This is a genomic window from Xanthomonas sp. LMG 12459 (assembly GCF_009192905.1).
GTDB lineage: Bacteria > Pseudomonadota > Gammaproteobacteria > Xanthomonadales > Xanthomonadaceae > Xanthomonas_A > Xanthomonas_A sontii.
On the sequence record NZ_NSGT01000043.1, the window covers coordinates 1 to 45,876 of the forward strand.

36 protein-coding genes, 1 tRNA gene and 2 pseudogenes are annotated in these 45,876 nt (G+C 68.3%); 18 read left to right on the forward strand and 21 right to left on the reverse strand.

From position 1 onward, the window contains the following. Positions 1-203 precede the first annotated feature (203 nt). From CEK65_RS11270 to CEK65_RS21300, 3 genes and pseudogenes are all read left to right on the forward strand, one after another. Positions 204-947 (forward strand): annotated as a pseudogene (locus CEK65_RS11270) (TrmH family RNA methyltransferase); the annotation flags it as partial. A gap of 197 nt (positions 948-1,144) precedes the next feature. Further along, the gene (locus CEK65_RS21185) at positions 1,145-1,234 is read left to right on the forward strand and encodes a tryptorubin family RiPP precursor (RefSeq protein ID WP_017911958.1); all 90 of its coding nucleotides are present in this window, start codon (positions 1,145-1,147) and stop codon (positions 1,232-1,234) included. 88 nt (positions 1,235-1,322) lie between these two features. Beyond that, positions 1,323-2,396, forward strand: coding sequence for a cytochrome P450 (locus CEK65_RS21300; protein ID WP_152181783.1), 1,074 nt, complete (start codon positions 1,323-1,325; stop codon positions 2,394-2,396). A 6-nt stretch (positions 2,397-2,402) separates the two neighbouring features. Here the strand turns inward: CEK65_RS21300 and CEK65_RS11280 are convergent, their stop codons facing one another. From CEK65_RS11280 to CEK65_RS11300, 5 genes are all read right to left on the reverse strand, one after another. Beyond that, the gene (locus tag CEK65_RS11280; protein WP_152181784.1) at positions 2,403-3,455 is read right to left on the reverse strand and encodes a LacI family DNA-binding transcriptional regulator; all 1,053 of its coding nucleotides are present in this window, start codon (positions 3,453-3,455) and stop codon (positions 2,403-2,405) included. Positions 3,456-3,517: 62 nt separating this feature from the next. Beyond that, positions 3,518-4,933 carry a M28 family peptidase gene (locus tag CEK65_RS11285; RefSeq protein ID WP_152181785.1) on the reverse strand — a complete coding sequence of 472 codons (1,416 nt, stop codon included), beginning with the start codon at positions 4,931-4,933 and terminating at the stop codon, positions 3,518-3,520. A gap of 96 nt (positions 4,934-5,029) precedes the next feature. Then, positions 5,030-5,449 carry a large-conductance mechanosensitive channel protein MscL gene (mscL, locus tag CEK65_RS11290; protein WP_019802352.1) on the reverse strand — a complete coding sequence of 140 codons (420 nt, stop codon included), beginning with the start codon at positions 5,447-5,449 and terminating at the stop codon, positions 5,030-5,032. Between the two features lie 109 nt (positions 5,450-5,558). Beyond that, positions 5,559-6,266, reverse strand: coding sequence for a fumarylacetoacetate hydrolase family protein (locus CEK65_RS11295; RefSeq protein ID WP_017914737.1), 708 nt, complete (start codon positions 6,264-6,266; stop codon positions 5,559-5,561). A gap of 118 nt (positions 6,267-6,384) precedes the next feature. Next, positions 6,385-6,657, reverse strand: coding sequence for a hypothetical protein (locus CEK65_RS11300; protein ID WP_010341808.1), 273 nt, complete (start codon positions 6,655-6,657; stop codon positions 6,385-6,387). Between the two features lie 202 nt (positions 6,658-6,859). Between CEK65_RS11300 and CEK65_RS11305 the strand changes: the two genes are divergently transcribed. After that, positions 6,860-7,198, forward strand: coding sequence for a Rieske (2Fe-2S) protein (locus tag CEK65_RS11305; RefSeq protein ID WP_152181786.1), 339 nt, complete (start codon positions 6,860-6,862; stop codon positions 7,196-7,198). 31 nt (positions 7,199-7,229) lie between these two features. Here the strand turns inward: CEK65_RS11305 and CEK65_RS11310 are convergent, their stop codons facing one another. The 4 genes from CEK65_RS11310 to thiS form a co-directional block, all read right to left on the reverse strand. Continuing rightward, entirely contained in the window at positions 7,230-9,098 is a 1,869-nt protein-coding gene (locus CEK65_RS11310; protein WP_010341810.1) for an SLC13 family permease, read from the reverse strand. Positions 9,099-9,164: 66 nt separating this feature from the next. Next, entirely contained in the window at positions 9,165-9,950 is a 786-nt protein-coding gene (gene trmB / locus CEK65_RS11315) for a tRNA (guanosine(46)-N7)-methyltransferase TrmB (RefSeq protein ID WP_152181787.1), read from the reverse strand. A 10-nt stretch (positions 9,951-9,960) separates the two neighbouring features. Next, positions 9,961-10,755, reverse strand: a complete 795-nt coding sequence (locus tag CEK65_RS11320) for a thiazole synthase (RefSeq protein ID WP_152181788.1) — start codon at positions 10,753-10,755, stop codon at positions 9,961-9,963. Between the two features lie 64 nt (positions 10,756-10,819). Next, the gene (gene thiS, locus CEK65_RS11325) at positions 10,820-11,020 is read right to left on the reverse strand and encodes a sulfur carrier protein ThiS (RefSeq protein ID WP_152181789.1); all 201 of its coding nucleotides are present in this window, start codon (positions 11,018-11,020) and stop codon (positions 10,820-10,822) included. A 172-nt stretch (positions 11,021-11,192) separates the two neighbouring features. Here thiS and CEK65_RS11330 point away from each other — a divergent pair, with 172 nt between their 5' ends. The 3 genes from CEK65_RS11330 to CEK65_RS11340 all read left to right on the forward strand — a co-directional run bounded on the left by CEK65_RS11330 (position 11,193) and on the right by CEK65_RS11340 (position 15,688). Beyond that, on the forward strand, positions 11,193-13,013 hold the full coding sequence (locus CEK65_RS11330; protein ID WP_017911948.1) for an autotransporter domain-containing esterase: 1,821 nt from the start codon (positions 11,193-11,195) through the stop codon (positions 13,011-13,013). 262 nt (positions 13,014-13,275) lie between these two features. Beyond that, positions 13,276-13,349, forward strand: a tRNA-Gly gene (locus tag CEK65_RS11335). A gap of 314 nt (positions 13,350-13,663) precedes the next feature. Further along, a complete protein-coding gene (locus CEK65_RS11340; protein WP_255424529.1) occupies positions 13,664-15,688 on the forward strand; it encodes a phospholipase C, phosphocholine-specific in 2,025 nt (674 codons plus the stop codon). A 409-nt stretch (positions 15,689-16,097) separates the two neighbouring features. Here the strand turns inward: CEK65_RS11340 and CEK65_RS11345 are convergent, their stop codons facing one another. Continuing rightward, positions 16,098-18,407 carry a TonB-dependent receptor gene (locus tag CEK65_RS11345; RefSeq protein ID WP_026143299.1) on the reverse strand — a complete coding sequence of 770 codons (2,310 nt, stop codon included), beginning with the start codon at positions 18,405-18,407 and terminating at the stop codon, positions 16,098-16,100. Between the two features lie 275 nt (positions 18,408-18,682). Here CEK65_RS11345 and rimK point away from each other — a divergent pair, with 275 nt between their 5' ends. The 4 genes from rimK (at position 18,683) to CEK65_RS11365 (ending at position 22,245) form a co-directional block, all read left to right on the forward strand. After that, positions 18,683-19,576 (forward strand): 30S ribosomal protein S6--L-glutamate ligase, encoded by an 894-nt coding sequence (rimK, locus tag CEK65_RS11350; RefSeq protein ID WP_152181801.1) that lies wholly within the window; start codon positions 18,683-18,685, stop codon positions 19,574-19,576. A gap of 298 nt (positions 19,577-19,874) precedes the next feature. After that, complete coding sequence (locus tag CEK65_RS11355) at positions 19,875-20,057, forward strand: hypothetical protein (protein WP_148828479.1); 183 nt, start codon at positions 19,875-19,877, stop codon at positions 20,055-20,057. A 183-nt stretch (positions 20,058-20,240) separates the two neighbouring features. After that, entirely contained in the window at positions 20,241-20,918 is a 678-nt protein-coding gene (locus tag CEK65_RS11360; RefSeq protein ID WP_010340533.1) for a response regulator transcription factor, read from the forward strand. Further along, positions 20,911-22,245: a HAMP domain-containing sensor histidine kinase gene (locus CEK65_RS11365; protein ID WP_048490330.1), complete on the forward strand. Its 1,335-nt coding sequence runs from the start codon at positions 20,911-20,913 to the stop codon at positions 22,243-22,245. The genes CEK65_RS11360 and CEK65_RS11365 overlap by 8 nt, the downstream gene beginning before the upstream one ends. A gap of 109 nt (positions 22,246-22,354) precedes the next feature. Here CEK65_RS11365 and coaE read toward each other — a convergent pair whose 3' ends face one another. Genes coaE through CEK65_RS11380 form a run of 3 tightly spaced genes read right to left on the reverse strand, consistent with a single transcriptional unit; the run spans position 22,355 to position 25,127 of the window. Further along, positions 22,355-22,984, reverse strand: a complete 630-nt coding sequence (gene coaE / locus CEK65_RS11370; protein WP_152181791.1) for a dephospho-CoA kinase — start codon at positions 22,982-22,984, stop codon at positions 22,355-22,357. Positions 22,985-22,997: 13 nt separating this feature from the next. Continuing rightward, positions 22,998-23,861: an A24 family peptidase gene (locus CEK65_RS11375; protein WP_017910397.1), complete on the reverse strand. Its 864-nt coding sequence runs from the start codon at positions 23,859-23,861 to the stop codon at positions 22,998-23,000. Positions 23,862-23,867: 6 nt separating this feature from the next. Next, positions 23,868-25,127 (reverse strand): type II secretion system F family protein, encoded by a 1,260-nt coding sequence (locus CEK65_RS11380; protein WP_152181792.1) that lies wholly within the window; start codon positions 25,125-25,127, stop codon positions 23,868-23,870. Between the two features lie 373 nt (positions 25,128-25,500). Between CEK65_RS11380 and CEK65_RS11385 the strand changes: the two genes are divergently transcribed. Next, entirely contained in the window at positions 25,501-25,926 is a 426-nt protein-coding gene (locus CEK65_RS11385) for a pilin (RefSeq protein WP_152181793.1), read from the forward strand. A 201-nt stretch (positions 25,927-26,127) separates the two neighbouring features. Then, positions 26,128-27,861, forward strand: a complete 1,734-nt coding sequence (pilB, locus tag CEK65_RS11390; RefSeq protein ID WP_152181794.1) for a type IV-A pilus assembly ATPase PilB — start codon at positions 26,128-26,130, stop codon at positions 27,859-27,861. A 244-nt stretch (positions 27,862-28,105) separates the two neighbouring features. Here the strand turns inward: pilB and CEK65_RS11395 are convergent, their stop codons facing one another. Then, on the reverse strand, positions 28,106-29,494 hold the full coding sequence (locus CEK65_RS11395) for a sigma-54 dependent transcriptional regulator (RefSeq protein WP_017914870.1): 1,389 nt from the start codon (positions 29,492-29,494) through the stop codon (positions 28,106-28,108). A gap of 82 nt (positions 29,495-29,576) precedes the next feature. Next, a complete protein-coding gene (locus CEK65_RS11400) occupies positions 29,577-31,190 on the reverse strand; it encodes an ATP-binding protein (RefSeq protein WP_150409178.1) in 1,614 nt (537 codons plus the stop codon). Between the two features lie 390 nt (positions 31,191-31,580). Here CEK65_RS11400 and sucC point away from each other — a divergent pair, with 390 nt between their 5' ends. The 4 genes from sucC (at position 31,581) to CEK65_RS11420 (ending at position 38,181) form a co-directional block, all read left to right on the forward strand. After that, on the forward strand, positions 31,581-32,750 hold the full coding sequence (gene sucC / locus CEK65_RS11405; RefSeq protein WP_010342227.1) for an ADP-forming succinate--CoA ligase subunit beta: 1,170 nt from the start codon (positions 31,581-31,583) through the stop codon (positions 32,748-32,750). Between the two features lie 22 nt (positions 32,751-32,772). Further along, positions 32,773-33,648, forward strand: a complete 876-nt coding sequence (gene sucD / locus CEK65_RS11410) for a succinate--CoA ligase subunit alpha (RefSeq protein ID WP_010342226.1) — start codon at positions 32,773-32,775, stop codon at positions 33,646-33,648. Between the two features lie 378 nt (positions 33,649-34,026). After that, the gene (locus CEK65_RS11415; RefSeq protein ID WP_152181795.1) at positions 34,027-36,084 is read left to right on the forward strand and encodes a pyrroloquinoline quinone-dependent dehydrogenase; all 2,058 of its coding nucleotides are present in this window, start codon (positions 34,027-34,029) and stop codon (positions 36,082-36,084) included. Between the two features lie 459 nt (positions 36,085-36,543). Continuing rightward, the gene (locus CEK65_RS11420) at positions 36,544-38,181 is read left to right on the forward strand and encodes an NAD+ synthase (RefSeq protein WP_152181796.1); all 1,638 of its coding nucleotides are present in this window, start codon (positions 36,544-36,546) and stop codon (positions 38,179-38,181) included. Positions 38,182-38,383: 202 nt separating this feature from the next. Here the strand turns inward: CEK65_RS11420 and egtD are convergent, their stop codons facing one another. Both egtD and egtB read right to left on the reverse strand, forming a co-directional pair. After that, a complete protein-coding gene (gene egtD, locus CEK65_RS11425; protein ID WP_152181797.1) occupies positions 38,384-39,367 on the reverse strand; it encodes an L-histidine N(alpha)-methyltransferase in 984 nt (327 codons plus the stop codon). Further along, complete coding sequence (egtB, locus tag CEK65_RS11430; protein ID WP_043095012.1) at positions 39,364-40,653, reverse strand: ergothioneine biosynthesis protein EgtB; 1,290 nt, start codon at positions 40,651-40,653, stop codon at positions 39,364-39,366. The genes egtD and egtB overlap by 4 nt, the downstream gene beginning before the upstream one ends. Before the next feature lie 70 nt (positions 40,654-40,723). Between egtB and CEK65_RS11435 the strand changes: the two genes are divergently transcribed. Continuing rightward, positions 40,724-41,932, forward strand: coding sequence for an aminotransferase class V-fold PLP-dependent enzyme (locus CEK65_RS11435; protein ID WP_193314766.1), 1,209 nt, complete (start codon positions 40,724-40,726; stop codon positions 41,930-41,932). A 186-nt stretch (positions 41,933-42,118) separates the two neighbouring features. On the opposite strand, the gene CEK65_RS11440 is transcribed toward CEK65_RS11435, so the two are convergent. From CEK65_RS11440 to CEK65_RS11455, 4 genes and pseudogenes are all read right to left on the reverse strand, one after another. Next, entirely contained in the window at positions 42,119-43,609 is a 1,491-nt protein-coding gene (locus CEK65_RS11440) for a glycine betaine ABC transporter substrate-binding protein (RefSeq protein ID WP_193314767.1), read from the reverse strand. Between the two features lie 32 nt (positions 43,610-43,641). After that, complete coding sequence (locus CEK65_RS11445; protein WP_152181799.1) at positions 43,642-44,379, reverse strand: ATP-binding cassette domain-containing protein; 738 nt, start codon at positions 44,377-44,379, stop codon at positions 43,642-43,644. 52 nt (positions 44,380-44,431) lie between these two features. Beyond that, positions 44,432-45,382: a hypothetical protein gene (locus tag CEK65_RS11450; RefSeq protein WP_150409749.1), complete on the reverse strand. Its 951-nt coding sequence runs from the start codon at positions 45,380-45,382 to the stop codon at positions 44,432-44,434. Between the two features lie 325 nt (positions 45,383-45,707). Then, a pseudogene (locus tag CEK65_RS11455) lies at positions 45,708-45,876 on the reverse strand (outer membrane protein assembly factor BamD); the annotation flags it as partial.

Sequence of the window (45,876 nt, forward strand, 5' to 3'; positions counted from 1 at the left end):
CCGGGGCGCCGGCCCGTTTGTCTTCGTCGTCGGCGCCGCGCGCTGCCCGCTTTGCCTCCGGGGCGGGCGGGCCGGGGCCGCGCGCCGGCGGCGGGGGCGGGCCCCCCACGCCCCCGCCCGGGGCCCCCCCCCGCGGGGGGGCCACCCCCCCCCCCCCCCGGGGGGGGGGGGGGGGGGGGGAGGGTGCGGCGGCGACCAACCGCAACGAACTGCGCCTCTACGGCCTCAACGCGGTGCGCGCGGTGTACGCGCGGCGGCCGGAGGCGATCCGCAAGCTGTACCTGAGCGAGGCGCGGATCCCGGCATTGCAGCCGCTGCTGAAGTGGTGCGTGGCCAACCGGGTCGGCTACCGCGTGGTGGACGAGGCCGATCTGCACAAGCTCGCCGCCAGCAGCCACCACGAGGGCGTGGTCGCCGACGTGCTGCGCGTCGCGCCGCTGGCCCTGGCCGACTGGCTGCAGGCGCTGGCGCCGGGTCCGGCGCTGGCGCTGTGGCTGGATGGCGTGGGCAATCCGCACAATTTCGGCGCGATCCTGCGCTCGGCGGCGCACTTCGGCGTGGGCGCGATCCTGTTGCCGGAGCAGGCCGCACTGGCGCTGTCCGGTGCCGCCGCGCGCGTGGCCGAGGGCGGCGCCGAGGCGGTGCCGCTGGTGCGGCTGCCGCCCACGATGCAGGCGCAGGCGCAATTGCGCGGCGCGGGCTTCGCCCTCGCCGCGACGCTGGTGGACGGCGGCGACGATCTGTTCGCCACCGCCTTGCCGCAGCGCCTGGTCTACGTGATGGGCGCCGAGAGCGACGGGATGGACCGCGACTTCGCGCAGGCCTGCGATCTGCGCCTGTCCATCCCCGGCAGCGGCGCGGTGGAAAGCCTCAACGTCGCCGCCGCCACCGCGGTGTTGCTGGGCACCTGGCGCAGCCGTCATCCGCACGGGCGTGCGGCGCGCTGAGCACGGCGTCACGCGCTGAGATGCGGCTGCATTTGGCTACGCAATAGTGTGCGCGCCGGCCGGTTTCGGGTTTGCGAGGGGCCCGCCGGCGGCGTAGCGTGCAGGCGCGCCTCGCCGATGCGATCGCGCCACGCGCGCTGGCGTCGGCGAAACCGCGCAGTCCCCCGTCCGAAAGGGCCATCGTCACTCCTGCGGAGATGTCGCTCATGAAGCTGCTGTTCTCCATCAAGCACCTGCTGTCGTCGAAGAAGCCGCTGAAGTCGTACGCCTGGTACATCTGGTACTGAGCGCCGTGCGCGATGCCGCGCGGCATGCCGTGCGGCCGGTGCCCGGCGGATGCACTGCGCCGGGCGTCGTTCCTCCAGGAGACTGGCGATGTCCGCCACCATGGTCGACCGCGATGCGCGCGCCACGGTCTTCGCGCCGCGTCTGCAGGCGTTGCTGCGCGCGCATGTGGGGCAGGACGCGTTCCGCCTGGATGCCGACACGGTCGGTGTCGCCGGCGCCGCGCTGAGCGACCGCCTGCTCGCGGCCCGGCCCGCCACCGAACACGAACGGCCGACCTTCAAGCCGTTGCACGGCCGCTCGATCGCGCGCAGCGAGGCGGCGAAACTGATGCAGGCGATCGGCCGCGACGTGCGCGAGGCGCTGAAGCGTCCGCCGCCGCCCACGCTCGATCTGTCCGGCCCATGGCCGCACATCGGCCATGTCTATCTGCGCGACCTGCTGCTCGGCGGCGACCCGTGGCGGCTGCGCCTGCTGATGGACCGCACCCTGGAACTCACGCCGCGCCTGACCTGGGCGGTGATCGCCGCCGGCGCGCTCGCACCGCTGGCGCCGGGCGCGGAGGCCTCGGCGTTGGCCACGCTGTTGTCCGCGGCCGATGGCTACCGCGCGCGCCGCGATGCGATGGGCCTGTACCGGCGCACCGCCGCGCCGGTGTGCTTCACCATTTCCACGCTGGTCGCCAACGCGCTGTGGCTGGGGTCGCCGTTCGACGCGCGCGTCTGCAACCGCAACATCCTCTACGAAACCCTGCGCCTGCTGCCGCCGTCCTGGAACATCCTGCGCAATGCCTCGCCCGAGTACGGTGCGCTGGATCCGCGTATCGGCGCCGCCGACGACGTGCTGGTGCTGCCCTTGCTCAGCCATCGCGATCCGGCGCTGTGGGAGGAGCCGGAGGCGTTCCGGCCAGAGCGCTGGGACGGCGTGGATCCCGATGCGTTGCCCGGCTACCTGCCGTTCGGCCATGCCTCCGAGCGCTGCTGGGGCCGGCACATGGTCATGCCGCTGGCGGAGCGGCTACTGGACCTGCTGCGCGGTCAGGACCTAGTCGCGGACCCGCAGCAGCGTCGCGCCACTGTGCCGTTGACCGGTCTGCTCGGTGTGGCCCAGGTCGACGTGATCCGGCACACGCGCGCTCGAGGCGTCGCCTGCCGCACGCGGTGACGGCGCTCAGCGCGGTGCGGGCGGCGCGGTGGACCCGCGCGTGACCAGGGTGTAGTCGAGCACCTGATGGGTACCGCGGCTGGGCAGTCCGTCGCGGCGTTGGCGAATTTCGCCGAGCAGCAGCGTCACCGCGGCCCTGCCCATCGCCGCGACCGGCTGGTGGATGGTGGTCAGCTCCGGCCAGATCGTGGTGGCCACCGGCGTGTCGTCGAAACCGGCGATCGACAGATCCTCGGGCACGCGCAGGCGCAGTCCATGCGCGATCGCCAGCGCTGCCGCGGCCATGTCGTCGTTGCTGCACAGGATCGCGCTGGGACGCGGGGCGACCTGCAGCAACGCAGTGGCCGCGAGCAGGCCGGAGCGGTAGGTGAACAGGCCTTCGGCCACGCGCTCCGGCGCCACCGTCAGCCCGGCCCCGGCCATGGTGTCGAAGAACGCGCGGCTGCGCAGCGCGCTGGGCGTGTGCCCGGGATCGCCGCTGACGAAGCCGATGTCGCGGTGGCCCAGGTCGAGCAGGTGCCGGGTGAGCGCGCACGCCGCCTGGTAGTCGTCGATGCGCACCGAGCTGACCCCGGGCATCGGTGCGCCGGTGGCGACCGCCACCAGCGGAATGCCGCGCGCATCCAGTTCGGCGATGGTCTGCCGCGCATCGCACAGCGGCGGCGGCAGGATCAGGCCATCGGCACCGGCCTGGAGCAGGCGTTCGGTGGCGGCGCGCTGGCTGGCGCTGTCGTCGCTTTTTTCCACCAGCACCTGGCAGCCTTCCAGGCTGCTCTGCTCGAGCATGCCGAGCATGAACTGGTTGAGGTAGGCCGCGCTGGGATTGCTGTAGAGAACGCCGATGCGCGCCAGTCCTGCGGTGCGCAGCGAGCGGCCGGCGAGGTTGGGGCGGTAGCCGAGCGCCTTGATCGACGCTTCGACGCGCTCGCGCATGGTAGCGCTCACGCGCGGGTGGCGATTGATCACGCGCGAAGCAGTCATCGGCGACACGCCCGCATGGCGGGCTACATCCAGCAACGTCACCGCTGAGCCCGCGCGACGTTGCCGTATGCCCATCAAAGGTCCTGGCGCTGCTGCGGAGGGGAAGCCCCTGCGCGCGTCCTGCGCAGGTCCGGTTTACTTTACTCCCTGGGCGGTTCCACTGTCTTGGCCTGGCTGCCGAAACCGCCGTCGGCCTGCGCCGCCAGATATGCGAACACCGCATACGCGGCGACGTTCTGCGCCAGCGCCTTCGGGTCGATCTTGTCCAGGGTGTCGTCGGCGGTGTGATGCAGATCGAAGTAATCGCTGCCGTCCTGCGCCAGCCAGGCCCAGGCACCGCCCTTGGCGGCGAGCGGCCCGACGTCCGGGCCGGGGCCGCCGGCGTCCGGCGCATAGGCGATGCCGAGCGGTGCCAGCGCCTCGGCGATCTGCCGGGTCGCCGCGCGCGAGCCGGCGGCATCGCCGGAGCCGGTGTTGAAGGCATAGATGCGGCCGGCGCCGAAGTCGCTCTCGGCGGCGATCTGGTGCCGCGCCACGTCCTTGGCATGCGCCTGCGCATAGGCCTTGCCGCCGTACAGACCCTGCTCCTCGTTGGCGAAGGCGACCACGCGGATGCTGCGCTTGGGCGCCTGCTTGAGCTGGCCGAGCAGATGCCCGGCAGCCATGCTGATCGCCACGCCGGCGCCGTCGTCGATCGCGCCGGTGCCCAGGTCCCAGGAATCCAGGTGCCCGCCGATCAGCACCACCTCGTTCGGCAGCGTGCGCCCGGTGATCTGCCCGATCACGTTGTAGGAAGTCGCGGTGCCGTCCCAGCCGCAGTCCAGCGCCAGGCGCAGGCGCACCGGGCCGCGCGCGAGCAGGCGCGCCAGCTGGTCGGCATCGGGCACCGACAGCGCCGCCGCCGGCACCGGCGTCAGTCCTTCGTCGAAGCGGGTGATGCCGGTATGCGGCACGCGGTGCGAATCGGTGCCGGCCGAGCGCATCACGAAACCGATCGCGCCCTTGCGGATCGCTTCCGACGGCCCCTTGCTGCGCACCGCGCCGCCGTTGCCGTAGTCCTTGCCATCGCGGGTGCGCAGCATCTGGTAATCGACGAAGGCGATCTTGCCGCGCAGCGCATCGGCCGGCGCCGCCTGCAATGCGGCCAGGTCGGCGAAGCGCACCACCTCGGCCTCGACCGTGCCGCCGGGGCTGCCGCCCAGCGCGGTGACGGTGAGCGGTTGCGCATGCGCGCCGAGCACCTGCGCGTGTTCGCTGCGCCGCTCCCATTTCGGGAACGTCACCGGCTCGGTCCACACCTTGTCGAAGCCCAGCGCCTTGAATGTCGCCGTGGCCCAGGCCACCGCGCGTGCGTCGGCCTCGCTGCCCGCCATCCGCGGGCCGATCTCGGTGGTCAGCGACTCGACCACCTTCCAGCCGGTGTCGTCGGCCAGTGCCCGCTCGCGCAAGGTCGCCGCGTCGCGGAGTGCCGCCTCCGGGATGCGCGTGGCCTCGGCGGCAACCGCAGGAGAGGACAGACTCAGCACAGCAGCGATGACGACGGCAAGACGACGCATGGAAAACTCCGCGGACACAGGAACCGCGAGCTTAGCAGTGCCTCACCGCCGTGCACGACGCGGCCTCCATGGCGGAAGCCACGTGTGCCGTCGCGCTTACTCCGCGCGCGGCTCGTGCTTGAGCGAATCGCGGATCTCGCGCAGCAGCAGCACTTCCTCGGTTGGGGCCTTCGGCGCCGGCGGTTCCTTGCGGGCGATGCGGTTGATCGCCTTGACCAGCATGAAGATGGCGAAGGCCACGATCACGAACTGGATGATGGTGTTGAGGAAATCGCCGATGCCGATCACCACGGCCGGTACCGGCTTGCCCGCCGCGTCCACCGTCGCCGCCTTCAGCGTCCATGCCCAGCGCGAAAAATCCACGCCGCCCACGAGCAATCCGATCGGCGGCATGATGATCTTCTCGACCAGCGCGGTGACGATCTTGCCGAACGCGGCGCCGAGCACCACGCCGACCGCCAGGTCCAGCACGTTGCCGCGCATGGCGAATTCCTTGAATTCGCGGATCATGCTCATCGGGACTCCTCTCTTGTCAGTGCGGGCCTGTCGCCGCGGCGCTAGCCTAGCGCAGTCGCCGTGGTGGTCGAATCACAGGCGCGCGTATGTCGCGCGACAGGCGTGCCCCTTAGCCGACGATGCGGCCGTGCCGCTCGGCCACGTTCTCCAGGCGCGCGCTGAAGCGATCGCCCGGGCGCAGCGCGGCCACGCCGGCCGGCGTGCCCATGAACACCAGATCGCCGGCGCGCAACGCGAACAGCTTGGACAGCTCGTGCAGGATCTCCGGCACGTTCCAGATCATCTGCTCCAGCAGCGACTGCTGGCGCACCTCGCCGTTGACTTCCAGCGAGAGGTTCAAGGCCTCCAGCGCCCCGACCTCGCCAGCCGGGATCAGCTCGCTGATCGGCGCGGAGGCGTCGAAGCCCTTGGCGATGTCCCACGGCAGGCCCTTGGCCTTGGCCGCGGCCTGCAGGTCGCGACGGGTCAGGTCCAGGCCCACGCCGTAGGCCAGGATCAGGGCCTCGGCGCCGTCCACCGGCAGCACGCCGGCGGGCGCGTCCTGGCCCAATGCCACCACCAGTTCCACCTCGTGGTGCAGGTCCTGGGTCGCGGACGGGTAGGGGACGGCCTCGTCGCCGATCACCAGCGCATCGGCCGGTTTCATGAAGAAGGTCGGCTGGCCGCGCTCGGCCTTCGAGGCCGGCGCACTGGCGCCCATTTCACGCGCGTGGTCGGCGAAGTTGCGACCCACGCAGTAGATGCGATGCACCGGAAACAGGCCCTGCCCACGCACGGGAACGCGCGGAGCCTCGGCAGCGGCGAACAGATCTTTCATGAGCATGCATCCAACGAGAGGGGATGCGGCAGTTTAGCGGGTCGGGTTCAACCCGATTCCAACAGGGAGGCGGATGTCGCTCTCGCGATTCCCCAATCCCGATTCCCCATTCCCAGCTTTAAAGCGGCAAGGCCGGCTTGCGCACCACCCGGTACTCGCCATCGACCACATGGCGGCGCGCGGTGGCCGGGCGCTTGCCGCGCTGGCTCAGCAGCTTCATGGCGATGCCACCCAGGATCATCGCCGCGCCCACGAACACGCTGACGAACACCAGCCCGGCCAGGATCGCCAGGCCGAGCAGGCCCACGGCCAGCTTCACCAGCGGATGGCGCGGTTTGCGCGGCGCGAACAGGTGCCGGAATTGGTCGAAATTGAAGAGGCGAGCACGCATGGCAGAACTCTGTTTCAGTTTGAACCGAAGGGGCGCAGTATCGGCGCTGTTTTATGTGACGGAGTGAAAACTTCGTTAAGCGAAAAATTAACACTTTGCGGTCAGGGGCTTGCATGTGCTCGCCGGGTGAAGGGCGTGCGGCGTCACGGCTGCCGATCGCCCATGCCAGAATGACCACCCCTTGCTGCCCGCGCTGCGTTCCATGACCGAATCATCTGCCGTGCTGGCGCCGCTGCACGACCTGGTTTCCGGCGAGCTGGCCGAGGCCGAGGCGCTAATCGGCGGCGAGCCCGAATCGCTGCTGCTGTACCGCGAGGGCGACCGTGTGCGTGCGTGGTTGAACGTGTGCCCGCATGCCGGGCGCCGCCTGGACTGGGCGCCGGGCCAGTTCCTGAAGAGCCGCGAGGGCCACGTGGTGTGCGCCGCGCATGGCGCCGCGTTCGAACTGCAGGGCGGCGAGTGCGTGTCCGGCCCCTGCCGCGGCCAGAGCCTGCATGCGGTGCCGGTGGACGTGCGCGACGGGCAGGTGGTGCTGGTTTAGCGCGCAGCGCAGGTGCTTGCGACGACCCACGCTACAGCGCGTGCCACCAGCCCATCGACATCAGGTTGACCATCAGCACCACCACCAGGGTGTAGACCAGCGACAGCGGGCCGCCGACGCGCCACAGTTCGCGCGGCTGGTAGTTGGCCGGGCCGGTGATCATCGAGATCACCGGATTGGACGCGGTCATCAGGTTGTTGGACGCCGACAGCGCCACGATCAGTGCGAACGCGGTGGGATTGCCGCCGGCCGCCAGCGCCAGGTTGACCGCGATCGGCACCATCACGATGGTCGCGCCGACATGGCTGATCACCAGCGAGAACGCGGTGGTCAGCAGGCCCAGGGCGATCTCCAGCGCCCACACCGGCATGCCCTCGGGTAGTCGCGCAATGGTATGCCCGGCGACCCAGGCCGCCGCGCCGCTGCTGTCCATCGCCCAGCCCAGCGGGATCAGCCCGGCCATCAGGAACACGGTTTTCCAGTTGATCGCCGCGTAGGCCTCGTCCATGCGCAGCACGCCGGTGAGCAGCATGCCGGCCACGCCGGTCATCAGGGTCAGCGCCACCGGCAGCCTGGAAGTCAGCGCGATCAGGATGGTCAGGGCGAAGATCGTCATCGCGATCTTGAACTTGTGCGGGCGGTGCTCGCCCTTGGGGTAGTCGGTGACCACCACGAAGTCGCGGCTTTCCGAGGCCTGCGCCAGGTCCTGCCAGATGCTGTGGAACACCAGCATGTCGCCGGCGCGCAGCGGCACCTTGCGCACGTCCTCGCGGATCACCTGCTTGTCGCGGTTGATCGCCAGCAGGCTGATCCCGGCCTGCTTGCGCAGGCGCAGTTCTGCCGCGCTCTTGCCGATGAAGCGCGAGGTCGGCGGGATCACCGCCTCGGAGATGCCGGCGCGGCTGGGGTTGAACAGATCGCCGAGGTTGCGCAGGCGCGAGGACAGGCGCAGGAACTGGTTCTGCGCGAAGTCGGCGACCTGCTGGCGCGCGCCCATCACCCCGAGCACGCTGCCGACCCAGATGCGCATGTCCGCCGGCGGCGCCAGGCGGGTGTCGTTGCCGGTCTTCAGGGCGAGCAGCAGCGGTGCGTTGTGCACGGTCTCGGCCTCGCCCAGGGTCATGCCGACCAGCGGACTGTCGGCGCTGACGATCAGCTCGAACACATCGCCTTCGATGCCGTAGGTGCGGGCGAAGTAGCTCTCGGTGCGCGCCGGGGTGACGCCGTCGTTGATCAGCCGCTCTTCTTCGGCCAGCGCCTTGTCGCCGCGCACGCGGAAATAGATCAGCGAAGCCGCCAGCAGCGCCACGCCGATCGGCAGCGGCGCGAACATGCGCAGCGGCTCGATGGTGGCCATGCCCGAGGGCAGGTTGTTGTTGGCCGACTGCAGCAGGTCGTTGAGCAGGATCAGCGGCGAGTTGCCGACCATGGTCAGCGCGCCGCCCATCACGATGGCCGCGGCGATCGGCAGCAGCAGCCGCTGCAGGGTCAGCCCGGTGCGTCCGGCCAGGCGCGAGGCCACCGGCAGGTACAGCGCCATCACCGAGGGGTTCTGCATGAACGAGGAGTTGAGCCCGGCGATGGCGGTGGTCAGCAGCATCAGCCGCTCCTCCACCCCGCGTGCGCGGCGCAGCAGCCACGACGCCAGCCGGTTCAGCGCACCCGTGCGCTCCAGCCCGGCGCCGAGGATGGTGGTGGCGATGATGCTCATCACCGCGTTACCGGAGAAGCCGCTGAACAGCTCCTCCGGCGCGATCAGGCCGGTCACCCCGAGCACCACCAGCACCACCAGCGCCACCACGTCGGCACGGATCCGCTCGAACACGAACATCGCCATGGTGAAGCCGACCAGCCCGAGCACGAGCTTCATATCGGTGGTCAGCGTCAGCGCGGTATCCATGCGAGGCCGGGAATGGGGAATCGGGAATGGAGAATGGCAGAAGCGGCCGGTCGTCGCAGGTCGTCGCTAGCGGGGGGCGGCAGACGAGGGCTCTTCCGATTCCCCATTCCCCGTTCCCGATTCCCGGTCGTACAGCAAATCCCACACCCCATGCCCCAGGTTCTGGCCACGGGTCTCGAAGTGGGTCTGCGGGCGCCAGTCCGGGCGCGGGACGTGGCCGCGCGGGCCGGCGCGGTTGACCAGGCCGGGGGTGGCGTCGAGTACGTCCCACATCTGTTCGGCGTAGTCGGCCCAGTCGGTGGCGCAGTGCAGGCGGCCGCCGGTGCGCAGCTTGCGCACCAGCAGCGCGGCGAAGGCCGGCTGCAGCAGGCGCCGCTTGTTGTGGCGCTTCTTGTGCCAGGGGTCGGGGAAGTAGATGCGCACTTCGTCCAGGCTGCCGTCGGCGATCTCGTGCTGCAGCACCTCCACCGCATCGTGGTGGTACAGGCGCACGTGATCGGCGCCGTCCTCGGCCAGGGCGTTGAGCAGGCGGCCCACGCCGGGCGCATGCACCTCGATGCCGATGTAGTCGCGGCTGGGGTCGTGCTGCGCGGCATGGCGCAGCGCGGCGCCGTTGCCGAAGCCGATCTCCAGCACCTTGGGCGCGGTGCGGCCGAAGGTGGCGTCCAGATCGCGTGGCTGGCCGCTGTAGTCCAGGCCGAAGCGCGGCCACAGCGCGTCGAACGCGCGCTGCTGGGCCGGCGTGAAGCGGCCCTGGCGCAGCACGAAGCTGCGCACCTGGCGATGGCCTTCCTCGACGGTGAAGGGTTTCGGCGGGGTCTTGGCGCCGGCGCTGGAGAACGGATCGGTCATGCCTGCGACCTCACCCGATCAGTCCGTCGATCGGCGAGGAGGCGCTGGCGTAGCGCTTGCGCGGGATGCGCCCGGCCAGGAACGCCTCGCGACCGGCCTCTACCGCCTTGCGCATGGCGCTGGCCATCAGCACGGGGTTGCGCGCGCCAGCGATGGCGGTGTTCATCAGCACGCCGTCGCAGCCGAGCTCCATCGCGATCGCCGCGTCCGAGGCGGTGCCGACGCCGGCGTCGACGATGATCGGCACCTTGGCGTTGTCGATGATCTCCAGCAGGTTGTAGCGGTTCTGGACGCCCAGGCCGGAGCCGATCGGCGCGGCCAGCGGCATCACCGCCACGCAGCCGATCTCTTCCAGGCGCTTGGCCAGGATCGGGTCGTCGCTGGTATAGACCATCACCTCGAAGCCGTCGGCGACCAGGATTTCCGCGGCCTTGAGGGTCTGCACCACGTCCGGGAACAGGGTGCGCTGGTCGCCCAGCACTTCCAGCTTGGTCAGGTTGTGGCCGTCGAGCAGTTCGCGCGCCAGCCGGCAGGTGCGCACCGCGTCCTCGGCGGTGTAGCAGCCGGCGGTGTTGGGCAGGATGGTGTACTGCTCCGGCGGCAGCACGTCGAGCAGGTTGGGCTCGCCCGGGTTCTGGCCGATGTTGCTGCGGCGGATCGCCACGGTGACGATCTGCGCAGCGGCGGCCTCGGTGGCCAGGCGGGTCTGTTCGAGATCGGCGAACTTGCCGGTGCCGGTGAGCAGGCGCGAACGGTAGGGTTTGCCGGCGATCACCAGCGCATCGTGGGGGGCGGGAGCGTTCATCGGCGGATTATCGCCCATCGCACCGGCCCTGCCGAGCCCGCGCACCTGCGCACGGCGGTGAGATTCAGCCGCCGCCCAGCGCGTGCACGATCTCGACCCGGTCGCCGGCGTGCAGTTCGTGCTCGGCATGTGCGCCGCGCGGCACGATCTGGCCGTTGACCTCGACCGCCACGCGCCGCTGGCCCAGCCCTTCGGCCTGCAGCAGCGCGGCCACGGTGGTGGCCGGCGCCAGCGTGCATTGTCTGCCGTTCAATTCGATGTTCATGCCATCATTGTGCAATGCGCGCCGTGGGCGTGCGAGTCGCAATCTTGCGGCAGTGCAACGTGAGCGTGTCCGGCAGAGGTGGAATGATGTCGGCCATGCGGCTACGTATGGTGCGGCCGCTCCCCCGTTTCGCTGCATTTCTCGTGTTCCATTTCTGCCCGGGAGGGCTTCCATGACTTCGTCCATCCGTCCGCTCCGTTCGCTGCTCGCCGCCGCGATCGTGCTCGCCGCCGCGCCTGCGTTCGCGCAGTCCACCTACAGCCGCACCGTGTTCTTCGGCGACAGCCTGACCGACGCGGGCTACTACCGTCCGCTGCTGCCGGCCTCGGTGCGTGCGGTGACCGGCCAGTTCACCACCAACCCCGACTTCGTCTGGGCGCAGTACGTGGCCGAGTACTACGGCACCAACGCCGCCGCCAACGGCAACGGCCAGATCGGCGACGACTATGCCGCCGGCAATGCCCGTGTCGGCGTGGCCAACCCGAGCGCGCTGGGCGTGGCGCCGTCGCTGGCCACCCAGGCCAGCAACTACCTGGCCGCCAACGGCGGCAAGGCCGACCCGAACGCGCTGTATTCGGTGTGGGGCGGTGCCAACGATCTGTTCGCCATCGCCGGCGGTGCGCCGGTGCAGGCCACCATCGGCAATGCCGTGACCGCCGAAGTGGGCATCGTTGCCAGCCTGCAGAACGCCGGTGCGCGCTATGTCATGGTCAACAACCTGCCGGACGTCGGCATCACCCCGCGCTTCCGCGCCGGTGGCGCCGCGGCGATGGCACAGGGCACCGCGCTGGCCACCGCCTACAACACCGCGCTGTTCTCCGGCCTCAAGAGCGCCGGGCTGCGGGTGATCCCGGTCGATACCTTCCACCTGCTGCAGGAAGTGGTGGCCAACCCGGGCGCCTACGGCTTCACCAACGTCACCGGCACCGCCTGCCAACCGCAGATCACTGCGCAGTCGCTGACCTGCAACCCGACCAGCTACGTGAGCGCCGATGCCGCCGACACCTACGTGTTCGCCGACGGCGTGCACCCGACCGGCCGCACCCACGAACTGCTGGCGCAGTACGCGCTGTCGATCCTGGAGGGCCCGCGTACCCAGCAGATCCTGACGCACTCGGCGCAGATGGTTGGCCGCTCGCGCGCCGACCAGGTCGCCTGGCACGTCGATGGCCGCCCGGAAGCGGATGGCGTGCGCTGGTGGGGCAACCTGCGTGGCGACATGCAGCGCTACCAGCACGGCGACCTGTACGACGGCATGGCCCCGGCCGGTCTGTTCGGCGTGGACTGGTCGCGTGGCGAGTGGGTGTTCGGCGGCTTCGGCGGCTTCGGTCGCACCGATGCCGACTTCGGCAACCGCGGCGGCGACTACACCCAGGACGACAGCACCCTCGGCGGCTTTGCCGGCTGGTACGGGGAGCATGCCTGGGTCAACGCCCAGGTCAGCTACACCTGGCTGAGCTACGACGTCACCCGCAAGGTCAACCTCGGCCCAGCCACCATCGAGCACAAGGGCTCGCCGGACGGCAGCAACCTGACCGCGGCGCTGCAGGGCGGCTACGAGTTCGGTGAAGGCAGCTTCAAGCACGGCCCGGTGGCCGCGGCGATCTGGCAGAAGGTCAAGCTCGACGGCTACACCGAGAGCAACCCGAACTCCAGCGCGCTGGGCTACAGCGACCGCGACGTCGAGTCGATGGTGGGCCGCATCGGCTGGAAGGCCAGCATCGATGCCGGCACGGTGAAGCCGTACCTGCAGGCCACCTACGACCACGAGTTCAAGAAGAACCAGGAAGCCACCGCGTACCTGCAGACCATGTCCGACCTGGGCGAGTACGCGGTGCCGGGCATCAACTTCGACCGCAACTACGCGTCGGTGGTGCTGGGCGCGCGGACCAAGCTGTGGGGCTTCGAGAGCAACGTCGGCCTCGCCACCACCACCGGCCAGTCGCGCGCGCACGACACCTCGCTGTTCGTGAACTTCGGCGGCAGCTTCTAAGCACTGCCCGACGTTGCCTGCCTTGCCCGGCTGTGTGCCGGGCAGGGTGGGGCAGATGGGGTGGCGTAAACCAACGGCATTGGATGCCAGTTGTGGGAGGGGCTTCAGCCCCGACGCCTCTGATCTCGAGCCGTCGGGACTGAAGCCCTTCTGCATTTCCAGGGCGCGCTGCTGGGAGTGCCGGGATCGCCCGCGCGCTGCAGCCGCATTGCGCCGATTTCTTGCGCAACCCCCGGCCCAGCGCATAGACTGCACCGGCAACGCGGGCGTAGCTCAATGGTAGAGCTGTAGCTTCCCAAGCTACTGACGTGGGTTCGATTCCCATCGCCCGCTCCAGCTGTTGCAAGCGCTTTCGTGCTCTGCACCGCTCCGCAACACCGGGGCCGCTCCGCAATTTCTACTCCTTTTCTGGCTGCGCCTCGACACATTGTCGATGTGGTCGCGTCCTGCTGCGCAGCCCTGTTCGAAGGCCCTGTGTCGGACTGCGTCTGTCGCAGCGAGGAAGTCGCTGTCAAACCCGCTTCATCGACCAGCGCTAGGCTGGCAAACGCCTGAGCGTTAGCTCGTTGCCGGTGTTGCTTCTCGTGGTCGATCACAGCCGTCGTCGTTTTCTCACCCGTACGTCCATGGCCATCGGGGCCGGTGCGGCCATGCCGCTGTTGCCGGGCGTCATCCGCAGTGCGCTGGCGGTGCCGCCGGCGCGGGTCACCGGCACACTGCAGGACGTGCAGCATGTGGTGATCCTGATGCAGGAGAACCGCTCCTTCGATCATTACTTCGGCTGCCTGCGCGGGGTGCGCGGCTATGGCGATCCGCGGCCGCTGCGGCTGCCGAGCGGCAAGCCGGTCTGGTATCAGCCCGAGCGCAAGGGCAGCGACCGCTACGTATTGCCGTTCCGGCTCAACAGCCAGACCAGCAGCGCGCAGTGGATGAAGGATCTCAACCACGACTGGAAGGGCTCGCACGAGACCTGGAAGCACCACGATGCCTGGATCGCGCAGAAGAGCGCGATGAGCATGGGCCACTTCCAGCGCGAGGACCTGCCGTTCTACTACGCGCTGGCCGACGCCTTCACCCTTTGCGACGGCTACCACGCCTCGCTGTTCGGTCCGACAAATCCCAACCGCATGTACATGTTCACCGGCACCAGCGGCCTGAGCGTCGGCAACGACGGCGAGCAGGCGGTGAACAACCGCGACGACGGCAACTGGACCGCGGATATGGCGCGCGACAATCCGCGCTTTCCCGGCTATACCTGGAGCACCTACTCCGAGCGCCTGCAGCAGGCTGGCATCAGTTGGCAGGTCTATCAGGAGTTCGATAACTACGGCGACAACAGCCATCCGTACTTCGCCAACTTTCGCAAGCTGGACCGCGCGTCGCCGTTGTACCGCCGGGGCCGCGCCATCGTGCCTGGCTCCACCGCCGACAACGCCAAGGCCTCGCGCGGCGAACACCTGGTGGCCGCGTTCGAGCGAGACGTGCGCGCCGGCACGCTGCCGCAGGTGTCGTGGATCGTCGCGCCGTACCTGCTCAGCGAGCACCCCGAGGCCACCCCGGCCTATGGCGAATCCTTGAGCGCGCGGCTGCTGGAGGTGCTGGCCGCTTCGCCGGAGGTCTGGTCGAAGACGGTGTTCCTGATCAACTACGACGAGAACGACGGCTTCTTCGACCACGTGCCGCCGGCGTTGCCGGCGATCCGGCCGGAGCTGGGCGCCAGCAACGTGGACCTGCATGGCGAGGACTACCATGGCGTGCCGGTCGGGCTGGGGCCGCGGGTGCCGATGCTGGTGGTGTCGCCGTGGAGCCGCGGCGGCTGGGTGAACTCGCAGGTGTTCGACCACACCTCGGTGCTGCGCTTCCTGGAGCAGCGTTTCGGCGTGATGGAGCCGAACATCAATCCCTGGCGCCGCGCGGTTGCCGGCGATCTGACCTCCACGCTGGACTTCGTCGGCCACGATCCGGCGCCGGTGGCCTTGCCGGACACCCGCGATTACATCGCCCGCATCGATGCCACCGCGACGCTGCCGCCGCCACAGCGCCCTGCCCAGCAGGCGCTGCCGGTGCAGGAGCCCGGGCAGCGCCCGGCGCGCGCGCTGCCCTACGATTTCGATGTGCGGCTGCAGGTGCAGGCGGACGCGCGCGTGTTGCGCATGCGCAACCGCGGCGCGGCCGGCGTTGCGCTCAATGCCTATGCCGACGAGGGTGTGGCCGGGCCCTGGTTCTACACGCTGGCCGCCGGCAGCGAGCTGCAGGATGCGCGCCCCTGGCGCGGCGCTGCCGCCGATGCCGGCTACGCGCTGCGCGTGCATGGCCCCAACGGTTTCCTGCGCGAGTTCCATGGCGACGGGATCGGCGATGCCGGTCTGCAGGCCGAGGCCGACTACGATGTTGCCGCGCAATGCTTGCTGCTGACGCTGGTCAATGCCGGTGAGCAGCCCTGCGCGTTGCGCGTGCGCGACGGGTATCGCGGCGATGGTGGCGAGCAGGCGATCACGCTGGCTGCCGGTGATCGCACCGTCCTGCGTCTGCCGCTGCAGGCGCAGCACCACTGGTATGACCTGACCATCGACAGCGCGACTTTGCCGCAGTGGCGGCGGCGCCTGGCCGGGCACATCGAGACCGGCCGGCCGAGCATGAGCGATCCGGCGATCGGCCGCGCGGTCGACGCGTAGTGGCTGCACTGGCGCTCTGATGCGTGGCCAGTTTCTGGCTGAGCACGGATGTTGCCGGAGCAGGACCTATAGGTAATGTGGCCGCTGTAGAAGTCACTGTGATCCGGGTTCACTAAGCGAGGCCATTGGCGCTTTGACCCTGTTGCAGTCGGGACTGAAGTCCCTCCCACAAGGATGGGGACGGCCTTCGACGTCGCTGCCAGCGGGTGCGCATGACGCCCGGCGATGCGCCGGCGCTGGCGGCAGATTCAGTCGCGATCCTTTCGAGCGCATGCGATTCTGAAACGACGGCCAATGCTGCATGGCCATCCCCGTGCCCTGCAAGTTCGCCTCGCTCCCAAAACGCAAACGCCGCCGCTGCAAGAGCAGCGGCGGCGCGTGATGCCTTCCCTGACAGTGTCGCGTCGGCTCAGAACTTGCCGCTGAAGGTGACGAAGAACTGGCGCGGCGCACCGGCCATCAGCGTCTGGTTGTAGCCGTTGGGGTCGGAGACGACGTAGCCGTTGGTGCCGACGGTGGCGAAGTAGCGCTTGTCGAACAGGTTGGTGACGTTCGCGCTCAGGCCCAGGTTCTGGAACATGCCGACCTGGCCGAAGTCGTAGCCGGCGCTGAGGTCGAAGCGCCAGTAGCTGGGCACCGACGAGTCGTTGAGGTAGCTGATGTAGCGGCGGCCGGTGTACTTGCCGTCCAGCGAGGCGTGCCAGCCGGCGTTTTCGTAGGCCAGGCTGCTGGAGAACATCCACTCGGGGATGCCGACCACGCGCTTGCCGGAGGTCGCCACCACGCCGCCGTTGAGGTAGTCGTCCTGGTAGGTCGAGTCGTCATAGGACAGCGAGTTCAGCCAGCGCAGCTGTTCGATCGGACGCCAGATCACCGCCAGGTCGGCACCCTGGCTACGCACCGAACCGACGTTGTTGAGCGTGGCCGAGCAGGTCTGGATCGCGCTGCACGGCGAGGTCACCAGCAGGCGGTCGTCGAAGGTGGTGTGGTACAGGGCCAGCGACGCTTCCACGCCGGCGCCGCGCACGCGGTAACCCAGTTCGTAGGTCTGCGCGGTCTCCGGCTCCAGCGAGCCCTTGATCGCATTGAACGCGGCCTGCGATTCCTGGAACGGGGTGAAGCCGAAGCCGGCCATGTTCTTGTTGTAGGAGGCGTAGACCTCCTGGTGATCGTCAATCTTGTAGTTGATGCCGACCTGCGGCAGCAGGTCCGAGTCGGCCTTGATCTCGCCGGCGGCATTGGACGCGGACGGCACCTGCGACTGCGCGGTGGTGTCGACGATCAGCTTCTTGGCGCCGAAGTTCAGGGTCAGGCGCTCGTCCATCAGGCGCAGCGTGTCCTGCGCGTAGACCATGGTCGTGTCGGTATCGTAGTGCTGGGCGAAGCCGCGCGCGAACAGGGTGCCGTTCTTGTTGAAGTAGTACAGGTCGGTGAACGGGCCGTCGAGCAGGAAGTAGTTGCGCTCCTGCACGGTCTTGGCGTTCTGGTACCAGCCGCCGATCTCGATCTCGTTGCCGGCCACGGTGAAGTTCAGCGAGCCGGTGACGCCATGGCGGTTGAGGCGGTAGTCGGTGGTGCGCATCGAGAGCGGCACGCTGGGCGAGGACGCGACGTACGGCGTGGTCCACTGGCCTTCGCCGTTGTTGTCGTGGTAGTAGCCGGTCAGGTTCAGCGTGGCGCTGCCACCGAGGTTGAACGTGCCGCTGAGCGCGGCCAGGTTGTCGCGGCGCAGGCCGGCGCCGGAGTAGTAGGACGCGTCGGCCTTGTCGTAGTCGGCCGGCAGGCCGTTGAGGCTGGCCGGGTAGCTGCCCTTGCCGTTGAGCGCGTTGGCGATCTGCACCGCGCTGTTCCAGTCCGGCATCAGGTAGTCCCAATCCCAGCCGAGGACCCGCTGCGAGGTCAGAGACAGGTCCATGATGTCGTATTCCTTGCGGTGCGAGCTGTCCAGGTACAGGCTGACCCGGTTGCCATCGCCCCACTGGTACAGCGCCTTGGCGTTGGCCTGGTTGTACTCGTTGTTGCCGTAGCCCTTCCACTTGTCCATTTCGCCGTGCACCAGCGAGGTGTACAGCGAGAAGCCGTGGATGTCGCCGGTGTCGCCGCGCAGGTAGGTGCGGCGGGTGCTGTCGGAGCCGAGGGTCTGGCTGAAGCGGAAGCCGGCGTCGGCATCCGGATCGGCGGAGTAGTAGCGCACGGTGCCGCCGAGGTTGCTGCTCGACGGCGTGCCCAGGCCGCCGGCGCCCTGCGCCAGTTCCACCGAGGCCACGTTCTCGGAAATGATCGCGCGGGTCACCTGCAGGCCATCGGTGACGCCGTAGCTCATGTTGCCCAGCGGCACGCCGTCCAGGGTGAAGCCGAGGCGGCTCTGGTCGAACCCGTGCAGGCTGATCGCGGTGGACCATTCGTAGGCGCCGAACGGGTCGGCCGACTGGAACTGCACGCCGGGCAGCTTGTCCAGCACCTTCAGCGCGCTGGTGCCGGGGGCGGCGATTCCGATGTCCTCACGGGTGATGCGCTGCACCTGGCGGGTGGTGCCGCTGGACACGACAGTGATCGCGTCGAGCATGGTGGCATCGTTGCCGCTCGCGCTGGCCGCCGCATCGGCGGTTGCGGTGGCGGCGGCCGGCGCGGTCTCGGCCAGCGCGGCGAAGGCCGGCAGGGCGGACACGATGGCGAGCACCAGCGCGTGCGGGCGCAAGGATCTGGAAGTGGGGGTCATCGAAAGTCACCAATCAAGAGGGGGAGACGTTCCGGTCCTGCCGCGCGGGGCGCGGGCAGCCGGCACCGGGCCGGTACGCGGCCCGCCCGCCACGATGCAACGGTTTTGTGAACGTTTCGGGGCGGTCCGATGTCGGCTGTGGGACAGCACGCGGAACGTGGGTGATGGCGATCACCGCCGATCCCGGCCTTGCCGCGCGGGCGGTGGCGGCGCGCGGCATCGCGGCGCCGGTGGCGCGACGTATGATGCCGGGCCTGCCACCGCCGCCGCCTTCGATGAAGCTCGCCATCCTGTCCCGCAATACCAAGCTGTACTCGACCCGGCGCCTGGTCGAGGCCGGCCGCGAACGCGGGCACACGGTGCGCGTGCTAGACCCGCTGCGCTGCTACATGCGCATCGCCGCCGGCGCTTTCACCATGCATTACAAGGGCAAGCCGATCACCGGCTACGACGCGGTGATCCCGCGCATCGGCAATTCGGTGACCCGCTACGGCACCGCGGTGCTGCGGCAACTGGAGATGATGGGCGTCTGCACGCCCAACCCGTCCGACGCGATCCTGCGCGCCCGCGACAAGCTGCGCGCGCACCAACTGCTGGCGGCCAAGGGCATCGACATGCCGATGACCGTGTTCGGCGACAACCCGGACGACACCGGCGATCTGCTGTCCATGCTCGGCCCGCCGCCGCACGTGGTGAAGTTGAACGAGGGCACCCAGGGCGCCGGGGTGATCCTGACCGAGAAGGCCAGCGCCTCGCGCGGCGTGGTCGAGGCGTTGCGCGGGCTGTATGCCAATTTCCTGGTGCAGGAGTTCATCGGCGAGGCCGAGGGCGCCGACCTGCGCTGCTTCGTGGTCGGCAACCAGGTGGTGGCGGCGATGCGCCGCACCGCGCCGGAGGGCGACTTCCGCTCCAACCTGCATCTGGGCGGCACCGCCGAGAAGACCGCAGCCAGCCGTGGCGAGCAGGAGGTCGCGGTACGCTCGGCCAAGGCGTTGGGCCTGGGCGTGGCCGGCGTCGATCTGATTCGCTCCAAGCGCGGGCCGCTGGTGTTGGAGGTCAACTCCACGCCGGGCCTGGAAGGCATCGAGACGGTCTGCGGGCTGGATATCGCCGGTAAGGTCATCGAGCACCTCGAAGCTTGCCTGAAACGAAAGAAATCAGGGGCTTAGTCGCATTACTGGCCGTTCGTTCTGGCTTAACACCGGTTTAATTCCGCCCTGCGTAAGCTTCTCCGGACCGCAGCTCTGCCCTCCTCAGCAGGAACGGTAATCGGGATAGAAAAACTTTCGGCCCAGGCAGCTCCGCTGCCTGGGTCTTTTTCTTGGGCGATTTGTTGGCGATCGCAGACCCCGGCCGACGCCGGGGTCGCGCTTGCGGGCATGTTTGCGCGGCAGCTACATTGCGACGCAATGGGGAACTGCGGAATGCAGGAGCCCGGATCGGTCACGGCGCCAAGGTGAGGCGCCCATGAACGTGAAGAAAGTGTTCGCACGGCAACTCAGTACAATTCGGCAGCGATCTGACTCGGGTGAACGTGTTCAAGAAGCAGGCGAGCCTGGCTTGGCGCAGGCGTTGCCGAAGAACGAATGGCAGGCCGCGCCGTTTGCGAGCGCCGTAGCTCGCGAGCGGATCGGCTGGAGCGAGAACTGATAGCGGCGACGCGCTGTCCAAGGCAGCGAATCGTCAGGTGGATCGCGAGGGCGAAAGTTCGCCTGGGCATCCATCGGAACGCATTGCAAATACCATGGCGGCGTGCCGCCGTGGACGACGAGGAGGCGCGGCATCCGCGGCGCACTCTACTGATACGTAGTACGACTGACGGGGTACATGTTGGTGCGAATTCTAGTGATCGAAGACAACAGCGACATCGCTGCCAATCTCGGCGACTACCTCGAGGATCGCGGTCATACCGTCGATTTCGCCGCCGATGGCGTCACCGGTCTGCACCTGGCGGTGGTGCACGAGTTCGATGCGATCGTGCTCGATCTCAACCTGCCCGGCATGGACGGCATCGAGGTCTGCCGCAAGCTGCGCAACGAAGCGCGCAAGCAGACGCCGGTGCTGATGCTCACGGCGCGCGATTCGCTGGACAACAAGCTCGCCGGCTTCGATTCCGGCGCCGACGACTACCTGATCAAGCCGTTCGCGCTGCAGGAAGTGGAAGTGCGGCTCAACGCGCTGTCGCGCCGCGGCAAGGGCGTGCACACCCGGGTGCTGGAGACCGGCGATCTGGAATACAACCTGGATACGCTGGAAGTGCGTCGCCAGGGCAAGCTGCTGCAGCTCAATCCCACCGCGCTGAAGATCCTGCAGGCGCTGATGGAAGCCGCGCCGGCGGTGGTGACCCGGCAGGAACTGGAAACCCGCGTGTGGGGCGAGGAACTGCCCGATTCCGATTCCCTGCGCGTGCATATCCATGGCCTGCGCGCGGTGGTGGACAAACCGTTCGACGTGCCGATGATCCAGACCCGCCACGGCATCGGCTACCGCATCGCCGCACCCGATGCCTGAAACGCCTGCGTTGCCGCGTGTGGTGCGGCGGCGCGGACGCTACCGCCGCCGCCTCCGCAGCCGCATTATCCTCTCGTTCGTGCTGTTGGGCTTCGGCCTGACCGCGCTGTTCGCGTTCGCCACCAACTGGGCGCGGGCACGCGTGGAGAACCAGCTGGTCGAGGTGGTGCTGAACCGCAACATCGACGAATACTCGCACCGGTTCTTCTCCGATCCGTCGAAGAACCCGGATCTGCCGGTGCAGCAGATGGTCGGCCGGGTGGTCAAGAGCGACCGCTTCGAGGCGCTGCGGCGAGAGCAGCCGGAGTGGTACAACTTCTCCGACGGCATCCACAACGTGTCCGGTCGCGACGAAACCGGCAAGCCGTTCTCCTACAAGGTGGCGGTGCGCAAGACCCCGAACGTCTGGTTCTTCCTCGCCTACGACATGACCCAGACCATGCAGGGCGAGGTGCAGCTCAAGCGCACCCTGATCCTGTCGGTGCTGGTGTTCAGCGCGTTGTCGCTGGTGATCGGCTGGTGGTCGGCGTCGCGGGTGATGCGGCCGGTGTCGGACCTGGCCGCACGCTTGCGCGCCTATCGCGGCAGCAGCGACCCCAAGCCGCTGGCGCCGCACTTCCCCGACGACGAGGTCGGCCAGCTGGCGGAGGCGCTGGACGACTATTCGGCGCGCCTGACCGAAGTGGTGCAGCGCGACCGCGAGTTCAATGCCGACGTCAGCCATGAACTGCGCACGCCGCTGGCGGTGATCCGCGGCGCCACCGAGCTGTTGCTGACCCGGCCCAATCTCGACGAGAAAGTGCTGCAGCGCCTGCAGCGCATCCAGCGCGCCGAACAGCAGTGCAGCGACTTGATCGGGTCGCTGCTGCTGCTGTCGCGCAACGAGCGCGGGCAGGGACACAGCAACGTCGCCAAGGTGGCCGAGCAGTTGATCGAGTCGCATCGCGCGCAACTGGGCGGCAAGCCGCTGCAGTTGCTGCTGGAAGGCGAGCGCAACCTGACCATCGATGCGCCGGAAGCGGCGCTGTCGGTGGCGCTGGGCAATCTGATCGGCAATGCCGTCAAGTACACCCAGGAAGGCCAGGTGGTGGTGCGCGTGCTGAGCGACGCGGTGCAGGTGATCGATTCCGGCCCGGGTCTGAGCGAGGAGGACGCGGCCAAGCTGTTCCAGCGCGGCTACCGCGGCACCCACGCCGGCCATTCGCAGGGCGGCGGCATCGGCCTATCGATCGTCAGTCGCCTCTGCGATCTCTATGGTTGGCAGGTCAACGTGCGTCCGGGCGCCACCAAGGGCGTGGTGGCGACACTGTGGTTCAAGCCGGCCTGAGGCTGACGAGGACGCTTCCTCCATCGCTTAGGAGCGGCTTCAGCCGCGACCGGGCATTCCCCCGGTGAAGATGATCGCGGCTGATCCCAGCGGGAACAAGGGCGCCTACCTACAAAGACGCTGACGCCTTGGCCGCAGCCAGTGCACGGTACTGCTCGTCCAGCTTCTCCACCGCTTCCTGCAGTGCCGTTGCGGCGCCGTCGTTGACCACCACGTCGTCGGCAATGGCCAGGCGCTCTGCGCGGGTGGCCTGGGCCGCCAGCATGCGCTGCGCCAGGTCGGCGGTGATGCCGTCGCGTTGCATCAGGCGGGCGTGTTGCAGCGCCTCGGGAGCGTCGATCACCAGGATCCGGTCGAGCCAGGGGTAGCGGGTGCGCGCACCGACCTCGGTCAACAACGGGATGGCGGCGATCGCGTATGGTCCGGCAGCCGCGCGGCACTGTTCCTGCAGCAACCGGCGAATGGCCGGATGGGTGATCGCTTCCAGGTCGCGACGTGCCGTTGCGTCCTCGAAGATCCGCTGGCGCAAGGCGGCGCGGTCGAGTTGCCCATCGTTCTGCAGGATCTGCGGCCCGAACCGGGCCACGATCTGTGCCAGGGCCGGGTGGCCGGGCGCGACCACCGCACGCGCGGCGAGGTCGGCATCGGCGACGACGATGCCCTTGGCCTCGAAGCGGCGGCTCAGTTCGCTCTTGCCGGAGGCCACGCCTCCGGTCAAGCCGACGACGAAATCAGTCAAGCCTCGGGCTCCGTCAGCGCAGTCCCGACCAGCGCATGTAGGTCTCCACGATCTCCGTGCCCCAGAAGAAGGTGATCCAGCCGGCGATCGCCAGATAGGGGCCGAACGGGATCGGCGTGGCGCGGTCGCGGCCCTTGGCCGCCAGCCACAGCGAGCCGAGGATCGCACCGACCAGGGAGGAGATCAGGATGGTCGGCAGGATGCCCTTCAGGCCGCACCAGGCGCCGATCGCGGCCAGCAGCTTGAAATCGCCATGGCCCATGCCTTCCTTGCCGGTGATCTGCTTGAACAGCCACCACACCGACCACAGCGAGAAGTAGCCGACCGCAGCGCCGAGCAGGGCGGGTTTGGCCGGCATGTACAGGTTGTCCATGCTGCCGATCAGGCCGAGCCACATCAGCGGCAGGGTCAACTGGTCCGGCAGCAGGCGCGTGCGCAGGTCGATGCCGGACAATGCCACCAGGAAACAACTGAACACGATCGCGCCGAAGCCCTGCCAGCCGAAGCCGAAGCGCCACACGCTGGCGACCACCAGCAGGCTGGTGAGCAGTTCCACCAGCGGGTACTGCGGCGAGATCGGCGCATGGCAGTAGCGGCACTTGCCGCGCAGCGCCAGCCAGCTGAACAGCGGGATGTTTTCGAACCAGGCCAGCTTGTGCTTGCAATGCGGGCAGTGCGACGGCTCCACCACGATGCCGGGCGGCGGCGGATCGTAGATGTCCGGCAGCTCCAGGATCTCGCGCGAATCGCGCTTCCACTGCCATTCCATGCGCCTGGGCATGCGCAGGATGACCACGTTGAGGAAGCTGCCCACCAGCAGGCCGAGCCCGGCCGCGGCCGGGAAGCCGAGGCCGGGGTGTTGATCGAGAAATGCCATTAATGCTTATCCAACGACGGAGGCCAGCTTGAAGATCGGCAGGTACATGCCGATGACCATGCCGCCCACGATGGTGCCGATGAACACCATGATCAACGGCTCGATCAGGCTGCTCAAGGCATCGACCGCATTGTTCACTTCCTGCTCGAAGTACTCGGCGACCTTGAACAGCATCGCGTCCAGCGCGCCGGCCTCTTCGCCGATCGCGGTCATCTGGATGACCATGTGCGGGAACAGATTGGTCTGCTTCATCGCCATATTGACTGGGTAGCCAACCGCGACGTCGTCGCGCATGCGCAGCACAGCTTTTTCGTACACGCTGTTACCAGTGGCGCCGGCGACGATGTCCAACGCCTCCACCAGCGGTACGCCGGCGCGGAAGGTCACCCCCAAAGTGCGCGAGAAGCGCGCCACTGAGCTGTTGTGCATGATCTGGCCGATGATCGGGACCTTGAGCACCAGTCGGTCCATCCCATGCTGCATCGCAGGCGAACGTTTGTAGGCGAAGATGAAGCCGCCGATGCTGCCTACCAGTAAGAGCAATAGCATCCACCAGTACGACACCATGAAGCGTGAGGCGGAGACGATCATCTGGGTGAAGGCCGGCAGTTCCGCGCCAAAACCCTTGAACACATCCTCGAATTGGGGCACCACCCAGACCAACAGGATGGAACTGACAATCAAAGCAACGGCCATCACCATGGCTGGATAGAACAAGGCTTTTCTGATCTTGCCCTTCAGGGCCTCGATGTTTTCCTTGTAGGTTGCGACTGTCTCCAGCACGGTCTCAAGAACGCCGGCCCCTTCGCCGGCACGTACCAAATTGCGGTACAACTCGTCAAATTGCACCGGATGTCTGCTGATTGCTTCATAGAGCGAAGAGCCGCCCTCGATGTCTGTCCGGATCTGGTCGACCATCTGCTTCATGCGCGGATTCTTGTGCCCGCTGGCGATGATCTCCAGGGAGCCCACGATCGGGACGCCGGACTTCATCATGGTCGCCATTTGGCGGCTGAAGAAAGCAATGTCCTTGGCGCCGATCTTGCGACCGTTAGCGCCAAACAAAGGTTTTGGCTTAGGCTTGACTAAAGACGGGGTGATGCCTTGGCGGCGGAGTTCTGCGCGCAGTAGGTTGGCACTTTTCGCCGTCTGCTCGCCCTTCATCTTGATGCCGCGCTTGTCTGTGCCCTCCCAGACGAAAGGCACCTGCTGGCTGGCCGCACGCGCGACCGGTTCTTTTTTGACTGCGCTGCGCGTTGCGGACATCGGATCGTCTCCCCGTCCGGCCATCCCCAGGCGGACTGGAGGATAGTATAGGTTTCCGGGGCAACTGGCACCTAAACCCATAGCGCGCGCCATCCCGTCCCCTCGAAGTGACGCATCGCGTCACTTTTTGACGCATCAGGTCGAATGACCCATCCCGTCGCAAATCGCTGATTTGGGAGAATTTCGTCCGCCACTCTCAGGCATCATGGTTGTGCGGGGCATTTGGCGAGGCGTGCTACAAGGCGTGAGAAGTTGGCACGCGATCTGCTTTAAGCATCTTGCACGTGGCACTCCGCCGCGGCGCTCGGGGAGTTCCCTCCGCGGGCGAGTGCCAGCTATCTCAACCTGTACAAACCATCTCTAGGGGTTCATTATGAAGAAGCAAGAGGGCTTTACCCTGATCGAATTGATGATCGTTGTTGCGATCATCGCTATCTTGGCTGCCATTGCGTTGCCTGCTTATCAGGATTATACCATTCGGTCCCGTGTTAGCGAACTTGCGGTAATGGCGAGCTCTTTCAAAACGACAGTCGCTGAAAATATCGCCAACAATGGCGGGGCGCTCTCTACCAAAAACTGCACTGGGGTCGGTGCCACTGCGGCAACCACGAATATGGCCTCTATCACTTGCGCAGATGCGACCGGTGTTATCACTGTCACTGGTGATGCAACCAAGACCAAGGGTACCATTTTGACCTATACCCCTACGGTTGGCGCGGCCAATTCCGCAGTTGGTACGACCTGGAAATGCGTTGGTAGCGGTAGCCAGGCTAAGTATTACCCTGCTGAATGCCGCTGAGTGTTTGTGTCTTAATTTGCGTTGTGAAAAGTCCCGCGGAAGCGGGACTTTTCATTTGGTGAGAAGTGGTTATTGACTGGGTGTTTTGTCTTTGCATCTGGGTAGTGGTCATGATTTTATCGGCTTTACGGAAAAAATTAGTGCGCTGAATGTTGTGTTGGCTGCCTAGTCGCTCAAAATCCATTCCAGTATAATGGGCTTATGAATAATCTGACATCTGCCAACCTCGTCGGTATCACCGGAATCGCCCGCCGTCTTGTTCAGGATGGCGCGCTAGAGGAAGCTGCTGCGCGGACGGCGATGGCGCACGCAGCCGAGGCAAAGGTCCCGCTGCCGCAGTGGTTCTCCGAGAAGAAGCTGGTCACCGCCGCGCAGCTGGCTGCCGCCAATGCGGTGGAGTTCGGCATGCCGTTGATGGATGTCTCTGTCTTCGATGCCAGCCAGAACGCGATGAAGCTGGTCAGCGAGGAGTTGCTGCAGAAGTACCAGGTGCTGCCGCTGTTCAAGCGCGGCGGCCGCCTGTTCGTCGGCATCAGCAACCCGACCCAGACCCGGGCGCTGGACGACATCAAGTTCCACACCAATCTGACGGTGGAGCCGATCCTGGTCGACGAGGACCAGATCCGCCGCACCCTGGAGCAGTGGCAGGCCAGCAACGACTCGCTCGGCAGTGCCTTGGGCGACGACGAGGGCATGGACAACCTCGATGTCGGCGGCGGCGACGAGGACATGGGCGGCGGTGGCGACACCGGCATCGACGCCAAGGGGGAGGACACCCCGGTCGTCAAGTTCGTGAACAAGGTGCTGGTCGATGCGATCCGCCGCGGCGCGTCCGACATCCACTTCGAGCCCTACGAGGACGACTACCGGGTGCGCCTGCGCATCGACGGCCTGCTCAAGAGCGTGGCCAAGGCGCCGGTCAAGCTCAATCAGCGCATCGCCGCGCGCCTCAAGGTGATGGCGCAGTTGGACATCGCCGAGAAGCGGGTCCCGCAGGACGGCCGCATCAAGCTCAATCTGTCCAAGAACAAGCAGATCGACTTCCGCGTCAGCACCCTGCCCACGCTGTTCGGCGAGAAGATCGTGTTGCGTATCCTCGACGGCAGCGCGGCCAAGCTGGGTATCGACAAGCTCGGCTACGAGCCGGAGCAGCAGAAGCTGTTCCTGGACGCGATCCACAAGCCGTACGGCATGGTCCTGGTCACCGGTCCCACCGGCTCGGGCAAGACGGTGTCGCTGTACACCGCGCTGGGCATCCTCAACGACGACACCCGCAACATCTCCACCGCCGAGGATCCGGTCGAAATCCGTCTGCCCGGGGTCAACCAGGTGCAGCAGAACAACAAGCGCGGCATGACCTTCGCGGCGGCGCTGCGCTCGTTCCTGCGCCAGGACCCGGACATCATCATGGTCGGCGAAATCCGCGACCTGGAGACCGCCGAGATCGCGATCAAGGCCGCGCAGACCGGTCACATGGTGCTGTCCACCCTGCACACCAACGACGCGCCGCAGACCATCGCGCGCCTGATGAACATGGGCATCGCGCCCTACAACATCACCAGTTCGGTGACTCTGGTCATCGCCCAGCGCCTGGCGCGGCGCCTGTGCAACAACTGCAAGCGTCCGGTCCAGTTGCCGGAAAAGGCCTTGCTGGCCGAAGGCTTCACCGAGGCGGAGATCGCCGCCGGCGTCCAACTGTACGAAGCGGTCGGCTGCGACGAGTGCACCGAGGGCTACAAGGGCCGTACCGGCATCTACCAAGTGATGCCGATGAACGACGAGATCGCGGCGATCGTGCTGCAGGGCGGCAACGCCCTGGACATCGCCAGCGCCGCGCAGAAGATCGGGGTCAAGGACCTGCGCCAGTCGGCCCTGCTCAAGGCCCGCAACGGCATCACCAGCCTGGCCGAGATCAATCGGGTGACGAAGGATTGAAGAGCCGGGAATGGGGAATCGGGAATGGGGAATCGGGAGTGGGGAATCGGAAAAGCGGCTTTTCCGTCCCTGTTGATCTCCCGGTAGTCCAAGCCTTGTTCCCGGGCTTCTCGACGCTTGGCGCGGGCGGGCAATGCCGGCTGTGCCCAACCGCATTACCCCACTCAATTGGGCGAAGGGCTGAGAGCAGTCGGGAGATCGGCTCTTCCCATTCCCCAATCCCGATTCCCCATTCCCGGCTTCACTACTCCATCCCCAGCTTCTTCAGCTTGTAGCGCAACGCCCGAAAGGTGATGCCCAACTGCGCGGCGGTGCGGGTCTTGTTCCAGCGGTTCTCTTCCAGCGCCTTCTGGATCGCGGCGCGTTCGAGTTGCTCGATGTAGGACGGCAGGGCGGAGGAGCTGGGGTCGATGTCGACCACGCCGCGCGGCAGGGCCGGGGCGGCTTCGGCGGCGCTGCGGGCGTGGTTGCCGGGTTGCGGCAGGCGCAGGTCGGTGGCGCTGATCTGGTCGTCCTCGGCCATTGCCAGGGCGCGCTCGAGGATGTTTTCCAGTTCGCGCACGTTGCCGGGGAAGGCGTAGCTGCTCAGGGCGTCCAGGGCGGAGGGCGACAGCAGCGGGGTGGGGCGGCCGTGGCTCTTGGCCAGCCGCGCCAGGATCGCCGCGGCCAGTTGCGGCAGGTCGCCGCCGCGCTCGCGCAGCGGCGGCACGCGCAGTTCGATCACGTTGATGCGGTAGTACAGGTCGTGGCGGAAGCGGCCCTCGGCGACCAGGTCGGCCAGGTCCTTGTGGGTGGCCGAGAGGATGCGCACGTCCACCGGCACCTCGGTGGCGGCGCCGACCGGGCGCACCGATTTTTCCTGGATCGCCCGCAGTAGCTTGACCTGCATCGGCAGCGGCAGTTCGGCAACCTCGTCGAGGAACAGGGTGCCGCCGTGCGCAGCCTGGAACAGGCCGGCCTGGTCGGCATGGGCGCCGGTGAAGCTGCCCTTCTTGTGGCCGAAGAACTCGCTTTCCATTAGTTCGGCCGGGATCGCGCCGCAGTTCACCGGAACGAAGGGGCCGGCGGAGCGGGCGCCCTGTTCGTGGATGGTGCGCGCGACCAGTTCCTTGCCCACGCCGGATTCGCCGAGGATGTAGACCGGCGCCTGGTTGCGCGCGACCTTGGCGATGGTGCTGCGCAGGGCGTCCATCGCCGCCGAGGCGCCGAGCAGGCGGCTGGCCTGTTCCGGGGCCGGCTGTGGCGGCGCGGCGCGGCTCTCGCTGTTGAGTTCCAGTGCATGCTTGACCAGGCCGCGCAGCACCTGGATGTCCACCGGCTTGCTGACGAAGTCGAACGCGCCGGCCTTCAGCGCTTCCACCGCCAGGTCCATGCTGCCGAAGGCGGTGATCATCGCCACCGGCGTGCGCGGGTAGTGTTTGGCGATCTCGCTGACCAGTTCGATGCCGTTGCCGTCGGGTAGGCGCATGTCGGTGATGCACAGATCGTAGGGATTGCTCGCCAGCAGTTCGCGCGCTTCGGCGAGGTTGGCGGCGGTGCTGATGCGCAGCCCCATCCGGCCCAGGGTCAGGACCAGCAACTCGCGGATGTCGCGCTCGTCGTCGACGACCAGGGCGCTTCGGGTTTCGTTCATGTGCGGGGAAGATAGCGTAGGAACCGGGGCATGCGCCAATTTACCGGCGCCGGTCGCGCGCTGGCGAAGCGATTCTCACCTGTCAGCCGCTGAGCATGGCGTGCGGGCCGGGCAGGGCGACGCGGAAACAGGCGCCGCCGGCCGGTACCGGCACGTACTCCAGACGCGCCTGATTGGCCCGGCACAGCTCGCGGGCGATGTACAGGCCGAGCCCGGTGCCGTGCTCGGAGGTGGTGAAGAACGGCCGGAACAGCTGCGCCGCCACCGCCTCGGGAATGCCGGGGCCGCGGTCCATCACGTCGACGATGGCGTTGCGCTCCTGCAGCGCCACGCGCAGGCGCACCCGCGCCGGCTCCTCCATCACCCGCCCGTACTTGAGCGCGTTGTGCACCAGGGCGCTGAGGATCTGGTGCAGGTGTTTGGGGTCGACCAGCGCGTGTACCGGCTGCGGGGCGAGGATCGCCTCGAGGCTGTCGGTCTCGATCGACAGGGTCTGTCGGTACTCCAGGACGAAGCGGCGCACGAACGCGCCCAGGTCCAGGTTCTCCGGATTGGAGCGCTCGCGCCGGGCCAGGCCGAGCACGCTCTCGACGATGCCGTTGGTACGCTGGCACTGCTGGTGGATGATCTGCAGCAGGCGGCGGTCGGCATCGCCGATCGCCGGGGATTCCTCCAGCAGCTGCGAGGCGTAGTTGATCGCGGCCAGTGGGTTGCGGATCTCGTGGGCCAGGCTGGCCGAGAAGCGGCCCAGCGCCGACAGCGTCAACGATTCGGCGCGCCGCGAGACCACCGTGGCGTCGTCGAGGAACACCAGGGTCAGGTCGCCCTCGGCCAGCAGCCGGGCAAAGCGCGGCTGCACCTCCGGCTGGTCCGGCGACAGCTGCAGCGGGCTTTCGTCCTGGTTCCAGCCGTTGCGCCAGCGCTGCAGGCGCCGGGCCAGTTCCGGCGCGGCGCTGGCCAGATCCAGCCGGCCGCTGCCGCTGTTGCCGTCGGTATCGCCGAGCAGGGCCGACGCGGCCTCGTTGGCCAGCGTCACCCGGTTCTGCGCGTCCACCACCAGCACCCCGGTGCGCATGCGGCGGATGATCAGTTCGTTGATTTCGTAGAGATTGGCCACCTCGGCGCCACGGCGCTCGGCCAGGTGCTGGCTGGTGCGCGCACGCTGGCCGATCCGGTTGCAGATGTAGGCCACCGCCAGGTAGCTGGTGGCGAACATCGCCAGTTCGGCCAGGCTGCGGGTGTTGTCGGCGCCGTCCAGCACGCTCCAGACGTATTCGGCCAGCATCGCCGCCGAGGCGGTCAGGGCGATGGCGATGCCGCCGCGCAGGCGCAGCAGCATCGCCGCCGCGGCGACGTTGAACAGCAGCATCATCGCGATGCCGGCGCTGGCCGCGGGCAGGGCATGCGCGGCCAGGGTCGCGGCGACGATGTCGGCCAAGGCGCTGAAACCGACGATGGGCGCCAGGTGCGCCTCGTTGCGCCCCCACATCAGCAGCGCCAGCGCCACTGCCAGGTAGGCGGTGGACAAGGTGGCGGCCAGTTGCGGGTAGCGCGGTTCGCCCACCAGCACGCTGAGCGGGCTGAACACCAGGGCGGCGATCAGCCCGGCCACCAGCACCCGGTACAGCGCGAAGAAGTACAGCTCGCGGCGCGGAATGGACTCGATGCGATCGATGAGCGAGGCGCTGGTGGGCAAGCCGGACTCCGGGCGGACAGCGGACGGCGCGAGTATAGGGGCGGCGCCGTCTACGCGGATGGCGACCGGGGCGGTGGCGACCTGCCTGGCCGTCACCGCCTTCGACGGGGAAACCGCGATTGCCGTCGCCGGCGGCCCGGCGCCGGATCGGGGCAAGAGCCAAGGACAAGGTCGCGGGGTGAGGGAAGCAAGGCGTGGGCGCCCGAGTGCCTGCTCCACCCGGTGGTGCCACCGCGGACCTCGCCGGAGGCCTCGGTCGGGCCAGGGCGCCGGCGCTTTTGCGCCGCCGCCCTCGGTCGGCGACAATAGGCGTCCCGTCCGTACCGCTCCCGGCCGCCACTCAGGGCCCGGATCGCTGCGGGACGGCCGTTCCTTTTCCCACGGTGACGCATGAATTTCCACGAATATCAGGCAAAACAACTGCTTGCCGAGTACGGCATCCCGGTCCCGGCCGGCAAGGTCGCGGCGACTCCGGAAGAAGCGGTTGAAGCCGCCAAGTCGCTTGGCGCTGGCCCTTGGATGGTCAAGGCGCAGATCCACGCAGGTGGCCGCGGCAAGGCCGGCGGCGTCAAGTTCTGCAAGACCACCGACGATGTGAAGGCCGTTGCCGAGAAGCTGCTCGGCACCAAGATGGCCACCTACCAGACGGCCGGCGTCGAGCTGCCGATCAACCTGGTGCTGGTGACCACCGCTGGTGAGATCGTCAAGGAGCTGTACCTGTCGGTGCTGGTCGACCGCGGCACCCGCACCATCAGCTACATCGCATCGAGCGAAGGCGGCATGGAGATCGAACAGGTCGCCGCCGAGACCCCGGACAAGATCCACACCCTCAACGTCGACTTCGTCGAGGGCGTGCAGGGTTACCACGGCCGCGACATCGGCTTCAAGATGGGCCTGACCGCCAAGCAGGCCGGCCAGTTCGCCAGCATCATGGTCAACCTGTACCGCATCTTCAACGAGAAGGATCTGGCGCTGGTGGAGATCAATCCGCTGGCCATCCTCGACGACGGCAACCTCTACGCGCTGGACGGCAAGTTCAACAGCGACGACAACGCCAACTTCCGCCACAAGGAACTGGTCGCCATGCGCGACAAGTCCCAGGAAGACGAGACCGAAGTGACCGCTTCGGAGCTGGACATCAACTACGTCACCATGGACGGCAACATCGGCTGCATGGTCAACGGTGCCGGTCTGGCCATGGCGACCATGGACGTGATCAAGCTCAACGGCGGCGAGCCGGCGAACTTCCTGGACGTGGGCGGCGGCGCCAACAAGCAGCGCGTGATCGAGGCGTTCAAGCTGATCCTGTCCTCGGACAAGGTCGAAGGCATCTTCGTCAACATCTTCGGCGGCATCGTCCGCTGCGACATGATCGCCGAGGGCATCATCGCGGCGGTCAAGGAAGTGGGCGTCAAGGTGCCGGTCGTGGTGCGCTTGGAAGGCACCAACGTGGAAGAGGGCAAGCAGCTGCTGCGCGACAGCGGCATGGCCATCATCCCGGCCGACAACATCAACGACGGCGCCAAGAAGGTCGTTGAAGCTGTCAAGAACGCCGCCTGATCCACGACACCAAGGAACTCCAATGTCTGTTTTGATCAACAAGAACACCAAGGTGATCGTGCAGGGCTTCACCGGCCAGCAGGGCACCTTCCACGCCACTCAGATGATCGAGTACGGCACCCAGGTCGTCGGCGGCGTCACGCCGGGCAAGGGCGGCACCACCCACATCGACCTGCCGGTGTTCAACACCGTGGCCGATGCCGTGCAGAGCACGGGCGCCGACGCTTCGGTGATCTACGTGCCGCCGCCGTTCGCGGCCGACGCGATCCTGGAAGCGGCTGCGGCCGGCATCAAGGTCATCGTCTGCATCACCGAAGGCATCCCGGTGCTGGACATGCTGCGCGTCAAGAACGTGCTGACCCGCTCGCATCCGGACACCGTGCTGATCGGGCCGAACTGCCCCGGCGTGATCACCCCGGGCGAGTGCAAGATCGGCATCATGCCGGGCCACATCCACAAGCCGGGCAAGATCGGCATCGTCTCGCGTTCGGGCACGCTGACCTATGAAGCGGTCAAGCAGACCACCGAAGTCGGCCTGGGCCAGTCCACCTGCATCGGCATCGGCGGCGACCCGATCAACGGCCTGAACTTCGTCGACTGCCTCAAGCTGTTCAACGAAGATCCGCAGACCGAAGGCATCATCATGGTCGGCGAAATCGGCGGCGACGCCGAGGAAGCCGGTGCCGAGTACATCGCCAAGCACGTCAAGAAGCCGGTCGTAGGCTTCATTGCCGGTGCTTCGGCCCCTGCCGGCAAGCGCATGGGCCACGCCGGTGCGATCGCCTCGGGCGGCAAGGGCACGGCCGAGGGCAAGTTCGCGGCGATGGAAGCCGCAGGCGTCAAGACCGTCCGCTCGCCGGGCGACCTGGGTGCGGCGATCGCCTCGCTGGTGAAGTAAGCCGTCAGCGCTGCGGCAGCGACCCGCCTTCGGGTTGTCGCTGTCGCCGCCGCTGTCCGCAAGGGCCTCGCGCGAGCGAGGCCTTTTGCGTTTCGAGGATCCGATGCGCGGCACTGCCGCGGTGTCCCTGGCGCGACGAGGCGGATGGGGCGGCCACGCACTGCTGCCCCGCCAACGTCCGCGCAATCAAGCAGTTGCGCCATCCCAGTGGTCGCCATTCGTCCCTGCGGCCCCGCCATTGGTCCCCTGGCCGGGTGGTGCTGTCCCTGCGTTGCCGACACGGTCCGGCACTGTGCCGACACTGCCGCCACTTTCTTCGGCAGCGACAGGAGCGGATGCGTGATCAGGCGATGGCGGGCGGCGGTATGCGGGGCGGGCATGGCGATGGGTATCGGCGGCATCTGCGCGGCGGCGCCAGGCGACTGGGCCAGTTATGCCGGCGCGCCCGGCGGCGGGCAGTATTCGCCGCTGACCCAGATCACCCCGGACAACGTCGGCCGGCTGCGTATCGCCTGGTCGTTCCGCACCGGCGAACTCGGCGCGGGCCTGCCCGATCCGGAACGGCGCCGCTTCGAGGCCAATCCGCTGGTGCTGGGTGGGCGCATGTACCTCACCACCGGGACCGGCATCGCCTTCGCCCTGGATGCGACCAGCGGCCGCGAACTGTGGTCGTTCGATGCCAAGGTCGCGCGCAACAAGCACTACAGCGATCCGGCCTCGCGCGGGGTGAGTTTCTGGCGCGACACCCAGGCGACGGCGAGCGCGTGCCGCGAGCGCATCGTGTACGGCACTCTGGATGCGCGGCTGATCGCGCTGGATGCCGCCGACGGCAAGCCCTGCGCCGGGTTCGGCAAGGACGGCATGATCGACCTGCATGCCGGCATCGATGTGCACGACAACGCCAGCGATGCCTGGGCCAACTATGCGGTGACCTCGCCGCCGGTGGTGGCCGGCGACGTGCTGGTGGTCGGCAGCTCGATCGGCGACAACCGCGGGCATGCGTTGGAGCAGGGCGTGGTGCGCGGCTACGACGCGCGCAGCGGCCGCGAACTGTGGCGCTGGGATCCGGTGCCGCGCGATCCGGCCAAGGCCGCCGCCGCTGGCTGGCGGCCGGAGCAGGCGGCCACGGTCGGCGGCGGCAATGCCTGGGCGCCGCTGTCGGTGGATCCGGCGCTGGGCCTGGTCTACGTACCGACCGGCTCGGCCAGCCCCGACTATTACGGCGGCGAGCGCCTGGGCGACAACCGTGACACCGACTCGCTGGTGGCGCTGGACCTGCACAGTGGGCGCCGGGTGTGGGCGCAGCAGTTGGTGCATCACGATCTGTGGGACTACGACCTGGCCTCGCAGCCGGTGCTGACCACGGTGCAGACTGCGCAGGGACCGCGCGCGGCGGTGCTGCAGGCGACCAAGACCGGCTTCCTGTTCGCCTTCGATCGCCGCGACGGCACGCCGCTGTTCCCGATCAGCGAGGTGCCGGTGCCGGCGTCCGACGTGCCGGGCGAACGCGCCTCGCCGACCCAGCCGATGCCCGAACCGGGGCTGCGCCTGGCGCGGCACACGCCGCTGACTGCCGCCGACGCCTGGGGGGCGACGCCCGGCGCGCGCCGCGAATGCGCAGCGCTGATCGCCGGGCTGCGCTCGGAAGGCCTGTTCACCCCGCCCAGCGTGCGCGGCACGATCGCGCTGCCGGGCTGGGCCGGTGGCGTGAACTGGGGCGGCATCGCGGTGGATCCGCAGCGCCAGCTGGCAATCATGCCGGTGTCGGACTTGCCGATGCAGGTGGCGCTGATCCCGCGCGAGCAATTCAGCAAGGCCGAGCGCGCGCGCCATCCGGACCAGCAGTTCAACGACATGGAAGGCACGCCGTACTACATGCGCCGCGGCATGTTGAGCTCGTCCGGTGGCATTCCCTGCGTCAAGCCGCCGTGGGGACGCCTGGTGGCGGTGGATCTGCGCACGCGCAAGATCGCCTGGGAGCGACCGCTCGGTACCCTGGAAGAGAAGCTGCCGTGGCTGCCGCTGGACGTGGGCACGCCGCTGCTCGGCGGCGCGGTGACCACGGCCAGTGGCCTGACCTTCATCGCCGCGGCGGCCGATGCACGCCTGCGCGCGCTCGACAGCGCCACCGGCAGGACCCTGTGGGAGGCCAAGCTGCCGGCCGGTGGCCAGGCCACGCCTTCGGTCTATGCGGTGGGGGGCAAGCAGTACGTGGTGATCGCGGCCGGCGGGCGCGAAGGCATGGGCACGATGGGCGACTACGTGGTCGCCTACACGCTCGACGGCGAGGGCAAGGACGTGGTGTTCCAGCACGGCGTCGGCGTGCGCATGGCGGTACTGGGCCTCGCTGCGCTGAGTTTGTGTGCGGGAGTGGTGATGTTGCTGCGGCGTTGGCGCCGGCGGCGCCTTGAGCGGACTGGCGCTGGCATCCGCTGAAGCACATGGCGGTGGCTGGCCGGCGCTTCGGGGTTGATTGCAGTCGGGACTGAAGTCCCTCCCACAGTGACGCCTCGGCACGTGCTGTCCCTTGAGTGAGCGCGGCTTCGGCGGCGACGCGCGGCGCATGCACCAGCGATTTCTATTGGTCGTGCATGTTGCTCGATTGTGGGAGCGACTTCAGTCGCGACGCGGGTGCCTGGCCAAGCGCCTTTCCCGGGCGCGCGCAGCGGAGAGAGCGGCCTATGGCAGCGCCGCGGTTGCCGCCATGTGCGCACCAAGATGCGGCCTGCCCGGACTCCATGCCCACACTCCAACGTGGCGGCACGCGCATCATCGGCCGCAACCCGGCACAGCGCTACACTGCGCATGGCGCCGCGCGATGCAGCGGCGCCGCGGCAGGTGCGATGCGCTCGCGTGGCGCCTGACGGTCTTCCATCCGTTCCTGCAAGGTTGCCTATGTCCGACTCCCTCCGCCTCGCCATGGCCCAGTTCGATTTCCCGGTCGGCGCCGTGACCCAGAACACCGACCGGATCATTGCTTTGATCGAGGAGGCGCGCGACGAGTACGGCGCCGACGTGGTGCTGTTCCCGGAACTGGCGGTCAGCGGCTATCCGCCGGAAGACCTGCTATTGCGGCCGGGTTTCCTGGCCGACTGCGAGCGCGCGGTGCAGCGCATTGCCGCACAGGTGCGCGGCATCGTCGCGGTGGTCGGCTGGCCGCAGAGCGCCGGCAGCGTGGTCTACAACGCCGCCAGCGTGCTGCGCGGCGGCCGCATCGAACGCACCTACCGCAAGCGCGAACTGCCCAACTACGCGGTGTTCGACGAGCGCCGCTATTTCGACGTGGACCCGGACGGCGAGAACTGCGTGTTCGAGGTCAAGGGCACGCCGGTCGGCCTGGTGATCTGCGAGGACCTGTGGTTCCCGGAGCCGCTGGCGGCGACCGTGCGGGCGGGTGCGGAACTGGTGCTGGTGCCCAATGCTTCGCCCTACGAACGCGGCAAGCATGCGCAGCGCGACGCGCTGCTGGCCGAGCGCAGCCGCGAGAGTGGCGCGGCGTTGGCCTATCTCAACGTGGTCGGTGGCCAGGATGCGCTGGTGTTCGACGGCGCTTCGGTGGTCGCCGACGGCGACGGCACCGTGCATCCGGCCGCGGCGGCCTTCACCGACCAATGGCTGGTGGTGGAGTACGACACCGCCGTGCGCCGCTTCGCGCCGCTGCGCTGGACCGACGACGGCGACGAGAGCATGGATGCGCTGGCCTGGCGCGCGGTGGTACGCGGGCTGCAGGACTATTGCGCAAAGAATCGCTTTTCCAAGGTCTGGCTGGGCCTGTCCGGCGGCATCGATTCGGCGCTGGTGCTGGCGATGGCGGTGGACGCGCTTGGCGCGGACAACGTCACCGCGGTGCGGCTGCCGTCGCGCTACACCGCCGACCTGTCCAACGACCTGGCCGCGGATCAATGCCGCGTCCTCGGCGTGAAGCTGGAGACGGTGGCGATCGAGCCGGCGTTCGAGGGCCTGCTGAGCGCGCTCGGCCCGCTGTTCGCCGGCACCGAGCCCGACGTCACCGAGGAGAACCTGCAGTCGCGCAGCCGCGGCGTGATCCTGATGGCGCTGGCCAACAAGTTCGGCGGCCTGCTGCTGACCACCGGCAACAAGAGCGAGTACGCGGTGGGCTACGCCACCATCTACGGCGACATGTGCGGCGGCTACGCGCCGCTGAAGGACCTGTACAAGACCGAGGTGTTCGGCCTGGCGAAGTGGCGCAACACGGTGGGCGGTGCGCCGGTGATCCCGCCGGCGGTGATCGCGCGGCCGCCCTCGGCGGAACTGCGCGCCAACCAGACCGACCAGGATTCGCTACCGCCGTACGACGTGCTCGACGGCATCCTGTACCGCTACGTCGACCAGGAGGAATCGCGCGACGAGATCGTCGCCGCCGGCTATGCCGCCGAGGTGGTCGACCGGGTGGTGCGGCTGGTGCGCATCAGCGAATGGAAGCGCCACCAGGCCGCACCGGGACCGAAGGTGTCGCGCCGCGCGTTCGGGCGCGAGCGGCGCTATCCGATCAGCAATGGGTATCAGGCCTAACGCGGTAGTCGACCTGGCATCCGTCATCTGTGGCAGCGGCTTCAGCCGCGACGGGCCTTGCCAGCGTTTATGGGGAACGCCCGTCGCGGCTGAAGCCGCTCTTACGAGGCAGGTTACGAGGGGCGCGTTGACAGGAAACTGCCGAAGCGCGCGCCGTAGTCGCTTCTGCAAATCCCCATTCCCGATTCCCCAATCCCGGCCTTCAAACCACCTGCAACAACCGCAACCCAAACGCATCGTCCTGCGCATTCCAGCCGTGGCTGACGCGCAGGCCGGCCTCGGCGGCCATCGCCGCAAAGCTCTGGTCGGTGTACTTGTGGCTGTACTCGACCTGCATCGCTTCGCCTTCGGCAAAATCGAAGCGGCGCCCGGCCACGGTCACCTGCTGTGCGCACTGGCTGACCAGGAAGGTCTCGATGCGCTCGCGCGCTTCCGAATAAACGGCATGATGGCGGAACTTCGCCAGGTCGAAATCGCTGCCGATCTCGCGGTTGAGCCGGCGCAGCAGGTTCAGGGTGAATTCGGCGGTGACCCCGGCGGCGTCGTTGTAGGCCGCCTCCAGCAGTGCCGTGTCCTTCACCAGGTCGATGCCGACCAGGGCGCAGCCGTCCGCGCCCATGGTCTGGCGCATCGAGCGCAGCAGGGCGATGCCGTCCTCGCGGGTGAAGTTGCCCAGGGTCGAGCCGGGGAAGAACACCAGGGTGCGGCGTGCGCCGCGCTGCGGTGCCGGCAGCGCCACCGGCGCGGTGAAGTCGGCGCACACCGGCAGCATCTGGATGTGCGGGAAGCGCTCGGCCAGCCGCGTGGTGCTGGACATCAGCATGTCGCGGGAAATCTCGATCGGCGTGTAGGCCACCGGCATGCGCAGGCCGTCCAGCAGCAACTGGGTCTTGCGGCCGCTGCCGCTGCCCAGTTCCACCACGTGCGCGCCGGTGCCCACCGCCTGCGCGATCGAGGGCATGCGCGCTTCCAGCAAATCCAGCTCGGTGCGGGTCAGGTAGTACTCGGGCTGGCGGGTGATCGCCTCGAACAGGCGCGAGCCCTCGGCGTCGTAGAAATATTTGGATGGTAGCTGCTTGGGGCTGCACGACAGGCCGGCGATCGCATCGGCGGTGATGTCGTCCGGCTGCGGATGCAGGTCGGTCAGGGCGGCTTCGGTGAGGGCACGGGCGGTTGCGGCATTCATGCGGAATCCTTGGCCAGGCGCACGCCGGCGAACTGCCATCGCGCATCGGAGGGGAAGAAGTTGCGGTAGCTGGCGCGGATGTGGTCGCGCGGCGTGGCGCAGCTGCCGCCGCGCAACACCCACTGCGCGTTCATGAACTTGCCGTTGTATTCGCTCAGCGTGCCCGACCACGGGCGGAAGCCGGGGTAGGGCAGGTAGGCGCTGCCGGTCCATTCCCAGACATCGCCGAACAACTGCTGCAGGCCGGTATCGGCCGGCGCCGTCGACTGCGGATGCAGTGCATCGGTGTCGACGAAGTTGCCGACGATGGCGACACCGGCGGCCGCCTGTTCCCACTCCGCCTCGGTCGGCAGGCGCGCGCCGGCCCAGCGCGCGAAGGCATCGGCCTCGAACAGGCTGAGATGGCACACCGGCGCATGCGGATCGCGTTCGCGCCAGCCGCCGAGGGTGAATTCGCGCGCGCCGTCGGCGTGCCAGTACAGCGGGCGCTGCCAATCCTCGGCGCACCGCCGCGCCCAGCCGTCGCTGAGCCATAGCCCGGCCGTGGCATAGCCGCCATCGGCAATGAACTCGGCGTACTCGGCATTGCTCACCGGGCGGCTGGCCAGCGCATGCGCCGGCACCAGCACGCGATGCCGCGGCGATTCGTTGTCGTAGGCGAAGCCGGCATGCGCCGGCCACGGTGCGGCACCGATCTCGCTGATCTGTTCGTCGCGCTGAAGCCAGCGCAGCGGGGACGCCGGCGCGTGCTGCATCACCAGGTCGGCGCGATAGGCCGGGCCCAGCGGGTTGCGCCAGAACGCGTGCTTGATGTCGGTGAGCAGCAACTCCTGGTGTTGCTGCTCGTGCTGCAGGCCCAGCTCCAGGATCTGCAGGGTCTGCGGTGCAAGCGCGCCTGCCTGCAACTGCGCCAGTACGCGGGTTTCGATCTCGCTGCGGTAGTCCAGCACCTGCGTCAGCGATGGTCGCGACAGCAGGCCGCGATGCGGCCGCGCATGCGCCGGACCGATGCTCTGGTAGTAGCTGTTGAACAGGTAGTCCCACTGCGGATCGTGGGGGCGGTACGCCGGATCGGCGCCGAGCACGAACCGCTCGAAGAACCAAGTGGTGTGCGCCAGATGCCATTTGGCCGGGCTGGCGTCGTCCATGCTCTGCACCATCGCGTCTTCTTCGCTCAATGGTGCGGTGAGATGACGGCTGCGTGCGCGCACGCGGCGCAGGCGGTCCGCCAGCGTCGCGACGGATGCGATGGGCGAGGGCGGTGACGCCGGAGAGATCGCTTGCATCGATGCAGTCTTAGCGCAGCGGCGTGAACGGACCGTCACGCGTCGCGGACCGTGGCGTTACCCTAGACACATGTCTACGAGCGCCTTGCACTACCGTGCCGGTTCGGCGTCCGCCGGCGCCCTGGTCGACCTCGATGCCGCGGCGGAGGCGTTCGCGCTGCCGCCCGGCGTGCGCTACCTGGACACCGCCAGCAAGGGGCCGCGCCTGCACCGGGCACTGGTCGCGGGGCAGGCGGCGCTGGCCGAGTCGATCGCGCCGTGGACGTTGTCCTTCGATGCCTGGCGCGCGCAGATCGAAGACCTGCGCGCGCTGGCCGCGGCCACCGTGTTCGCGGGCGACAGCGAGGGCGTGGCGATGGTGCCGTCGGCCGCCTATGGCCTGGCCATCGCGGCGCGGCAGGTGCCGTTGGCGCCTGGCGATGCGGTCCTGCTGCTCGATGGCCAGTTTCCGTCCAATCTACTGGCGTGGCAGCAACGCTGCGCCGAGAGCGGTGCGCACCTCGCTGTGGTGCGGCGGGCGCCCAGACAGGACTGGACTGATGCGGTGCTGGCCACGCTCGACGCGGAGCCGCGCGTGCGTGTGGCGACATTGCCGAATGCGTATTGGCGCGACGGCGGTCTGCTGGATCTGGATCGGATCGCGCCGCGCGTGCATGCGGCCGGCGCGATGCTGGTGCTGGACCTGAGTCAGAGCCTGGGCGTGCTGCCGGTGCGGTTGGATGCTTGGCGGCCGGACTTCGTGGTCTCGGTCGGACACAAATGGCTGCTCGGACCGATGGGGCTGGCATGGCTGTGGGCCTCGCCGCACTGGCGCGCGCACGGCGTGCCGTTCGAGCAGCACTGGCAGGCGCGCGACCCGGGAGCGGATTGGCAGTTCCCGGCCGAGGCGCCGCCCCCGTACCGCAGCGGCGCGCGTCGCTTCGATGCCGGCGGCGTCGCCGACCCGCTGCGCCTGGCGATGGCCAGCGCGGCGCTGCAGCAGGTGCAGCAGTGGCAGCCGGCGCGCATCGCGCAGCGGCTTGGCGCACTTGGTGCGGCATTCGACGCGGAGTTGCATGCGTTGGGCGCGGGCGACTGGACCGTGCCTGGGCATGCGCCGCACCTGTACGCGCTGCGCCCACCAGCGTCGTCGATGCCGGCCTTGCTGCCATGGCTGCAGCACGCGCAAGTCATCTGCACCCATCGCCATGGCGCCCTGCGCATCGCGCCCTATCTGCAGTTGACGCCGGAGGCGATGCGCGGCCTGGCGCAAGAGATGGTGGCTGCGGCGCGTGCTTAACGCACGTGCGTGCGGTCGTTGTCTGTCTTCGGTTTCGATGGGAAGGCAATCGACTACTGGTCAGCATCGCCGATCCTGTTTGATGCCTGGCTTCAGCCGCGACCCGATGCCGCTGTGACGCGTTTAGCGCGGGTGCGGGTTGCCGAAGGCCGGCCACATCGCTGATGCCCGCGGCGCTGGCTTGACCTACCGCCGCGCCGCCAGGCGCAATCCACGCGGGGTCAGCACCCGTTCCAGCAGCTCGAACAGGCCCTGGACCAGCAACGCCAGCAGCGCGGCTGGCACCGCGCCTTCCAGGATCAGGCCGAGGTCGTCGAGGCGGATGCCGGTGAGGATCGGCTGGCCGTAGCCGCCGGCGCCGATCAACGCGCCCAGGGTCGCGGTGCCGACGTTGATCACCGCCGCGGTCTTGATGCCGGCGAGGAGAGTGCGCAGCGCCAGCGGCAGTTCGATCCGCCACAGCCGCTTGCCCGGCGGCAAGCCGAGCGCGGCGGCAGTCTCGCGCAGCTCGCGCGGGATGCCGGTGATGCCGGCATGCATGTTGCGCACGATCGGCAGCAGGCTGTACAGGAACAGCGCGGCGATCGCCGGTTTGGCGCCGATGCCGAACAGCGGGATCATGAACACGAAAACCGCCAGCGACGGCAGCGTCTGCAGCACGCCGGTCAGCGCCAGCACCGCCTGGCCGAGCCGTGGTCGGTGCGCCGCCAGGATACCCAGCGGCAGCGCCACCAGCAGGGCCAGGCCCAGTGACAGCCCGACCAGCGCCAGGTGCTCGCGGGTGCGTTGCAGCAGCCGTTGCATCCGTCCGTCCTCGGCAGGCGCGGCGATGCCCAGCCAATGCGCTGCGATCGCGCTCTCGGCGCGCTTGTCGAGCTTGGCCTCGGCGTTGAGCCGCTGCATGGTCGCCGCGTCGATGCGGCCGCCCAATCCCTGCAGCGCCTGCACGAAGCGCGGCGCGCGCTGCGCCAGGTCGGCGCGGTACAGGAACACCGCCGCGTAGCGCGGGAAGTAATGCCTGTCGTCCTGCAGCACCAGCAGATCGTGCGCGGGGATCTCGGCGTCGGTGCTGTACAGGTCAGTGAGGTCGATCGCGCCGCTGTCCAGCGCGCGGTAGGCGAGGTCGTGGTCCAGACCGGTGGGCGTCTGCGGTAGCCCATAGGCGTCGCGCACGCCGGGCCAGCCGTCGGCGCGCGAGACGAATTCGTTGCTCAGTCCGAACTTCAGCGTCGGATGCGCGGCGAGGTCGGACAGGCGCACGATGCCCAGCGCCTGCGCGCGTTGCCGGCGCATGCCGAACGCATAGGTGTTGTCGAAGCCCAGCGGCGCGCTCATCGCCAGGCCGCGCTGCGCCAGCGCCTGCCGCAGCGCGGCGTCGTCGGCACCGGGCATGTGCAGCAGTTCGGCGGCCAGGGTGCCGGTGTACTCGGCGTAGGCGTCGATCGAACCCTGCTCCAGCGCGCGCCACAGGATGCGGGTGCCGCCGAGCTGGCGCCGGTGCTCGACCTCGACGCCGGCCTGGCGCCCGGCGCCGGCGGCGATCTCGCCCAGCACCACCGCTTCGGTGAAGTTCTTCGAGCCGACCACGATCTTGGTGTCGGTGTCGGTGTCGGTGGCGGCGGCAGCGGCAGCGGGCGGCAGGCTCAGCAGATTGGCTGCTGCACCGAAGGCGAGCATCGCGACCGCGCGCCAGCGCGCGCCTCGCGAGGTCATCGCGCCTCCTCCAGGGTGCGCTGCGCCTGCAGGAACTGGCTGACGAACGGATCGGTCGGCGCCTCCAGCAATTGGCGCGCGCTGCCTTCCTGCAGCACGCGGCCGCCACGCATCAGCACCAGGGTATCGCCCAGGTAGGCGGCTTCGGCGACGTCGTGGGTCACCAGCACCACGGTCTTGCCGAGCAGCGCGAACAGTTCGCGCATCTGCGTCTGCAGTTCGTGGCGCACGATCGGGTCGAGCGCGCCCAGCGGTTCGTCCAGCAGCAATACCGGCGGGTCCAGCAACAGCGCGCGCATCAGTCCGACGCGCTGGCGCTGGCCGCCGGACAGCTCGGCCGGATAACGCGCCAGCAGCGCTTCCGGCAGGCGGCACAACTCGGCCAACTCATGCAGGCGCGCTTCGATGCGCGGCCGCGGCCAGCCCAGCGTGCGCGCCAGCAGGGCGGCGTTGTCGCGGGCGCTCAGGTGCGGGAACAGGCCGCCTTCCTGGATCACGTAGCCGATGCGCCGGCGCTGCGCCAACAGGGTGGCGCGACGCAACGGCTCGCCCTGGAAGCGCACCTCGCCGCTATCCGGCCACTCCAGCCCCAGCAGCAGGCGCAGCACGCTGGACTTGCCGGCGCCGCTGGGACCGATCAACGCGGTGGTGCGGCCCGGGGCGATGCGAAGATCGACCTGGTCCAGCGCCAGCATGTCGCCGTAGCGGCGGGTGACCCGATGCAGTTCGAACATCGCCGCAGCATAGCCGCAGGCGGCGACCACGCCGTGCGAAGACGCCGCGGCCTCAGCGGGCGGCGTCGGTCAGCAGGTCCAGCGTCGGTTTCGGCCGGCCCAGGTCGTACATCAGGCCGAAATGCGCCTCCGCGCCCTGCTGGTCCGGCTGGTCGAGCAGTTCGTAGAGATTGATCTCGGCGACCACGTCGGCGTAGTCGTTGCGCAGCGTCTGCAGCAGCTCCGCCACACTGTCGTAGCAGGCGCCGTCGCCGGGATGGCCGCCATCGGTGTTGCCGGTGTAGATCTCGGCGCAGTTGAGTTCGTTGACGTACACCTTGGTGCCGTATTTTTGCGCAGCCGCGCGCAGCTGCCCCAGGTACAGATCCATCCAGTAGCCGCGTTCGCCGTGGAAGGCGTAGTAGTGGAAGCTGATGCGGTCGAAGTCGAAGCCGGCGGCCTTGGCCTGGTCCAGGAACCACAGCGAGCCGTTGCGGTCGCCGGGGCAGCGCGCGTTGGCCGAACGATCGTCGCTGTTGCAGGCGGTGATGTTGATGGTGAATTGCAGGCCGGCGCCCACCTCGTCGGAGGCCTGCTTCATGCCGCGGTACATGGTGGTCATCGCCGCGATCCGCGCCGGCGCGGCGGCACGGTCCAGGTCCTGCTCGTTGCCGATCTCCCAGACCTTGATGTCGTTGGCATAGCGGCGCGCCAGCGCGTAGCCGATCTCGCGCGACATCGGGTACACCATCGGCCGCAGCGCGATGTTGTACTGGCGCGAGAGCTGTACCAGCCGGTCGAGTACGGTGAAGTTGCGCGGGTCCACGTCGAACCGGTAGCTGCGCAGGTTGCGCTGGTCGAGCAGGCGGAACACCGCCTCGCTCTGGCTGAGGGGATAGGCCGGGCGACCGTCGTGGCCGTTGACCCCGTACACGATGGCCGGTGCCGCGGTGGCAGGTGCGGCAGCGACGACGAGGAGGGCAGCGAACAGGCGCAGCAATGGGCGCAGCAAGGACAGAGACATGGCGTTCCCGGCGGAAGCGGCCCGGGGCGGGCACGGGACCAGCCTAGCAAGCCCGGCCACGGGCATCGGCGCCAATTCCCGGGACTGCGGTGCGGGTCGCACTCCGCCGGGATTGGTCTAGAAGCGCCATGCTGGGCGGCCAATGGGCGGGACTGGCGCTGCCTGGCGACGCGCGCAGCCTTGGGTGGTCGCTGGCGTCGTCATGGCCGCCCGCAGCAGCCGCGCGCAGGTGCCCGAGCGGACCATCGGGGCCGATCGGCGCTGCCCGGAAACGCGACAGGGGCCTCGCGGCCCCTGTCGGTATGCATCCTGCCGGCGTGGTGGATCAGCGCTGCATCTGCGAATTGGACTGCCCGGTGGCGGCGGACTTCTCGCCGGCGAACGGGTTGAGCTTGCGGATCATCCACGGGTACTTCGGCCAGTTGCCGGTCAGCCACGGATGCTGCGGGTCGTTGAGCTCGAGCACGCGGCGCGCGTCGGCGGCCAGGGTCTTG

Bases quoted from the DNA above. Each gene is read 5' to 3' on its own strand.
- CEK65_RS11445 (WP_152181799.1), bottom strand. From the start codon at position 44,379: ATGTTCGAACTGCATCGGGTCACCCGCCGCTACGGCGACATGCTGGCG.
- mscL (WP_019802352.1), bottom strand. From the start codon at position 5,449: ATGAGCATGATCCGCGAATTCAAGGAATTCGCCATGCGCGGCAACGTG.
- CEK65_RS11310 (WP_010341810.1), bottom strand. From the start codon at position 9,098: ATGGATACCGCGCTGACGCTGACCACCGATATGAAGCTCGTGCTCGGG.
- CEK65_RS21300 (WP_152181783.1), top strand. From the start codon at position 1,323: ATGTCCGCCACCATGGTCGACCGCGATGCGCGCGCCACGGTCTTCGCG.
- trmB (WP_152181787.1), bottom strand. From the start codon at position 9,950: ATGACCGATCCGTTCTCCAGCGCCGGCGCCAAGACCCCGCCGAAACCC.
- pilB (WP_152181794.1), top strand. From the start codon at position 26,128: ATGAATAATCTGACATCTGCCAACCTCGTCGGTATCACCGGAATCGCC.
- rimK (WP_152181801.1), top strand. From the start codon at position 18,683: ATGAAGCTCGCCATCCTGTCCCGCAATACCAAGCTGTACTCGACCCGG.
- sucC (WP_010342227.1), top strand. From the start codon at position 31,581: ATGAATTTCCACGAATATCAGGCAAAACAACTGCTTGCCGAGTACGGC.
- CEK65_RS11295 (WP_017914737.1), bottom strand. From the start codon at position 6,266: ATGAAAGATCTGTTCGCCGCTGCCGAGGCTCCGCGCGTTCCCGTGCGT.
- sucD (WP_010342226.1), top strand. From the start codon at position 32,773: ATGTCTGTTTTGATCAACAAGAACACCAAGGTGATCGTGCAGGGCTTC.
- CEK65_RS11385 (WP_152181793.1), top strand. From the start codon at position 25,501: ATGAAGAAGCAAGAGGGCTTTACCCTGATCGAATTGATGATCGTTGTT.
- CEK65_RS11285 (WP_152181785.1), bottom strand. From the start codon at position 4,933: ATGCGTCGTCTTGCCGTCGTCATCGCTGCTGTGCTGAGTCTGTCCTCT.
- CEK65_RS11420 (WP_152181796.1), top strand. From the start codon at position 36,544: ATGTCCGACTCCCTCCGCCTCGCCATGGCCCAGTTCGATTTCCCGGTC.
- CEK65_RS11375 (WP_017910397.1), bottom strand. From the start codon at position 23,861: ATGGCATTTCTCGATCAACACCCCGGCCTCGGCTTCCCGGCCGCGGCC.
- CEK65_RS11440 (WP_193314767.1), bottom strand. From the start codon at position 43,609: ATGCTCGCCTTCGGTGCAGCAGCCAATCTGCTGAGCCTGCCGCCCGCT.
- CEK65_RS11365 (WP_048490330.1), top strand. From the start codon at position 20,911: ATGCCTGAAACGCCTGCGTTGCCGCGTGTGGTGCGGCGGCGCGGACGC.
- egtD (WP_152181797.1), bottom strand. From the start codon at position 39,367: ATGAATGCCGCAACCGCCCGTGCCCTCACCGAAGCCGCCCTGACCGAC.
- egtB (WP_043095012.1), bottom strand. From the start codon at position 40,653: ATGCAAGCGATCTCTCCGGCGTCACCGCCCTCGCCCATCGCATCCGTC.
- CEK65_RS11415 (WP_152181795.1), top strand. From the start codon at position 34,027: ATGGCGATGGGTATCGGCGGCATCTGCGCGGCGGCGCCAGGCGACTGG.
- CEK65_RS11330 (WP_017911948.1), top strand. From the start codon at position 11,193: ATGACTTCGTCCATCCGTCCGCTCCGTTCGCTGCTCGCCGCCGCGATC.
- CEK65_RS21185 (WP_017911958.1), top strand. From the start codon at position 1,145: ATGTCGCTCATGAAGCTGCTGTTCTCCATCAAGCACCTGCTGTCGTCG.
- CEK65_RS11355 (WP_148828479.1), top strand. From the start codon at position 19,875: ATGAACGTGAAGAAAGTGTTCGCACGGCAACTCAGTACAATTCGGCAG.
- CEK65_RS11305 (WP_152181786.1), top strand. From the start codon at position 6,860: ATGACCGAATCATCTGCCGTGCTGGCGCCGCTGCACGACCTGGTTTCC.
- CEK65_RS11300 (WP_010341808.1), bottom strand. From the start codon at position 6,657: ATGCGTGCTCGCCTCTTCAATTTCGACCAATTCCGGCACCTGTTCGCG.
- CEK65_RS11345 (WP_026143299.1), bottom strand. From the start codon at position 18,407: ATGACCCCCACTTCCAGATCCTTGCGCCCGCACGCGCTGGTGCTCGCC.
- CEK65_RS11340 (WP_255424529.1), top strand. From the start codon at position 13,664: ATGCCGCTGTTGCCGGGCGTCATCCGCAGTGCGCTGGCGGTGCCGCCG.
- CEK65_RS11395 (WP_017914870.1), bottom strand. From the start codon at position 29,494: ATGAACGAAACCCGAAGCGCCCTGGTCGTCGACGACGAGCGCGACATC.
- CEK65_RS11320 (WP_152181788.1), bottom strand. From the start codon at position 10,755: ATGAACGCTCCCGCCCCCCACGATGCGCTGGTGATCGCCGGCAAACCC.
- thiS (WP_152181789.1), bottom strand. From the start codon at position 11,020: ATGAACATCGAATTGAACGGCAGACAATGCACGCTGGCGCCGGCCACC.
- CEK65_RS11435 (WP_193314766.1), top strand. From the start codon at position 40,724: ATGTCTACGAGCGCCTTGCACTACCGTGCCGGTTCGGCGTCCGCCGGC.
- CEK65_RS11450 (WP_150409749.1), bottom strand. From the start codon at position 45,382: ATGTCTCTGTCCTTGCTGCGCCCATTGCTGCGCCTGTTCGCTGCCCTC.
- CEK65_RS11380 (WP_152181792.1), bottom strand. From the start codon at position 25,127: ATGTCCGCAACGCGCAGCGCAGTCAAAAAAGAACCGGTCGCGCGTGCG.